The organism is Ideonella oryzae (genome assembly GCF_024055665.1).
In the GTDB taxonomy this organism is placed as follows: Bacteria; Pseudomonadota; Gammaproteobacteria; order Burkholderiales; family Burkholderiaceae_C; genus Ideonella; species Ideonella oryzae.
The window spans coordinates 166112-221427 of the sequence record NZ_JAMXMC010000009.1 but is presented as its reverse complement, the minus strand read 5'-3'; the positions used below and the strand labels follow the sequence as shown (position 1 = coordinate 221427).

The following is a 55316-nucleotide window of genomic DNA, read 5'->3' as shown; positions in this document are numbered from 1 at the left end:
AGCAGGTTCTCCATCGTGCCGCGCTCGCGCTCGCGGGTCATGGCCAGGCCGGTCATCATCACCATGGTCATGGTCAGGATGGTGCCGATCAGGCCCGGCACGATGTTGTAGCGCGACAGGCCCTCGGGGTTGTAGCGGCGCTGGATGCGCAGCTCATAGGGCGCCTCGCCTGCCCTCAGGGGGGCCAGCGGGCCGACCAGGTCGCGGTCCAGCGCGCTGGCGCTGACCTGGCCCAGCGCGGCCAGGGCGTTGCTGGCGGCGCTGGGGTCGGTGGCGTCCACGCTGATCAGCACCGCCGGCTTCTCGCCCCGCACCACGCGGCGGCTGAAGTCATCGGGGATCACGAAGAGGAACTGCACCTCGCCATCGGCCACCAGCGCGTCGCCCGCGGCCTCGCTGTCGGGCTGGTGGGTGATGTGGAAGTAGCCGGTGTTCTCCAGCGTGGCCAGCAGGCTGCGCGCCAGCGGCCCGCTGTCGTGGCTGACCACCGCCGTGGGCAGACCCTTGGGATCGGTGTTGATGGCGTAGCCGAACAGCACCAGCTGGATGATGGGCACGCCCACCGCCATCGCGAAGGTGGGGCGGTCCCGCATCATCTGCTGGAACTCCTTGACGAAGATGGCCCACAGCCGGGCGAGGCTGAACAGGCGCTTCACTTGGCGGCCTCCATGTTGTCGCGGCTCTGGCCGATCAGGCCGATGAACACGTCCTCCAGCGAGGCTTGGGCCGGCGTCCACAGGAGGCCGGGCTGCTCGCGCCACGGCGCGATGGCGCGTTCCAGCGCGGCCGGGTCGCTGCCGGCCACGTGCAGCGCACTGCCGAAGGCCGCCACGCTCTGCACGCCCGGGGCCTGCTTGAGCGGCGTGACCAGCGGCGCCAGGGCGGCCGGGTCCTCGCGCTCGGCCTGCACGGCCCAGACGGTCAGGCCCGACTGGGCGATGATCTCGCGCTCGGTGCCGCGGGCCAGCAGGTGGCCGTAGGCGATGTAGACCAGCTCATGGCAGCGCGCAGCCTCGTCCATGTAGTGGGTGGAAACCAGCACCGTGATGCCCTCGGCCGCCAGGCGGTGGATCTCGTCCCAGAAGTCGCGCCGGGCCTTCGGGTCCACGCCCGCGGTGGGCTCGTCCAGCAGCAGCAGGCGCGGCCGGTGCAGCAGGCAGGCCGCCAGGGCCAGGCGCTGCTTCCAGCCCCCCGAGAGCGCGCCGGCCAGCTGGCGCTGGCGGCTCACCAGGCCCAGGCGCTCCAGGGCCTCGTCGACCTGGCGCTTGCGCTCGGGCAGCTCGAACAGGCGGGCGATGAAGTCCAGGTTCTCGCGGATCGACAGGTCCTCGTAGAGGCCGAAGCGCTGCGTCATGTAGCCCACCTGGCGGCGGATCTCCAGCGCGTCGCGCCGCAGGTCCAGGCCCAGGCAGTGGCCCTCGCCCTCGTCGGGGGTGAGCAGGCCGCAGAGCATGCGGATGGTGGTGGTCTTGCCGCTGCCGTTGGGTCCCAGGAAGCCGCAGATACGGCCCGGGCGCAGCTGCAGGTCCACGTGGTCCACCACGGTGGTCGCGCCGTAGCGCTTGGTCAGGCCACGCACGTCGATGGCCCAGTCCGGGGCCGGTGTGGGAGTGCTCGGGGCCATGGCGGGCTCAGCGGCTTGTGCCGGCCACGGGGCGCACGTCCAGCGGCTGGCCGGGGTGCAGCTTCAGGGCATCGGCCGGGTCGGGCAGGGCCTCTACCTGGAAGACGAGCTTGCTGCGCTGGCTGTTGGAGTAGATGACCGGCGGCGTGTACTCGGCCTGCGGGGCGATGCGGCTGATGCGGGCCGGGATGGGGCCGCCGCAGCCATCGCAGCCCAGGCTCACCGGCTGACCCACCTGCAGCCGGCCCACCTCGGCCTCGGGCACGTAGAAGCGGGCCTTGCGGTGGTCCGGCGGCAGCAGCGAGACCACCGGCTGGCCGGCGCCCACGTACTCGCCTTCGCGGAAGAAGGTGTCGGCCACCAGACCGGCGGCCGGTGCGCTCTGGCGGGTCTGCTGCTCGCGCCAGGCGGCCTGGGCCTGGGCTTCCTGGGCGGCGCGGGTGTTGGCCTGGGCGGCGGCCAGCTCGGCGGGGCGGGCGGTGGGCTGCTCGGCGGTCTGCAGGGCGGCCTCCAGCTCGGCCACCTTGTCGTGGGCCTGGCGGGCGGCGGTGGCAGCGTTGTCCAGCTGCGACTGCGAAATGAAGCCCTGGGCCACCAGCGTGCGCTGGCGCAGTAGCTCGGCGTCGGCGAGGGCGGCGGCGGCGCGGGCCTGGGCCAGCTGGGCGCGGCTCACGGCCAGCTGCGGCGGGCGCAGCCCGGTCTGGCCATTGCTGGCCTGGGCCTGGGCCGCCGCCACCTGGGCCTCGGCCTGGGCGCGGGCGGCGCGGGCGCTCACGTCGTCCAGCTGGAACAGCGGCGCGCTGGCGGCCACCGTCTGGCCCGCGGCCACGGCCAGGTGGGTCAGCGTGCCGGCCACCGGGGCGGCCACGTAGACATAGTCGCCCTCCACATAGCCGGACCAAGCGGCCGGGGCCGAGGGCTGGCAGCCGGCCAGCCCGGCCGCCAGCGGCAGCAGGGCGAGCAGGGGACGACGCGGCACGGACGGAAAGCGGATGAGCCTCATGCGAACACTCCTGGGACGGGGGCGGGCGGGTCAAGCCTGAATGCGAGCGCGCTCAAGGCCAGGTCCACCCGTTGGACGAGGGCGGCTTCGCCCAGCACCTGCTCGGCCAGGGCCGGGCCCAGCAGGGTGGGGGCCAGGCCCAGCTGCTGCGCGCCGGTGGCGATCAGGGTGGGGGCGTTGACGGCGCCCATCAGGAAGGTGAAGGCCTGCAGCGGCGGCAGGGGCTGCAGTTCGCCCGCCGCCTGGGCCTCGTGCAGCAGGGCCAGCAGCAGGCCCAGGTGGCGCGGGGCGTTGGCGCGCAGGAATTCCAGCACCACCGGCTCGCCCTGGGCTGCGTCCAGTGCCAGGCGGCCCACCACGGCACGGTGCTGGCGCAGAAAGCCGGCCAGCGTCAGCAGGGCGCCGCGCAGGCGCGCGACCGGGCGGCCTTCGCCGCGGCCCTGGCCGTCCAGCGCGGCGAACATCTGCTCGTAGAGCTGCTGCAGCACCGCGCGCAGAAAGGCCTGCTTGCCGCCGAAGTGGTAGTGCACCATGGCCGGCTGGGTGCCGGCGTGCTCGGCCACCTTGCGCAGCGACAGGCCGGCGCAGCCGCACTGCGGGTACAGGGCCAGCGCGCTGGCGATCAGCGCCTGGTCCACGGCTTGGGAAGGACGGGCCATGGTGACATTATTGGTCTATTGGCCAGTAATTCGTCAAGGTCCGGGCGAATCGGCGACGGTCTGGCTTGGGTACAGTGGGGCGATGCCTTCGGAACTGCCGCCTGCCGAGTTGCCCGCACCCTGGCCCGATGCCTGGGCGCTGTGCCGGGCGATCTACCCCCAGGCCGGATGGACAGCGCTGCGCAGGCGTTGGCGTCTGGCCTGGTGCTTCTGGCGCCACCGGAGCATCCATCGGCGTCTGAGGCAGGGGCCTGCGGAGATGGCCCAGGACTGGGGGGCGTTGGCCGCGGCCCAGCCCCGCCTGTTCCGCAAGCCCTATCTCGGCTATCCCTGCGCCGGATGGGAGGTGGAGCAGCGCCTGGCGCATCTGCTGACCCACCACCGCCTGGCCCGGGAGCGTCTGGGCGTTCGGGTGTGGCGCCGGGTCTGTCTGGACCTGCTCAGCCAGCCCCTGTCCCCGCTGAGCCTGCCCAAGGGACAGGGCGCGCTGTCCTTGCGGCTGCACACGCTGACCCGGTTCGAGCGCGAGGGCGACCTCAGCCTCTTGCTGGTGGATCCCTTCGGCACGGTGCTCTACACCCTCACGTTTTCTTTCGAGGCCACGCCGGCCGGAGCAGGGCTGCTGATCGGGGCGATGCATGGGCAGTTGCCGGTGGAGGTGGCGCGCCATCTCACGCGGCTGAGCCACGGCCTGCGTCCGCAGAATCTCCTGTTATGGGCCCTGCAGCAGCTGGCCGCCTGTTGGGGCCTGGCGCAGCTGCGCGCGGTGGGGCAGGCCCGCCATGCGCTGCATGGCAGCGAGCGCGCCGCGCGGGTCCTGCTGGATTACGACGGGCTCTGGTCCTCGGCGGGGGGCGTGTGCGGCTCGGACGGCTTTTGGACCCTGCCCGCGGTGCCACGGCGCAAGCCGGTGCAGGACATCCCGTCGCACAAGCGGGCCCAGTACCAGCGCCGCTACGCCTGGCTGGACGAACTGGCGAGCGACCTGCGGGCGGCCTGGTCGGCCGCCTGCTAAACTTTCTGCTCCATGGCGCCGATTTGTTCCGGATTGCGGGCGCCCAATAAATGCCGCTAAAGAGGGACCCCGAGACCTGTGCACCCGGTGTCCGCTTTGTCTGGCGCGACGTCCGGGTGTTTTGTTTTGGATGAATGGAGAGTCGGACATGACGAGCTCCGTCGGGGTGGTCACACCGCAGCGCATGCGCTTCGACCAGCCCCTGCCGCTGCAGAGCGGCGCACAGCTACCGGCCTATGAGCTGGTGTACGAGACCTACGGCACGCTCAATGCCGAGCGCAGCAATGCCGTGCTGGTGTGCCACGCCCTCAATGCCTCGCACCACGTGGCCGGCCTGCACGCCGACGATCCCAAGAGCCTGGGCTGGTGGGACAACATGGTGGGCCCGGGCAAGCCGGTGGACACCGACCGCTTCTTCGTCGTCGGCGTGAACAACCCGGGGTCCTGTTTCGGCTCGACCGGGCCGATGGACCCCAACCCCGCCACCGGGCGCCCCTGGGGCGCGGACTTCCCGGTGTGCACGGTGGAGGACTGGGTGGACGCCCAGGCCCGGCTGATCGAGGCCCTGGGCATCCGCCAGCTGGCGGCCGTGCTGGGCGGCAGCCTGGGCGGCATGCAGGCCCAGGCCTGGGCCCTGCGCTACCCCGAGCGCCTGCGCCACTGCGTGGCCGTGGCCACGGCGCCCAACCTGTCGGCGCAGAACATCGCCTTCAATGAGGTGGCGCGCCGGGCCATCGTCACCGACCCGGACTTCCACGGCGGCCACTTCTACGCCCATGGCGTGGTGCCCAAGCGTGGCCTGCGCGTGGCCCGCATGATCGGCCACATCACCTACCTGTCGGACGATTCCATGGAGGCCAAGTTCGGCCGCGAGCTGCGCGACGCCGAGCTGCACTTCAGCACCCAGGACATCGAGTTCCAGATCGAGAGCTACTTGCGCCACCAGGGCGACAAGTTCAGCGAGTACTTCGACGCCAACACCTACCTGCTGATCACCCGCGCGTTGGACTACTTCGATCCGGCCCGCGCCCATGGCGGTGACCTGGCGCGGGCCTTCGCCATCGCCAAGGACACGAAGTTCATGCTGGTGAGCTTCACCACCGACTGGCGCTTCTCGCCGGCCCGTTCGCGCGAGATCGTCAAGGCCCTGGTCGACAACCGGGCCGACGTGAGCTACGCCGAGATCGACGCGCCGCACGGCCATGACGCCTTCCTGCTGGAGGACCCGCGCTACCTGGCGGTGATGCGGGCCTACTTCGAGCGCATTGCCGCCGAGTTGCGCACGGGAGCCGCCGCATGACCACGCCCTTGAAGAACCTGGAAGTGATTGCACGCCTGGTGCCGCGTGGCGCCCGCGTGCTGGACCTGGGCTGCGGCAGCGGCGAACTGCTGGCCTACCTGATGCGCGAGCGCGGCTGCGTTGGCTATGGCATCGAGCTGGACGACGCCAACGTGCTGGCCAGCACCCAGCGCGGCATCAACGTCATCCAGCTCAACCTGGAAGAGGGGCTGAAGCTCTTCGACGACCACAGCTTCGACGTGGTGCTGCAGCTGGAGACCCTGCAGCACCTGCGCAACACCGAGAAGATGCTGCGCGAGACCGCGCGGGTGGGGCGCATCGGCATCGTCAGCTTTCCCAACTTCGCGCACTGGCCCAACCGGGTCTCGGTGCTGCGCGGGCGCATGCCGGTGACCAAAGCCCTGCCCTACGAGTGGTACGACACGCCCAACATCCGCGTGGGCACCTACGCCGACTTCGAGGTGCTGGCGCGCAAGAACGGGCTGCAGATCCTCGACAGCTTCGGTCTGCAGGACGGCAACATGGTGCGCACGCTGCCCAACCTGCTGGCCAACGTGGCGGTGTTCAAGTTCGAGCGCGGCTGAGCGGCGCGGTCTCCTCGGACGGGGCCAGCGCCGTGCCCTCGCGGGCCAGGCGCGCGGCCAGGGTGCTCAGCGCCGCATAGGCCTGGGCCAGGGCCGGGTCGCGGGCCTGCATGGCGCTGATCTCGGCCTGCACCACGGCGGTGTCGCCGCGGGCGGCCGGGCCGGTCAGTGCGGCGGCGGGCCCCAGGCGCAGCAGGTTGTCGGCCACGTTCCGGGCAAAGGCCTGCCACAGCGGGCCGATCAGCTCCGGCGGCATGCCGCAACCCTGCCACAGCTCGGCCGCGGCGGCGGCCAGCACGGGCGGGAAGTTGCTGACCAGCACCGCGGCGCCGTGATACAGCGGCTTGTCGGCCGCCTGCAGCCGAAAGCAGCGCCCGCCGATGGCGCCGAAGGCCTGTTCGGCCCGGATCACGGCGTCGTCGTCGCCCTCCAGCGCGCAGGCGGTGCCGGCGAACTGCGCCTGCGCCGCCATCGGGTCGGCAAAGCTCAGCGCCGGGTGGGCGCTGGCCACCAACCAGCCGGCCTGCTGCAGCGGCGCCAGCACGGCGGCCGGCGCAAAGCCGCTGCAGTGCCAGGCCTGGGCGGGCGGCAGGCCGGCCCGGGCCACGGTCAGGGCGGCCTCGGCCAGGGCGCCGTCGGGCGTGGCCATCAGCCACACGTCGGCCGGTCGCAATTCGCCGGGGTGGGTCACCGGCCGACCGGCGCCGAGTGCGGCCACAGCCTGCCGGGCGCTCTCGGGCGAGCGGGTCAGCACATCGCCCAGCGTGAAGACGCCGGCACGCTGCCACAGGGCCGCCAGGGTGCGGCCCACACGGCCGGCACCCACCAGGTGGAGGATCGAAGGGGCGCTTGTCATGCTGGCATTGTGGCGGGGCTTCTAAGATCGATGTCCAGCACGGACGCACCATGACCCCCAGCCCGAACGACAGCCCCACGCCCCTCGACCCCGCGGCGGACAGCCCGATCCCGGCCCGCCCCCGCATCACCGCCGGCGAGCGCATGGGCCGCATGTTCTCGCTGCGGCGCGACGCCGACCTGGAGGGCGCGCTGGCCCAGGTGCGCCAGGACACCGAGTTCACCCCGGGCGCCACCTGGGCCCTGGTGTTCGCCATCCTCATTGCCTCGGTGGGCCTGAACGTCAATTCCACCGCGGTGATCATCGGCGCGATGCTGATCTCGCCGCTGATGGGCCCCATCGTGGCGGCGGGCTTTGGCCTGGCGATGCAGGACATCCCGCTGCTCAAGAGGGCCTTGCGCAACCTGCTGCTGGCCACCCTGGTGGCCTTGCTGGCCTCCACCCTGTACTTCCTGATCTCGCCGCTGGGCGAGGCCCAGTCCGAGCTGCTGGCCCGCACCCGGCCCACGCTGTACGACGTGCTGATTGCCCTGTTCGGCGGCGGCGCGGGCGCGGTCGCCGCCACCCGGCGCAGCTTCAAGGGCCAGGTGGTGCCCGGCGTGTCCATCGCCACGGCCCTGATGCCGCCGCTGTGCACGGCCGGCTACGGCCTGTCGCACGGCAACTGGGACTACCTGCTGGGCGCGCTGCACCTGTTCCTCATCAACGCGCTGTTCATCGGCCTGGCCACGCTGGGCATGGTGCGGCTGATGCGCTTTCGGCCGGTGCATCACCTGGACCGCAGTCAGCTGTGGCGAGTGCGGGCGGTGATCGGGGGGCTGGCACTGGCGGTGGCCGTGCCCAGCATCTACACCGGCTGGGTGGTGGTGAAGGAGGCTCGCTTCGAGGGCGCGGCCCGCCGCTTCCTGGCCGACAACCTGAAGCTGCCAGGGCGGGTGCTGGCCCAGGTCGAGACGCACTACGACCCGGCCCATCCGGTGATCCGCGTCTCGCTGCTCGGCCCGCGTCTGTCGGAGGAACTGCAGCAAACCATCGTGGCCCGGCTGCCGGCCTACGGCCTGTCGGGCGTCACGCTGGACCTGCAGCAGGTGGGGGGCGACACGCCCAATGTGGAGCAGCTCAGCCGGCTGGCCCGGCAGGGGATGGTCGAGGAGCTGCTGCAGCGCGACCAGGCGGCGCTGGCCGCACGGGACGCGCGCATTGCCCAACTGGAGGCCGAGGCGCAGTCCCTGCGCGCCGTGCAGCAGCAGTTGCCCGCGCTGGCGGGCGAGCTGGCGGCGCTGACGCCCGGGCTGAAGTCCCTGGCGGTGGGGCCAGAGCTGGTGCTGGCGCCCGCGCCAGAGCCCGCTTCCGCTGCTTCGGCCGCCACGCCGGTTGTCCAGGCCCTGGGCCTGCTGGTCACCGCCAGCTGGGCCACGTTGCCCGATGCCGATGAGCGGGCCCGGCTGCAGCGGTTCCTGGCGCTGCGGCTGGCGTCGCCAGGGGTGCGGGTGGTGCATCTGGCCACACCGCCCGCGGCGTCGGAGTCCGCCAGGCCCGTCAAACCCGCCAAGTCCAAAGTGCAGCACCGGTCCTGATGCGGGGTCGACGTTCCCCCGACGCAGCCCGGGGCGACGTCGGGTGGGCGCAATGCTCACGATTCCTTGAACTTTCCGAGAGGATTTCGTGAGCGGTCGCTGCCCACACTGAGCTGTCCTCTCGGCATGCCGGCCTATCCGCCGGCGGTGTGTCGATCCCCAGGGAGGGGTCCGGCCAGACCAGGCGGGCCCGGAGGCATCCTCAACCTCTTGGAGCGTCCATGACCAATCGTCGTACCTTTCTGGCCACCGCTGCGCTGAGCGCCAGCGCCCTGCCAGGTCTTGCCTCCGCGGCCGCCGGGCCCGCTTCCCCCATCGCACGCCGTTCGGCAGGCAACGTCTATGTGATGAGCAACAACGCCAGTGCCAACGAGATTCTGGTGTTCGCGCGCAAGGCCGACGGCGCGCTGAGCTACCAGGGCCGGGTGGCCACGGGGGGGTTGGGCTACACCGCCACCGCCCCCATCGACCCCCTGGCCTCGCAAGGCGCGCTGCAGCTCAGCGCCGACGGGTCCTTCCTCTTCGCCGTCAATGCCGGCAGCAACCAGGTCAGCAGCTTCCGGCTGGACGCGGCGGGCTGGCCTGTGCCCGTGTCCCTGCTGGACAGCGGAGGCGTGTTCCCGGCCAGCCTGGCTCTGTTCGGCCCCTGGCTTTATGTGCTCAACAAGGGCTCCACCGGCAGCATTCAGGGCTTCGAGATCGGCGCCGGAGGGCGGCTCAAGCCGCTGTCCGGCAGCAACCGGGGTCTGGGGCTCACCCCCACCGACCCCTTCGCCCATGTCCCGGCCCCGGAGCAGATCGGTTTCGACGCCACCGGCCGGCAGTTGCTCATCACCTGGGGCGGCGCGCGCCAGTTCCTCAGCTTTGCCATCGACGCCCAGGGGCAGCCCTCGGCTGAGCCGGTGCACAACAACGCGCTGGAAGGCCTGCCTTTCTCCTTTGTCCTGTCCCGCAAGGGCCAGGCGCTGGTGACCGATGCGGCGGGGGGCCTGGGCTCCTACCAGGTCGGGGGCGACACCGGACTGTGGACGTCCATCTCTCCGCCGGTGCCCAACTTCCAGGCGGCGACCTGCTGGGTGGCGTTCGATGGCGATGCCACGGCCTACACCGCCAACACCGGCTCCGGCACGTTGAGCGCCTACCGTGTGGCCCCCAACGGCACCGTGGCGCTGGCCGACAGCAGCGGCGTGGCCCTCTGGCGCTGGGCAGCGGCGCCGCGCCGACCGACATGGCCTTCCTGTCGGCGTCGGGTGGGCGCCTGCTGTATGTGCTGGACGGGGGGCTGGGGCGCGTGAGCGTGCTGCGCGCCTCGCCGGCGACCGCGGCACTGTCCGTGATCGGGCACTATGGCAGCGGCGTGGTGCCTGTGCAGGCTGGCGTGCAGGGCATCGCGGTGCGCTGATCCAGTGGGCGCGGGAGCCGCGACTCCCGCGCGTCAATGGGCCGCCGTCAAGGCGAAGCGGAACACAGCCCCCCGCTGCGGCAGACGCTCCAGCTCGATGTCGCTGTTGTGCAGCTGCAGGATGCGCCGCACGATGAGCAGCCCCAGCCCGCCCGCGGCGCCGCGCCGACTGGGACTGGGATGGGGCTGGCCCGCCAAGGACAGGCGCACCGGCTCGGGCAGGCCCGGGCCGTTGTCGCTGACCCGCACGGCGACGCCCTCGTCGCTGCGCCAGATCTGCACCTCGATCAGGCCGCCTTCCGGCGTGTGGCGGATGGCGTTGTCCAGCAGGTTGGTCAAGGCGCGCTCGATCAAACCCAGGTCGGCCAGCACCAGGGGCACATCGGGGGCCAGCACGGCGTGCAGCCGCTGGCCCCGGGCCCGGGCGGCCAGCTCGAACTTCTGAAAGATGTCCTGCACCAACTCGGGCAGCGAGAAGGGTTCGCGCTGCGGTTGGACGTCGCCGTGTTCCAGCCGCGCCAGCTCGAACAGCTCCTGGGCCAGCCGGCCCACCCGTTCGCTCTGACCCAGCGCGATGTCCAGATAGCGGCGTGCCTCCTCCTTGGACAGCGTGCCGGACTTCAGCCGCAAGGTCTCCAGATAGCCATGCAGGGAGGTCAGCGGTGTGCGCAGATCGTGCGAGAGATTGGCCACCAGCTCGCGCCGCTGCCGGTCCTGGGCCTGCAGGGCGCACCACTGCTGGTCGATGCGCGCGGTCATCTGGTCAAAGGCCAGGCGCAGCGCGGAGATCTCGTCGCCATCGCCGGGTGGCGGGCGCTGGACCTGCCCGGCCTGGTAGCGCTGCACCTCGGCTGTGAGGGCCCGCAGGGGCCGGGTGACCCAATGAAAGGCCAGCAGGCCGGCCACCAACCCGCAGCCCGCCACCAGCAGCACGGCCCGCCAGGTCATGGTCTGCAGGGTGTGGGCCTCGCCCTGCTGGGCCAGCGCCTGCTGCGCTTCGCCCAGCAGCACCACATAGAGGTAGCCGGCCAGCTGTCCGTCGCGCTCCAGCGGAGCGGCGCTGAACACCTGCGTCCCGCTGACACTGCGCGGATCGTCACCCAGGATCGGGAGCTCGTCGCCCGCCAGCAGGTGGTGCACTGGTGCCATGTCCACCTGGGTGCGCTTCAGATGACCCGGCGGGGCGGCCTGGGCCAGGATCCGGCCCTGCGGCGTCAGCAGGTACACCTCCACGCTCGGGTTCACGTCCATCAGCTTGGAGAACAGCGTCTCCAGGGTCCGGGGAGTCAGCCCCTCGGCCTCCAGCAGGCCGGTGTGCTGGGCGATGTGGGCCGCCAGGCCAAGCGACAGCGACTGGACCATGCGCTGCTCGTCGTGGGCCCGTGTGAGACGCTGCAACCACACCGCACTGGCGCAGCAGGACAGCAGCAGCAGGGCGAACACCGCCGTCAGGCGGTGGGACAGGGACAGCCGCTTCATCATGCGGCCGCCGTGGCAGGGGCGTTGGCGGCGAACTTGTAGCCGTGGCCCCAGACGGTCAGGATGCGGCGGGGCTGGGTCGGGTCCGGCTCCACCTTGGCGCGCAGGCGGTTGATGTGCGTGTTGACGGTGTGCTCGTAGCCGTCGTGCTGATAGCCCCAGACCTGGTTGAGCAACTGCAGGCGGGTGAACACCTGGCCCGGGTGGCGGGCGAAGAAGAACAGCAGGTCGAATTCGCGCGGGGTCAGCGTGAGCGGGCGCCCGTCCACCTGGGCTTCCCGGGCGATGGGGTCGAGGTCCAGGCCGGCCACGGTCAGCACGCCGGATTCGAGGCGCGCGTGGCGGGACAGCGCGTCCGTGCGGCGCCAGAGCGCCCGCACGCGGGCCACCAGTTCCAACACGGAGAAGGGCTTGGCCAGATAGTCGTCGGCCCCCAGTTCCAGGCCCAGGATGCGGTGGGCCTCGCTGGACCGTGCGCTGGTGATGACGATGGGGGTGTAGCGGGCCATGGCGCGGGTGCGGCGGCAGATCTCCAGGCCGTCGACGCCGGGCAGCATCAGGTCCAGCACCACGGCATCCCAGGAGGCCCGCTCGATCAGCTGCAGGGCCGTCAGGCCGTCGGCCGCGTGTTCAACCACCTCCGCTTCATCGCGCAGGTGCAGCTTCATCAGCTCGGCAATGTGGACATCGTCTTCGACGATCAACACGCGTCTGACCATGGGGACACCTCGGCTCGGCTGCCATGAAAGCCGAGATTGTCCAGCGCAGCGACGGGCCGAGGTATCACAAATCCTTGAACTTCAGGCGGGTGGCCCCCTGTGCAGGGGATGCTCGCCCGCCCAGCAGTCCTCAGAAGCCGTACTTCACGCCCACGCTGTACTGGTCGTTGACGGTGGTGGTGCCGAAGGTGTTGAAGCGGTAGCGCGTCACCTCGGCGCGCAAGGCCACGTTGCGGCTCAGGTCGTACTGCAGGCCGCCGCCGAAGTTCAGCCCCCCGCCGTTGTCGCTGCCGGCATCGGTCATGATGGACGCGCGGTCGTAGCCGGCGCGGCCCAGCAGCGAGAAGTTGCTCGCGCCGATGGGCAGCGTGCCCACCACGTCGAGGTAGCCGCCGTGGCCCTTGACCTCGCCGAGGTCGCTGCTCTGGTGGCCCAGGGTCATGTAGCCCAGTTCCAGCGCCACGTTGGGGCTCAGCGAGTAGCCTCCGTACACATTGACGGCGGCGTTGTGGTCGTTGCCGGCCAGGCCGTTGACGGGCGAGCGCCAGTCGGGCGAGGCCACGCTGCCGCCGACGTACAGGCCTTCGGCATGGGCACCAACGCTGCCCAGGGCGGCCGCGGCCAGCAGGGCGGCAGAGACGGTGTGGCGGATCGAGACGGTCATGGTTCTTCCTTTCGAAGTCACAGCGCGGGTGATGCGCTTGAGCCCATGCTCGGTCGGCTGTGCAAGGCGGGGTTTTCCCGCGCTTCACCCATTGCAAAGTCCGGCAATGGAAGGCAAACGCGGCGTTGTCTGAGGAACTTTTCCGGGCGCGCTAGGATCGCCCCATTGCTTGCGGCGCCCGTCCGGGCCGCGTCCTGTCCGACGTTGACCGTTCCCGGAGACCGCAATGCCATTCGTTGCCCGTCGTCTCGGTGTCCTGTGCCTGCTGCTGATCCTGCTCACCGGCGCCACGGTGGCGCTGGCCCAGGACGCTGGCCAGGGCGGCACGCTGCGCCAGCGCCTGATCGAGCGCTGGCTGGAACGCAAGGCCGCACGCGACGAGGCCCAGCTGCCGCCGGCCGAAACCGCCAACGGGCAGGCCATCACCACGCCGGGCAACCACCGGTTCACGCTGACCGTCGGCGGGCGCCCGCGCAGCTACCTGCTGCACGTGCCGCGTGCGGTGCAGGCGGGGCGGCCCCTGCCACTGTGGGTGGCCCTGCACGGCGGCGGCGGCAGCGCCCGCATGATGGCCGACGATGGCAACTACGGCCTGGTCAGCGCCTCGGAGCAGCACGGCTTCGTGGTGGTCTTTCCCAACGGCATCAGCAAGATCTCCAGCGGGGCGCTGGCCACCTGGAACGCCGGCCGCTGCTGCGGGGCGGCACGCGACGAGGGCGTGGACGACGTGGGCTTCATCCGCACCGTGGTGGGCCAGGTGCAGGGCATGCTGCCGATCGACCGCCAGCGCATCTACGCCACCGGCATGTCCAACGGCGGCATGATGGCCCAGCGCCTGGCCTGCGAGGCGGCCGACGTGTTCCGCGCCATCACCTCGGTGGCCGGCACCGACAACACCACGGCCTGTTCACCGTCGCGGCCGATCGCCGTGCTGCACATCCACGCCAAGGACGACCCGCATGTGCTGTTCAACGGCGGGGCCGGGGGCTTCCGTGACGAGTCCAAGGTGACCGACTTCACCTCGGTGCCGGAGACGATCCGCCGCTGGGTTGGCCGCGACCGCTGCAGCGCCACGCCGCGCAATGTGCTGTCCCGCGCCGGCGCCAACTGCGAGCGCTACACCGGCTGCGCCGGCGGCGCGCAGGTGCAGCTGTGCGTGACCGACACCGGCGGTCATTCCTGGCCGGGCACGACCAAGAGCGCGCCGGGCAAGGAGGGGCCGTCGCAGGCGATCCGCGCCAACGACGTGATCTGGGACTTCTTCCAGGGGCTGTGAGCCCGCATGGCAAGGGGGCGGAGGGCGGCGCACAATCATCCTCTTGACCCTTTTTCTTCTCCCGGAGCCTTCCCACCATGAACGCCCCCGACAAGCTGCCCGGCCTCGATTCGGCACAACTGGATCGTGACGTCACCGCAGCCTGGAACGAGCGCATCGTTCCCCAGTTGTCCGACTACATCGCTGTCCCGGCCAAGAGCCCGATGTTCGACCCGCAGTGGCGCGAGCACGGCCTGATCGACCGGGTGGTGCGCGACGCCGCCCAGTGGGTGGAAGGCCGCAAGGTGCCCGGCCTGAGCCTGGAGGTGGTGCGCGAGGGCGACCGCACGCCGGTGATCTTCTTCGAGCTGCCGGCCACCAAGCCGGACAGCACCCAGACCGTGCTGGTCTACGGCCACCTGGACAAGCAGCCCGAGTTCAACGGCTGGCGTGCCGACCTGGGGCCCTGGACCCCCAAACTGGAGAACGGCAAGCTCTACGGCCGCGGCGGTGCCGACGATGGCTACGCCATCTATGCCGCCATCAGCGCCATCGAGGCCCTGAAGGCCCAAAACGTGGCCCACCCGCGCATCGTCGGCCTGATCGAGACCTGCGAGGAATCCGGCTCCGGCGATCTGCCCTTCTACCTCGACAAGCTCAAGGCCCGCCTGGGCGACGTGAGCCTGGTGGTCTGCCTGGATTCGGGCGCCGGCAACTACGACCAGCTCTGGCTGACCACCAGCCTGCGCGGCAACATCACCGGCGCGCTCAAGGTCGAGATCCTCACCGAGGGCGTGCACTCGGGCGATGCCAGCGGCCTGGTGCCCTCGAGCTTCCGCATCCTGCGCCAGGTGCTGGACCGGCTGGAAGACTCCAAGACTGGCACCCTGCTGCCGGCGGTCTTCCACTGCGACATCCCGGCGGCGCGCCGGGCCCAGGCCGAGGCGGCCGCCGCCATCCTGGGTGATGCGGCCTGGAAGACCTTCCCCTGGGCCTGCGGTGCCGACGGTGGCCTGACCCTGCCCACCACCACGGACGCCACCGAGGCCCTGCTCAACCGCACCTGGCGGCCCACGCTGTCGGTCACCGGGGTGGACGGCATGCCGGCCCTGGCCAGCGCCGGCAATGTGCTGCGGCCCTACACCGCCTTCAAGCTCAGCCTGCGCCTGCCGCCGTTGGTGGAAGGCCACGAGGCCGCGGTGCAGCTCAAGGCCCTGCTGGAGGACAACGCGCCCTACAACGCCAAGGTCACCTTCGAGCCCGATGGCCGGGTGGGGAACTGGGGCGCCAGCGGCTGGAACGCGCCGGAGCTGGCGCCCTGGCTGGAAACCGCGATGGACCGGGCTTCGCGCAGCCACTTCGGCGCCCCGCTGGGCTACATCGGCCAGGGCGGCACCATTCCGCTGATGAACCTGCTGCAGCAGGGCTTCCCGAAGGCGCAGATGATGGTCTGCGGCGTGCTGGGGCCCAAGAGCAACGCCCACGGCCCCAACGAGTTCCTGCACATCGGCTATGGCACCCGGCTGACCGCCGCGGTGGCCGAGGTGATCGCCGCCCATCCCTGAGCGGGGGGACGGGCGCCGCCGCCGCCTTCAGCGCAGGCTGAAGGCGGTGGTGGTCAGCGGGCCGGTCAGGGTCTCGACCAGCGGGATCAGCGGCTTGAGTTCGACATAGCGGTTGGCCACCCGCACCACGTAGTGGAAGAAGCGCGGCAGGTCCGCGCTGTACTTGGGCTTGCCGTCGCGGTGCTTGAGGCGGCAGAAGATGCCCAGCACCTTCAGGTGGCGCTGCAGGCCCATCCATTCCAGCTGGCGCCAGAACTCGCCGAAGTCGGCATCCACCGGCAGACCGGCCTTGCGGGCGGCCTCCCAGTAGCGCACCGCCCAGTCCAGCTCGCGCTCCTCGTCCCACGAGAGAAAAGCGTCGCGCAGCAGCGAGGCCACGTCGTAGCTGATCGGGCCGCGCACCGCGTCCTGGAAGTCCAGGATGCCGGGGTTGGGCTCGGTCACCATCAGGTTGCGTGGCATCCAGTCGCGGTGCACGGCCACCATGGGCTGGGCCAGCGCGCTGGCCACCAGTCGGTCGCAGAGTTGCTGCCAGCGGGCCTGCTGCTCGGCCGTCCAGCTCACGCCGGATTCGCGTTGCACGCACCACTCCGGGAACAGGGCCAGCTCGCGGCGCAGCAGCGCGTCGTCGTAGGGCGGCAGGCTGCTGGCGTCCACCTTGACCTGCCATTGCACCAGGGCGGCCACGGCCTCGCGCATCAGGCGCTCCGCCTGGGCGCCGCCCTCGGCCTGCACCGCGTCCAGGTAGAGGGTGCTGCCCAGGTCGGTCAGCAGCAGGAAGCCCTGCTCGGCATCGGCTTCGAGGATCTCCGGGCCGTGCAGGCCGGCAGCCTGGATCAGGCCGGCCACGTGCAGGAAGGGCCGCACGTTCTCCTGGGGCGGCGGGGCGTCCATGACGATGCGCGGGCCCTGGGCCGACTGGATGCGGAAATAGCGGCGAAAGCTCGCGTCGGCCGAGGCCGGGGCCAGGGTCTCGGGCTGCAGGCCGTGGCGGGCCACCAGGGGCGTCAACCAGGCCTGGAAGGCGGCTTCGCGGGCCGGATCGGCCCAGGCAATGGCAGAAGAGGAGGGGGCGTTGGAGACAGGCATGGGCACCGTGCCCGCCGCCGGGCCGGCCAGGGCGGGCCTCATGGATAATCCCCGGATTCTAATGACGCCCTCCAGGGGCGGGGCCCGGGGTGCAGCCTGCTGCTGCCTCGGTCACCGGCCTGTGCCGGGGCGGCCGCGAGTCCGCGAATTGCGCCAGTCCCCTTCATCCTCTTCCCACCCGCGCCGTCCCTTGCTGCGCCGCCTGTCCCTGCACCTGGCGGCAGCGGGCCTGCTGGGCGGCGGGGTGCTGGCCGGCCTGCCCGGCTGGGCCCAGTCTGGCGCGGCCATCCCGGTGCCGCCCACACCGGCCCCGGATCCGGCCGCCAGCGCCCCCTTCGGCGCCCTGACGGCCAATGACTCGCCCACCGGCCCGGCCCAGCTCAGCGCGCGACAGGTGACCAGCGTGCTCGATGGCGAGAGCGTGGCCGATGGCGAGGTCGAGCTGCGCCGGGGCGGCCTGCAGCTCACGGCCGACCATCTGCGCTACCTGCAGCCCAGCCAGCTGGCCATTGCCCAGGGCCATGTCCAGATGCGCAACCAGGGCGACCGCTACACCGGCACCGCCGCGCAGGTGCATCTGGACACCAATGCCGGCACGGTCACCGAGCCGACCTTTTTCTTCGGCAAGACCCAGGCCGGTGGACAGGCTTCGCGCATCGATTTCGACAGCCCGCAGCGCCTGCACGCCTACGACGCCAGCTACAGCAGCTGCAAGCCCGAGGATGGCTCCGAGCCCGACTGGGTGCTGCGCATGGACCAGCTGGACCTCGACTTTGACCAGAACGAGGGCCGGGCCCAGGGCGCGGTGCTGCATTTCCTGGGCGTGCCCATCCTGGCGGCGCCGGTGATGACCTTTCCGGCCACGTCCGAGGCCAAGACCGGTCTGCTGCCGCCCACGATCAGCATCGACTCGCGCGGCGGTTTCGGCATTGCCCAGCCCTATTACTGGCGGCTGGCGCCCAACTACGACCTGACCCTCGGCCCCATCCTGTCCACCCGCCGGGACACGGCGCTGCAGGGCGAGTTCCGCTACCTGCTCGGGGCCAACGACGAGGGCACCGTCGCGGGCCACTACCTGCCCTACGACCGCACGACCGGCCACCAGCGCTACTCGGTCGAGGCCGAGCACTACACCGATGCGGGCGACGGTCTGCACTACGAGTGGTCCTACCAGGATGCCTCGGACGACCGCTACTGGAAGGACTTCTCCGGCATGCTGCCGAGCCTGACGCCGCGCCTGCTGTCGCAGTCGGCCAGGGCGTCCAAGCAGTGGCAGCTCGACCAGGGCGATGTCACGCTGTACGCCGGGGTGCAGGGTTGGCGCACGCTGCAGGACGTGGACAACCCCATCACCGTGCCCTATGAGCGCGCGCCCCAGCTGGGCGTGCGGCTGAACCTGGGCCTGACCCAGGGGCTGGACTTTTCGCTGGAGACCGAGGCCAACCGCTTCGTGCTGGCGGATCGCTCGGCCGGCGACGACCGCGCTGAAGGCAGCCGGGTGCATGCCATCGCCACCCTGTCCCGCCGCTTCGACAGCGGTTGGGGCTGGCTCACGCCCAAGCTCTCGCTCAACAGCGCGAGCTACTCGACGGACCAGCCGATGCTGGATGGGCGGCAGCACGCCAGCCGCAGCATCCCGACGCTGAGCCTGGACAGTGGCCTGCGCTTCGAGCGCGACGTCTCGTGGTTCGGCTCGGGCCTGTCGCAGACCCTGGAGCCGCGCCTGCACTACGTGCTCACGCCCTACCGCGACCAGTCCCTGCTGCCCACCTTCGACACCGCGGCCAGCGATTTCAACTCGATGTCCATCTACCAGGACAACGAGTTCACCGGCGTGGACCGGGTCAGCGATGAACACCAGGTGACCCTGGGCGCCACCACCCGCTTCATCGACGACCAGTCGGGCATCGAGCGCCTGCGCTTTGGCGCGGCGCAGCGCTTCCAGTTCCGTGATCAGCGGCTCACGTCCAGCGGCACGCCCAGCACCAAGCGGGCTTCGGACCTGCTGCTGTTCGCCTCCGGCCAACTGACCCCGGCCTGGAGCATGGACACCCTGCTGCAGTACAACTCCGACATCCACAGTTCCGAGCGGACCATTCTCTCGACCCGTTACAACCCGGGGCCGTTCCAGACGATTTCCGGCACCTACCGCTACGCCCGTGGCAGCAGCGAGCAGTTCGAGCTGGGCTTCCAATGGCCGCTCTACCGCGGTGGGGGCACCGGCCAGTCCGGCAGCTGCCACGGCACCCTCTACGGTGTCGGGCGGGTCAACTACAGCATGAAGGACCAGAAGGTCACCGATTCGGTGGCCGGCATCGAGTACGACGCCGGCTGCTGGATCCTGCGCGTGGTCAACAAGCGCCAGTCCACCGGTCAGAGCGAGACCACCCAGCGCTGGATGATCCAGCTGGAGCTGACCGGCCTGTCCAGCCTGGGCACCAACCCGCTGCAGGTCCTGAAGGACAATATCCCCGGCTACCAGCTGCTGCGTGATGCCAAGAGCGGCGCGCAGCCCACTTCCGAGACTCCATGATCGCATCTTCCCGACCCGTCTTTCGCGTGCTGGCCCTGACGGCCGTCCTGGTCCTTCCCCATGCTGGCGCGCTGGCCCAGGCTGTTGCGGCCAAGGCGGCTTCGGCAGCCGCGGCGGCGCCGGCCACAGCGGACTACATCGTGGCGGTGGTCAACAACGAGCTGGTCACCGAGATCGAGGTGCAGCAGCGCATGGGGCAGCTGGCCGGCGAGGCCCAGCGCAACCAGGCGCCCGTGCCCGACGAGAAGACCCTGCGCCAGCAGGCCATCGACGGGCTGATCAACGAGCGTCTGCAGACCACTGCTGCACGCGACAGCGGCATGACGGTGGACGACGCCGAGCTCCAGCGCGCGGTCGAGAACGTGGCTTCGATGAACCGCCTGACGGTGGCGCAGCTGCGCGAGCAGCTCAAGCGCGACGGCATGGACTTCTTCACCTTCCGCAACAACCTGCGTGACCAGATCCTGGCCCAGCGCATCCGCGACCGGGAGGTGCAGAGCCGCATCAAGGTCAGCGACGGCGAGATCGAGGACTACCTGAGCACCCAGCGTGCCAGCCAGTCCCAACGCATCGAGCTCAACATCGCCCAGATCCTGGTGACCGTGCCCGACGGGGCCAGCGACGAGGTGGTGGCGCAAAAGCGCGCCCGCATCGAGCAGGCCCAGGCCCGGCTCAAGGCCGGTGAGCCTTTTGCGGTGGTGGCCAAGGACATGTCCGAGGATGCCAACCGGGATCGCGGGGGCGAAATCGGCGGGCGGCCGATGGATCGCCTGCCCGACCTGTTCGTCAACGCCGTGCGCTTCCTGCCGGTCGGTGGCGTGACGCCCCAGCCTGTGCGCAGCGGGGCCGGCTTCCACCTGCTCAAGCTGCTTTCGCGCGCCGAGTCCAATCCCGGCGAGGCGACCCAGACGCGGGCCCGCCACATCCTGCTGCGCCCCTCGGCCCAGCTGTCGGTGGACGAAGCCCGGCTGCGTCTGTCCGAGTTCCGCAGCCAGATCCTGGCGGGCAAGGCCCGCTTCGAGGACCTGGCCCGCCAGTATTCCGAGGACGGCTCGGCTGCCCGCGGCGGTGACCTGGGCTGGACCAGCCCGGGCTCGCTGGTGCCGGAGTTTGAAACCGCGATGAACGCACTGTCCAAGGGCGGCATCTCCCAGCCCATCGTCTCCCGCTACGGCGTGCACCTGATCCAGGTGCTGGACCGCCGGGACGTCAAGGTCAGCCCCGAACAGTTGCGCGACCAGGCCAAGGGCGTGCTGAGCGAGCGCAAGTACGCTGCTGCCTACAGCGACTGGCTCGAGGAGCTGCGCAGCCGCGCGTTCATCGAGATGCGCGAGCCGCCGCTGTGAGCGCCGGCACCAGGCACCACGCGCGCAAGCGTTTCGGTCAGCACTTCCTGACCGACACCGCGCTGATCGACGACATCGTCCGGGCCATCGACCCGAGGCCGGGTCAGCCGCTGGTTGAGATCGGCCCTGGCTTGGGGGCCCTGACCCTGCCGGTGCTGGCCCGTTGCGAGCATCTGACCGTCATCGAACTGGACCGCGACCTGGCGGCCCGCCTGCGCAAGCGCGGTGACGTGGACGTGGTCGAGGCGGACGTGCTGACGGTGGACTTCGGTGCGCTGGCTGAACGCCTGGGCGGCGCGCCGCGCGTGATCGGCAACCTGCCCTACAACATCTCCAGCCCCATCCTCTTTCACCTGCTGCCCTGGGCCGACCGGGTGGAAGACCAGCACTTCATGCTGCAGAAGGAGGTGGTGGACCGCATGGCCGCCACGCCGGGCCACAAGGCCTATGGCCGCCTGTCGGTGATGCTGCAGTGGCGCTACCACATCGAGTCGCTGCTCGATGTGCCGCCCGAAGCCTTCGACCCGCCACCGCGGGTGGATTCGGCCGTGGTGCGCATGGTGCCCTGGCCGCAACCTGTGGCACTGGACCTGGGGCGTTTCGAGCAGATGGTGCAGGTGGCCTTCTCGCAGCGGCGCAAGCTGCTGCGGCACTCGCTGGGCCGCTGGCTCGACGAGCAGGGCTTTGCCGGCAGCTTCGACCTGCAGCGCCGTGCCGAGGAAGTGCCGGTGGCGGAGTACGTCGCCCTGGCGCAGGTTCTGCCCACCGCCTGAGGGCGCACCAAGACAAACGGCCCGCCGAGGCGGGCCGTGTGCAAGGCGGCAAAGAGCGCGTCGCCGGCCGTCAGGCCGCGTCGCGCCACATCGCGGTGTCGAAGGCGCTGCACATCATCGGCATGTTCATGCCGAAGTTGGGGTTTGCGCCTGCCTTGGTGCTGGCCTTGGTGGCCGGCTTCGTGGGGGCCGTTTCAGCAGCCCGCTCCCATGACCCGTTTTCTTGGGAGCGGGCTACTGAAAAGAATAGAAGCATCTGAACGGGACCTTGCGGTCCGCCCAGAAGTCCGCGGCATCCCGGAACACGTCCAGCAACTGCTCGCGCGACTCGCGGTCGAACTTGCTGTTGTCGGGAATGTGCTCCAGCACCACCACAAAGCCCGGCTGGGCCCCCGACTTGTTGACCAGGTCGGTCATGCAGTCGTAGAGCGCGTCCAGGTTCTTGCCGAAGTGCTGGGGGAACAGGAACGAGGTCGCGATGGTCTCCAGCACGTCCTGCTTGGACTGGGCATCGGTCAGATTGGCGAACAGAAAGTGCTGGCCCGATTCCTGGGCCGCGCGCATCAGGTCGTCGACCCGATAGGCGCGTATCGCCTGCACGATGTTGGGACGGACTGACTGCAGCAGCATGGTCGCGTTCCTCCTGTGGTCAAAAAAGTTCAGGCCCTCTTGCTTCGCGGCTCAGGGCAGCACGCGACGAAAGCTGGCGTAATGGTCATCTGTATAAAAACAGGCGTCGGGGTTCCGTGGTTGACGTCCTCCGCACACCAGACGCCTTGCACCGCGGTCCCGTGCACCTGGTGTGGGCACGGTGTACTCGTGGTAGTAGCCTCGGGTCTGGCGGGGCAGCAGGCGTTCGCGGTTGCCGAACACGATGCCGTCCTTCTCGTAGGGAAAGGGGCCGCCTGAGCGCACCAGACGCTCGGTGGCCTGCGCCTGGGGCGGCAGGTCGGCCAGCGCCACGGTGGGCAGTGTGGTGCTGGCCGCCTGGCTGGATTCGCGGGCCCAGGCGGGGGAGCCCGCCAGCGCCAGGCCCGACAGGGCTGGCAGAGCCACGACCCAGGCCAGTACGGCACCGGTCGCCAGGGTGGTCATCGTGCGCTTTGCACGTTGTGCACGGTGCCCGGCAGACATGACCAGCCCCTTCACGCCGAAGGACTGCCCCACCGAGACCGGACCGGACGAAACCACGGGTTTACCCAGAAAGCCTAAACCGTCATCCTAGCCGATTGGCGGAAATACCACAAGTCCACTGCACGCTTTTCGTGCAGTGGAGGGTTTTGTGAGTATGGGCTCGCTTTTGTGCTAGGCCGCGATGGCAGTGGCTTTCAGCGGGCGGCGTTGGCGTCGGCGACGGTCAGTGCCGTCATGTTGACGATGCGTCGCACGGTGGCCGAGGGCGTCAGGATGTGCACCGGCTGGGCGGCGCCCAGCAGCACCGGACCGATGGCGATGCCGCCGCCCGCGGCCGTCTTCAGCAGGTTGTAGCTGATGTTGGCCGCGTCGATGTTGGGCAGCACCAGCAGGTTGGCCTCCCCCTTGAGGGAGCTGCGCGGCATCAGCTCGGCGCGGTAGGCGGCGTCCAGCGCGGCGTCGCCGTGCATCTCGCCGTCGATCTCCAGCCAGGGGGCCTGTTGCTGCACCAGGGCCAGCGTGTCGCGCATCTTCACCGCCGAGGGCTGGTTGCTGCTGCCGAAGCTGCTGTGCGAGAGCAGGGCGGCCTTGGGTTGCAGGCCGAAGCGCCGGATCTCTTCGGCGGCCAGGATCGTGATCTCGGCCAGTTGTTCGGCGGTCGGGTCGTAGTTGACGTGGGTGTCCACCAGGAAGATCTGCCGGTCGGGCAGCACCAGCCCGTTCATGCAGGCGAAGTTCTTGACCCCGGCACGCCGGCCGATGACCGACTCGATGTGGGCCAGGTGCATCGCGGTGGTGCCCCAGGTGCCGCAGATCATGCCGTCCACCTCGCCCTTGTGCAGCAGCATGCTGGAGATGAGCGTCAGGCGACGGCGCATCTCGATCTTGGCGAGTTGCTCGGTCACGCCCTTGCGCTCCATCATCTGGTGGTAGGTCTGCCAGAAGTCGCGGTAGCGGCGGTCGTCGTCGATGTTGACGATCTCGTAGTCGCGCCCTTCCTCCAGGCGCAGGCCCAGCTTCTCCACCCGGGCCCGGATGATGCTCGCGCGGCCCACCAGCACCGGGCGGGCCAGGCCCTCGTCGGCCACCACCTGCACCGCGCGCAGCACGCGGCGGTCCTCGCCCTCGGCATAGGCCACGCGCTTGGCCTTGGCCTTCTTGGCCACCGAGAAGATGGGCTTCATCATCGTGCCGGAGGCGTAGACGAAGCTCTGCAGCTTGTCGCGGTAGGCCACCATGTCGGCGATCGGCCGGGTGGCCACGCCGGAGGCCATCGCCGCCTCGGCCACCGCCGGGGCGATCTGGATCATCAGCCGCGGGTCGAAGGGCTTGGGGATCAGGTATTCCGGCCCGAAGGACAGGTTGGCGCCGGCATAGGCCGAGGCCACCACATCGCTCTGCTCGGCCCGGGCCAGCTCGGCGATGGCCCGCACCGCCGCGACCTCCATCTCGTCATTGATGGTGCTGGCGCCGCAGTCCAGTGCACCGCGGAAGATGTAGGGGAAGCACAGGACGTTGTTGACCTGGTTCGGATAGTCGGTGCGGCCGGTGGCCATGATGGCGTCGTCGCGCACCGCCTTCACCTCCTCGGGCATGATCTCCGGCGTCGGGTTGGCCAGCGCGAAGATCAGCGGCGTGGCGGCCATCGTGGCCACCATGTCGGCCTTGAGCACGCCGCCGGCCGACAGGCCCAGGAAGATGTCTGCGCCCGCGATGGCCTCGCGCAGGCTGCGCTGCGCGGTCTTCTGGGCGAACAGCGCCTTGTCCGGGTCCATCAACTCGGTGCGGCCTTCGTAGACCACGCCGGCCAGGTCGGTCACCCAGATGTTCTCGCGCGGCAGACCCAGCTTGACCAGCAGGTTCAGGCAGGCCAGCGCGGCCGCGCCGGCACCCGAGGACACCAGCTTGACCTGCTTGATGTCCTTGCCCACCACCTTCAGGCCGTTGAGCAGGGCCGCGCCCACCACGATGGCGGTGCCGTGCTGGTCGTCGTGGAACACGGGGATGGACAGGCGCTCGCGCAGCTTGCGCTCGACGTAGAAGCAGTCCGGCGCCTTGATGTCTTCCAGGTTGATGCCGCCGAAGGTGGGCTCCAGCGCGGCGATCACGTCGACCAGCTTGTCCAGGTCGTTCTCGGCCACCTCCAGGTCGAAGACGTCGATGCCGGCGAACTTCTTGAACAGCACGCCCTTGCCTTCCATCACCGGCTTGGAGGCCAGCGGGCCGATGTTGCCCAGGCCCAGCACCGCGGTGCCGTTGGACACCACGGCCACCAGGTTGCCGCGGCTGGTGTAGCGGAAGGCGTTGGCCGGGTCTTCGACGATCTCCTCGCAGGCCGCGGCCACGCCGGGCGAATAGGCCAGGGCCAGGTCGCGCTGGTTGATCAGCTGCTTGGTCGCGCTGATGGCCACCTTGCCCGGGGTCGGAAACTCGTGGTACTCCAGCGCGGCACGGCGGAGTTGGGCTTGGCGTTCTTCAGCGTTGGACATCGCGGGTTCCTCGTGTGGACGGCCTGGAGGGTCAGCTTGCGCTGACACCGGGATCTCGGATTGTAGAAGGCTGTGCCGACATGCGAAAAGCCGGCCGTCCTGCCGCATCTCTGTCCCGCACCGAGTATTGCCCCGCCCTTCGCGACGCGGGCCGGGCACAGACCCGCAAGCCGCCCACTGCCACAATCCGGCCCATGGCCCTGGGTGAATTCGAGCTGATCGACCGTTTCTTCCGCCGTCCCGTGCGGCGCGCCGCGCTGGGCGTGGGTGACGACTGCGCCCTGCTGAACATCCGGCCCGGCATGCAACTGGCCGTTTCCACCGACCTGCTGGTGGAGGGGCGCCATTTTCTGTCCACTGTCGATCCGGCCCGCCTGGGCCACAAGGCGCTGGCGGTGAACCTGAGCGACCTGGCGGCCTGCGGCGCCGAGCCGCTGGCCTTCACGCTGAGCCTGTCCCTGCCGCGGCCCGACGAACGCTTCCTGGCGCCCTTCGCCGAAGGCTTGCTGGCGCTGGCCGACCGCCACGGCATCGAGCTGGTGGGCGGCGACACCACTGCCGGCCCGCTGACCCTGGGCATCACCGTGATGGGCGAAGTGCCGCCGGGCCAGGCCCTGCGCCGCAGTGGCGCCCAGGCCGGCGATGTGCTGTGGGTCAGCGGCTTTCCCGGCGAGGCGCGGCTGGCGCTGGAGGTCTTCCGCGGCACGCTCTCGCTCTCGGAGGACGACTTCCACGCTGCCCGCCGCGCGATGGAGCTGCCCGAGCCGCGCGTGGCCCTGGGCCTGGCGCTGCGCGGCCTGGCCACGGCGGCCATCGACGTCAGCGACGGCCTGCTGGGCGACCTGGGCCATGTGCTGCGGGCCTCCGGCGTGGGGGCCACGCTGCGCCTGGCGGACTTCCCGCGCCGGCCGCTGCTGGCGCGCCAGCCGCTGGCGGTGCAGCGCATGGCCCTGCTGACCGGCGGCGACGACTACGAGTTGCTGTTCACCGCGCCCGAGGCCGCTGGCCCGGCCGTGCAGGCCGCCGCCGCCCAGGCCGGCGTGCCGGTGCAGGCCATCGGCCGCATCAGCGCCACCCCCGGCCTGCAGGCCTTCGACGAGGCCGGCGCGCCGCTGGACCTGGCCGGCTGGGCCGCCTTCGACCACTTCAAGTCATGAGCCCGCAAGACCCCCTCGACACGGTGTCCGACGCCCGCGTCCTCACCGAAACCACCCGCCCCGGCTTCGAATCCGCCGCGGCCGCCCAGCCGCCGCTGCGTCCGGGCCTCTGGCTGCTGTGGCGCTCGCCCCTGCACTGGGTCTCGCTGGCGATGGGCAGCGGCCTGTCGCCGGTGGCGCCCGGCACGGTGGGCACGCTGTGGGCCTGGGGGGCCTGGCGCGTGCTGGATCCCTGGCTGAACACGGCCGGCTGGGCGGTGGTCCTCGTGGCCGGCTTCTTCGTCGGCTGGTGGGCCTGCACCGCCACCGCCCGCGCGCTGCGCGTGGCGGATCCGTCCTGCGTGGTTTGGGACGAGGTGCTGGCCTTTTGGCTCATCCTCTGGATCGTCACGCCCGCCGGCTGGGCCCTGCAGTTGGCGGCCTTCGTGCTGTTCCGCCTGTTCGACGCGGTCAAGGTCGGCCCGGTGGGTTGGGCGGACCGCCTCTTCAAGGCCGCGCCCGGCCAGCCCCCGGGCTGGGCTCAGGGCTTCGGCATCGTCTTCGACGATCTGGTGGCGGCGCTGTGCACCCTGCTGGTCATGGCCCTGTGGCTGGCCTGAGGGGACGCGCGTGGACCACGACGACACCTTGCTGAACGGCGCCGCCACCCTGCAGGCGTCACTGGAGCCGCTGGGCAACGCCCTGCGGGGCCGCGGCTGGCGCCTGGCCACAGCCGAGAGCTGCACCGGCGGCCTGATCGCCGCGCTGTGCACCAGCGTGGCTGGCTCCAGCGACTGGTTTGACCGCGGCTTCGTGACCTACAGCAACGCGGCCAAGAGCGCCCAGCTGGGCGTGCCCGCGCCGCTGATCGAGGCGCATGGGGCCGTCAGCCAGCCGGTGGCCGAGGCCATGGCCCTGGGGGCCCTGGCCCACAGCGAGGCCCAGCTGGCGCTGGCCGTCACCGGCATTGCCGGGCCGGGCGGAGCGGTGCCGGGCAAGCCGGTGGGCACGGTGTGGCTGGCCTGGGCCTGTCGCCAGCCCGAAGGCACGCCCGAGGCGCACAGCCGGCTGCTCACCCTGCCCGGCGACCGCACCGCGGTGCGCTCGGCCACGGTGGCCGCGGCCCTGCAGGCCGCGCAACAGCTGCTGCAGGCGCTGTCCCGGCCCTGAGGCCGCGCAAGCCGCTAAGCCGCGCTGGCCGCGTCGATCAGAAGTCGCCGCGCAGACCCAGGCCCAGGTTGTGCACCTTGGCCGAGCCGCCGTGCCAGACGGCGCGGCTGCCGAGCAGGCCCAGGGTGACATGCAGGCGGCCCGTCACCGCATAGTCCGCGCCGAGGCCGTAATAGCCTTCCTTCTTCGACTTCTCGTCGGAGCCCGGGCTGGTGCCGGTGATGGTGCGACGTGAGGTCACGTCCATCATGCCCAGGCGGAAGTCCAGCCCCCAGTCCGGGTTGATGGGCAGGGCCGAGGCAATGCCCAGCGTGGGGCCACCGGCCCGGATCTGCTGGCGCTGCTTGTCGTTGCGCACGGTGTCGTCACCGAAGGACGCATAGCCCCCTTCCACCGAAATGCCGTGGCCCAACTCGTAGCCCAGTGCGGCGTCGTAGCCGGTGCCGCTGCTGTCGCAGCTGTGACCGGACGGACAACTGGCATGGAAGTGGCCCGTGCCGGCGTCGGCGGCCAGGTAGAGGTGGGCCTGGGACAGGCCGGGCAGCAGGGCGCAGGACAGGGGCAGGGACCAGAGCAGGGACCGGAACAGCATGGCGGGCACAGGGCAGACAGCGGACCCGCGATTCTCCGGAGCGTCTCGGCGCATCACAAGCCTGGAGCTTGCTGCAGGCTTGCAGCGCCAACCCACCGGGCCAGTGCCGTTCAGCGGCACAACTGCTCGTACAGGGCTTCGGCCGGCAGGGCCCAGTCGGCGTCGTCGGCCACGGCCTGCCGCAGGAAATCGGCCTGCGCGGGGGACCAGACCGGGGCCTCGGCCAGCGCACAGCCCTGGGCCAGGGGCCGGTGGCGTTCGAGCCAGGCCTCGATCTCGGCCGGCGCGGCCGGCAGGCCCAGCTGCTTGAACAGTTCAGTCAAGGGGTGAAAGGGGGTGTCCATGGCGGCCTCCGCTGCGTTCGATCAGTCCATGAGATTCAGATAGTGCCGCACGGGGGGCGGTTCCGCACCCTGGTGGAAGCGATGAACCTGCGACTGCAGCCGGGCGTCCTCCTGGGTGCGGCGGTGGTGCTGGCGGCGGTGTTCGTCCCAGGACGGGACGAGGAACCACTCCAGCACCGTGCCGGGTGCGGCGCTGTCCTCGGCCACGCCCCAGCGGAAGGCGCCGCCCTGGCGCCGGCTGCGGCCCAGGGCGGCCAGGGCCTGCAGGAAGGCGGCCCGTTCGGCGGGCTGCACCCGGTACTCCACCTGCACCAGCACCGGGCCGGCAGGGGCGGTGGGATGGGCCAGCGCCGGTTCGGGCCAGGGGGCGGCTGGCGCCAGGTCCGCGTCGGAGGCCGGCAGCGGCCCCAGCCGCCACAGGCCCCCGGTGGCCAGCAACAGGGCCGCTCCGCTCCAGGCCAGCACCGTGGCCGGGCTGTGCCCGTGGGCGGCGGCGCCCCAGGCCAGGCTGCCCAGGGCCAGGGCGCCGTTGAAGACGGTCAGGTACAGCGCCAGGCCGCGGCCGCGCACCCAGTCGGGCAGCTCGGCCTGGGTGCCGCTGCTCAAGCTGGTCAGCACCGCGATCCAGCCCCAGCCCAGCAGCCACAGCAGCGGGGCGGCCAGCAGGGCGGTGGGCGCCACGCTCAGGCCCACCACGGTGGCGCCGGTCAGCGCCATGGCGGCGAGCAGCAGGCCGTTGGCCCCCAGCCGGGCGCGCAGCCGTGGCATCAGCAGGGCGCAGCAGACGGCGCCCACGCCCACCGCGCCCAGCAGCAGGCCATAGAGGCCTGCGCCGCCGTGCCAGCGCTCGCGCACCAGCAGCGGCAGCAGGGTCCAGATGGCGCTGGCCAGGCCGAAGTACAGGCCGGCCAGCCCCAGCAGGCGCCGCAGCCCGGGGCTGGCCAGGGCAAAGCGCAGCCCGGCGGCCAGCGCGCTGCCGAAGGGCTCGCTGCCCAGGGGCTGTTCGGGCGCGGTGCGGCGCCAGCGCTGCAGGGCCGCCAGCACCGCCAGGCTGCTCAGCACATGCACGCCGTAGGCCGCCACCGCGCCCGCCACGGCCACCAGCAAGCCGCCCAGGGCCGGGCCGATCGAGCGCGAGACGTTCAGGGCCAGGGAGTTCAGCGCCACCGCCTCGCGCAGCAGCGGCCGCCCCACCAGCTCGGGCACGATGGCCTGCCAGGCCGGCGCCATCAGCGCTGCGCCGGCCCCGCCCAGAAAGCTCAGGGCCACCAGGCTGGTCAGCCCCAGGTCCTGGCGCCAGGCCAGGCCCAGCAGGGCCAGGGTCACCACGGCCAGAAAGAGCTGCACGGCCATCAGCAGGCGGCGGCGGTCCAGGGTGTCGGACAGCACGCCGGCCGGGATGGCCAGCAGGCAGATGGGCAGGGTGGCGGCGGCCTGCACCGCGGCCACGGCCACCGCGCCGCCGCCCAGGTCGGTGGCCAGCCAGGCGCTGGCCACGTCCCGCACGAAGGTGCCCACATTGCCCAGGATGGTGGCCACCCAGAGCAGGCGGAACACCGGCACCTTCAGCGGGCCCAGCGCGTTCCCCGCGGCGGGCGCGCGGCCCGGCGTCTCCATCACGGCCCCTGGCGGTGGCGCAGGCTGGCCAGCGCCACCATCCCCCAGGCCCCGGCCAGGCCCAGGTGTTCCATGAAGGCATTGAGCAGCGGGGGCCGGCTGTCGGCCGGCACGCTCCAGAAGGGGTTGGCGATGACGCTGGCGGCCAGGGTGAAGGCCCCCAGCGCCAGCGCGGCGGGGGCGCGCTGCCAGCCGGTGAGCACCGCCAGCGACGCGACCAGCTCGAAGACGATCACCGCCAGGGCCATGGGGCCGGCCGGCTGCAGGCCGAAGTGGGCCATCTCCGCGGTGGCGGCCGACAGGTCCCAGGCCTTGCTCAGCCCCCCTTGCAGATAGGCCGCGCACAGGGCCAGCAGGCCCAGCCAGCGCAGCGGGCCGAGCCAGGCGGGCTCGGACAGGGTGGCGGGGGTGGCGGTGTTCACAGGGCCCAGCATGCGCATCCCAAGGCTCCCCAGAACGAAGTGAGGTCATCGGCCGGGATGGTGCCGGCCCAGGCTTGCGCATGGGCGTGCCCATGCACCTGACAGGCGCTGGCGCAGCCGCAGGCCGCGGCCGCCCGGCGCATGGCCGCCTGCAGCGGCGGGGCGCCGCCCCCGGCCCCTTCGCGGCCCCAGGCGCCGTAGCCGCCGAAGCGCCGCACCGGCGACCAGTCCGGCATGGGCGGCGGCGGTGGCGCCTCGTCCAGCGGGGCGAACTCGCCCGCCGCCCAGACCACCCGGCCACCCACCAGGGTCAGCAGGGCGCTGGTGTCGGCGATGTCGCTTTCCGGGCAGCCGAAGAAATCGCGGTCGGGCACCACCAGGTCGGCCAGCTGGCCGGCCTGGATGCGGCCCTTGACGCCGACCTCGTTGGAGAACCAGGTCACGTTCTCGGTCCACATGCGCAGCGCGGTCTCGCGGTCCAGGCAGTGGCGCTGCGGGGTGAGCTGCAGGCCGCCGACCGTCTTGCCGGTGATCAGCCAGGACAGCGAGACCCAGGGGTTGTAGCTGGCCACCCGGGTGGCGTCGGTGCCGGCCGAGACGTGCAGACCCTTTTCCAGCATGCGGGCCACCGGCGGCGTGGCCTCGGCGGCGCGGGCGCCGTAGCGCTCGACGAAGTACTCGCCCTGGTAGGCCATGCGGTGCTGCACCGCCACGCCGCCGCCCAGCGCGGCGATGCGGTCCATCGAGCGCTCGGAGATGGTCTCGGCGTGGTCGAAGAACCAGTTCAGCCCGTCCAGCGGCACCTCGCGGTGCACCTTCTCGAACACGTCCAGCGCCCGGCTGATGGTCTCGTCGTAGGTGGCGTGCATGCGCCAGGGCCAGCGGTTCTGGGCCAGGATGTGCACCACCTCCTCCAGGTCCTGCTCCATGCGCTCGGGCATGTCTGGGCGGGGCTGGCGGAAGTCCTCGAAATCGGCCGCCGAGAAGACCAGCATCTCGCCGGCGCCGTTGTGGCGGAAGTACTCGTCGCCCTGCTTGTACTTGACCGCGCCGGCCCAGTTCAGGAAGTCCTGCTTCTCCTGCCCGGCCTTCTGGGTGAAGAGGTTGTAGGCCAGGCGGATCGTCAGCTGTCCGGCGTCGGCCAGCTGCTGGATGATCTGGTAGTCCTCGGGGTAGTTCTGAAAGCCGCCGCCGGCGTCGATGGCGCAGGTCACGCCCAGGCGGTTGAGCTCGCGCATGAAGTGGCGCGTGCTGTTGAGCTGGTACTCCGGCGGCAGGCGCGGGCCCTTGGCCAGCGTGGCGTAGAGGATGGCGGCATTGGGCTTGGCCAGCAGCAGGCCGGTGGGGTGGCCGGCGCTGTCGCGCACGATCTCGCCGCCGGGGGGCGCCGGGGTGTCGCGGTCATAGCCCACCACCCGCAGCGCGGCGGCGTTGAGCAGGGCGCGGTCGTAGAGGTGCAGGATGAAGACCGGCGTGTCGGGCGCGACCGCGTTGATCTCCTCCAGCGTGGGCAGGCGCTTCTCGGCGAACTGGTGTTCGGTGAAGCCGCCCACCACCCGCACCCATTGCGGGGCCGGGGTGACGGCGACCTGGGCCTTGAGCATGGCCATCGCATCGGCCAGGCTGCGCACGCCGTCCCAGCGCAGCTCCAGGTTGTAGTTCAACCCGCCGCGGATGATGTGCAGGTGGTTGTCGATCAGGCCCGGCAGCACCGTGCGGCCGCGCAGGTCGATCAGCCGCGTGGCGGGGCCGGCCAGGGCCAGGATCTCGGCGTCACTGCCGACGTGGGTGAAGCGGCCCTCGCGCACTGCCACCGCGCTGGCCTGGGGGCGGGCCCGGTCCAGCGTGGTGAAGCGGCCGTGGTGGAGGATCAGCTCGGGAAGCTGGGATTCAGTCATCGGGGGTCTCCTGGCGGGCCAAGGTGACAGGGGGCGTCGGCTCGGACGGGTCGCAGCCGGGCAGCGCCCCGAACATATGGGGTCGGACCTGCTGCTGCAACCAGCTCACCCCGGGCGGGCGGGACATCAGGTGCCGCACCAGGGGCGGAATCTGCTCGCCCGCCAGGATGCCCAGCAGGCCGACCAGGGCGATCACCGGCGGGGCCGGCGAGCGCACATTGAGCAGGGCGTAGATCACGCCGACAAGCAGGCCGGCCGCGGCCGACAGAAGGTAGGGCTTCATGGCCGGCCTCCGGGGTTCAGCCCTCGTGGGCGCCGAACATGGTCTTGGCGTAGTTGATGCCGATGCCGTAGGCGCCGCCCACCTTCCTGGCGATGCCGGTGGTCAGCTCGTAGGTCTCGCCGCGGGCCCAGTCGCGCTGCAGCTCCAGCAGGTACTGCAGGGAGGTCATGGGCTGGGCGCCGGCCTGCACCATGCGGTCCATCGCGCGCTGGTGGGCCTCGGCGGAGACATCGCCGCAGGCGTCGGCGATGACGTAGACCTCGAAGCCCTGGTCCAGGGCCGACAAGGCCGGGCCGACGATGCACACCCCGGTCCACAGGCCGGCCAGCACGATGCGCTGCTTGCCGATGCGGTTCACCTCGGCGATCACCGCCGTGTCCTCCCAAGTGTTCATCGAGGTGCGGTCCAGCATCTTCTGGCCCGGGAAGGGGGCGGTGATCTCGTCGAACATGGGGCCGGAGAAGCTCTTCTCCGCCACCGTGGTGAGGATGGTGGAGACACCGAAGCCCGAGGCGGCCTGGGCGATCAGCGAGGCGTTGGTGCGCAGCTCGATGGCCGAGATCGAGTGCGTGGCAAAGGCCATCTGCGACTGGAAGTCGATCAGGATCAGCGTGTGGTCGCTGGGCTTGAGCAGCTTGGCGCCGGGGGCGGCAATGGCGGTGGGGGTCATGGTCGGTCCTTTCGGAGGCAAGGGAGGGGTCTCAGCCCTGGATGAAGGCGAGCAGGTCTGCGTTGAGCTGGGCGGCGTTGACCGTCAACATGCCGTGCGACAGGCCGGGATAGACCTTGAGCGTGCCGTGCTTGAGCAGCTTGATGGCCTTGAGCGCGGCGTCGTGGATGGGCACGACCTGGTCGTCGTCGCCGTGCATCACCAGCGTGGGCAGGGTGATGGCCTTCAGGTCTTCCGTCTGATCGGTCTCCGAGAAGGCCTTGATGCCGTCGTAGTGGGCCTTGGCGCTGCCCATCATCCCCTGGCGCCACCAGTTGTCGATGACGCCCGGCAGCGGGGTGACGCCGGGGCGGTTGAAGCCGTAGAAGGGGCCGGCGGGCACGTCGTGGAAGAACTGCGCGCGGTTGTCGGCCACGCCCTTGCGGAAGCCGTCGAACACCTCCATCGGCAGGCCCTCGGGGTTGGACGCGGTCTTGAGCATGATGGGCGGCACGGCGGCCACCAGCACGGCCTTGGCCACGCGGCCAGCCGGCTGGCCATGCTTTGCCACATAGCGAGCCACCTCGCCGCCGCCGGTGCTGTGGCCGATGTGCACGGCGTTGCGCAGGTTCAGGTGCTCGGCCACCGCGAAGGCGTCGGCCGCGTAGTGGTCCATGTCATGGCCTTCGCTGACCTGGGCCGAGCGGCCATGGCCGCGGCGGTCGTGCGCCACCACGCGGAAGCCGCGCTGGACGAAGAACAGCATCTGCGCGTCCCAGTCGTCGCTGCACAGGGGCCAGCCGTGGTGGAAGACGATGGGCTGGGCGTTCTTGGGGCCCCAGTCCTTGTAGAAGATCTGGGTGCCGTCGGCGGTGGTGACGAAGTTCATGGGGGCTCCGGGGTGAGGGTGGGCGGGATGGGCGGCCGGCGGCGTGCCGGCCGCGCCGGCCGTCAGAGGCCAGGCCGCGGCCAGGCCGGCGGCCAGCGCGAACTGGCCACTGCGCAGCAGGGCCTCTCGGCGCTGCGGGTCGCTGGGGTCGGGTGTGGTGGTGGGGGGCATGGCGGTTGCCTGAGGGGCAGGCCGGTGTGTGGGTGGGAGCCCCATGCTAGGAACGCCCCGCCCCGGCCGACAGCCGCCGATGGGAGAGCAGGGCCTCTCCCATCGGAGCTAGCTCCGACGGCCGGGGCGGCCTCCATAATCCCGTCATCCCTTGCAGCCCAGGGCTGTGCCGTCGTCCGCCGCCCGCCCACCGCCGATGCCCGTCCGCCTGCTCTGGCCGCTGCTCCTGACCCTTGTGCTGGCCTGGCCGGCCACCCCGGCCCGGGCCCTGGCGTTGGACCGCCGGATTGACCAGTTCCACCACACCGCCTGGATCGCCCGCGACGGCGCACCCACCGAGATCTCGGCCATCGCCCAGACGGCGGACGGCTTTCTCTGGCTGGGCACGGCCGCCGGGCTCTACCGCTTCGACGGTCTGCAGTTCGAGCGGGTGGACCTCTTTCCCCACGGCGGCGGCCTGGGGCTGTCGCAGAACATCGCCTCGCTGACCGTGGGCCCCGACGGTGCCTTGTGGATCGGCTTTCGCCTGGGCGGGGTGATGCGGCTGGCGGACGGCGACGTGGCCAGCGCCCGCTGGTACGGGCTGGAGCAGGGGCTGCCGGTGGGCACGGTGTTCAACGTGCAACCCGAGCGGCAAGGCCAGGTCTGGGCTGGCACGAGCCGCGGCCTGTTCCTGCTGCGCGGGAACCGCTGGGTGCTGCAGGGCGAGGCCGTGGGCCTGGGCGAGCGTTTCGTGGACACCATGGCCCTGGACCCCGATGGCGCGCTGTGGGTGAGCGGGCCGGGCCACCGCTGGTACGTTCGCGCGCCCGGGGCCGACCGTTTTGCCGTCGTCCCGGCGCTGGACGGCATGAAGCAGCGGGTCCACAGGAAGGCGGCCGGGCTCTGGGTGTGGGACGGACAGGACCGGTTGCACCCCCAGCAGGGTGGCAGCCGTGGCTGGGCCCTGGGGGTGGCCAGTGGCGGCCTGCTGGTGGACCGGGACGGTGCCTTCTGGATCACCACCAACCGCGGCCTGCTGCGCGGCGTGTCCCCCCCGGGGGGCGGGCTGCCGGAGGACCTGCAGCGTTTTGGACGGCAGGATGGTCTCAGTGCCGACCGCGTGCAGGCCTCCTACGAAGACCGCGACGGCACCCTCTGGTTTGGCACCGTCAACGGGCTGGATCGCTTCCGCCCTGCGCTGGCCGTGGTCGCGCCGCTGCCCCAGGGGCCCGACATCGGTGCCCTGGCGCCACTGCCGGACGGCTCCCTGCTGGTGGGCTCCCTGGGCCAGCCGCCAGCCCGTCTGACGACCGATGGGCCCCCCCAGCCCCTGCCAGGCGCCCAGGCCCTGGTTCAGCAGGATGGCACCATGGTCGGTGTGGCCTTCCGCGACGATGACGGCACGGCCTGGCTGGGTGGCATCCCCGACCTCTGGCACTGGGCCCAGGGGCGTGTGACGCTGCTGGCCGCGCCGACCGACCTGCCGCCCCGGCGGCCGGTGCAGACGCTGGGCCGCGATGCCCAGGGCCAGCTGTGGGCGGCCTGGGTCGGTTTCGGGCTGCGGCGCTGGAACGGCCAGGGCTGGGACGCGCCGGCCCCCACCGCGCGCCGCAACGGCATCCCCGAGATCGTGATGACCGTGGTGCGTGACCCGCAGGGCGGCTTCTGGCGCGGCCTGGCCTCCGGCGAGGTGGTGCGCCGCCTGGCGGGCGAGGAGCGGGTCTTCGACCGGGGCGATGGCCTGGACCTGGGCATCGTCCTGTGCCTGCAGCCCTGGGGGCAGGCGATGTGGATCGGCGGCGAGCGTGGGGTGGTCCTGTGGGACCAGGGCCGCTTCACCGCGTTGCGCCTGGCCGAGGGGCCCGAGCCGCGGACCGTGTCGGGCATCGTGCAGGACGCGGCCGGCAACCTGTGGCTCAACGGCGAGGCCGGGCTCTGGCGCGTCGCGGCGGCCGATGTGCAGGCCTGGCGCCGCGATCCGGCGTGGCATCCACCGGCGATCCGGTTGGACTGGCGCGACGGCGTACTGGGCCCCTCGCCGCAGATCCGCCAACTGCCCTCGGCCGTGCTGGACACCGCCGGGCGGCTCTGGTTCAGCCGCAACAGCGGCGTCTACTGGCTGGATCCGGCGGCGGCGTTGTTCGCACCGGTCCATCCGCCGCAGGTCCGGCTCACCAGCCTGGTGGCGGACGGCCACGAACTGTCGGGCTCGCCCGCGCCCACCGAGCTGGCGGCCGGCACCGGCCAGCTGCGCATCAGCTACACCGCCCCGCTGCCGGGGCGGCCGGAGCGCATCCGCTTCCGGCACCGTCTGCTGGGGCTGGACGCCACCTGGCAGGAGGACGGGGACCGCCGCCAGGCGGTGTACACCCGCCTGCCGCCCGGGGCCTATGTGTTCGAGCTGCAGGCCCTGGAGCCGGGGCAGTGGCAGACGCCGATCAGCCGCTGGACCTTTCGCGTGCAGCCGGCCTGGTACCAGACCCGGACCTTCCAGGGTGTGCTGCTGCTGCTGGCGCTGGCCGCGGGCTGGGGCGTGTACCGCTGGCGCCTGCTCGCCCACGGCCGTCGCGTGCAGGAGCGGGCGGAGGTCCGCCTGGCCGAGCGGGAACGCATCGCCCGCGAGTTGCACGACCACCTGCTGCAGGGGGCCATGGGCCTGACCCTGCAGGTCCAGGCTGGCATGGAGGAGATGCCGCCGGGGCATCCGGCGCGGGCTCGGCTGGAACGCGCCCTGGCGCAGGCCGACGCCCTGCTGGCGCAGACCCGTGACCAGGTCCAGGCCCTGCGGATCCACCAGCTGGATGAGAACCTGGGCACGCTGCTGCTGCAGCAGGCGCTGGCGCTGCGAGGCGACCGGTCCGAGCCCGCCATCGAGCTGGTGCAGACGGGCGAGGCCCGCGCGCTGTGCCCGGAGGCGGTGACGGAGCTGCTGATGTTGGCCCGCGAGGCCGTGCAGAACGCCCTGCGGCATGCCCGGGCCCGGCGCGTCGTGCTGCAGCTGGCGCACCGGCCCGATGGCTTGCTCCTGACGGTGAGCGACGATGGCCGGGGCATGCCGGCCGATCCGTCGCCTGCGCCGGGGCATTGGGGCATGCGGGGCATGCGCGAGCGTGCCGCCCAGCTGGGGGCTCGCCTGAGCTGGGAGCCGGTGCCGGACGGTGGCACCCGCGTGGTGCTGTGGGTGCCCGCGCAGCAGGCCTACGGTGAGGAGGGCGGCACCGGGGCGACACCGGGCCGCGCCCTCTGGCGCCGGCTCACAGGCGGATGAGCCCGCGCTGCAGCGCGATCACCACCGCATGCGTGCGGTCGCGGGCCCCGAGCTTTGACAGGATGGTCTTGACCCGCGCCTTGATGGTCTCTTCCGACAGGGACAGCAGCTCGCCGATCTCGCGGTTGGACAGGCCCTGGGCCACCTGTCGCAGCACCTCGGCCTCGCGCTCGGTGAGCTTCTCGTCGGTCGCATGCGTGGCGATCTCGATCGCCACCTCGCTGGGGATCCAGCGGCCACCGCCATGGACGGCGCGGATGGCGTCGATCAGGCAGGTGCGCAGCGCGCTCTTGAGCAGGTAGCCGGCGGCCCCGGCCTTGAGGGCCTGCCAGGCCCGGGCGTCGGCCTTGTAGGTGGTCAGCACGATGATGCGGGCCTGCGGCGCCTCCTCCCGGATCTGCTGGAGCGCCGAGAGGCCGTCCAGGCTGGGCATCTGCAGGTCCATCAGCGTCACGTCGGGCTGCAGCTGTCGGAAGAGTTCCACACCCCTGCTGCCGTTCTCGGCTTCGCCGACCACCGCCATGCCCGTCTGCCGCCCGATCACCGCGGCAATGCCCTCCCGCATCAGGGGATGGTCATCGACCGTGAGGACCTGGATCGGGGCGGGAGAGCTGGGCAAGGCGCAGGGATGGGCAGGGGCGAAGCCCGGATTGAACCACCTTCGCTTGAGGGAAATCAATCGCGCGCGTGTGGCCATCCCAGGGAACCCTGACCCTCTTTCGGGTTGCGCGGCCACCCCCGCCCGGGGCTGTCCCCCTGCAGCGCCTGGCGGCACCATGCGCTGGCCCACAAGGCCCAGGGAGCACAACACGATGGAACGACCCCCACCCCAGGCGCTGGTCAGCCATGCCAGCCCCTTGCTGAGCGCCGGCATTGCGGCCGCGGTGACGCCGTGCTGCGAGGTGGTGGCCTGCGCGCGCACCGAGCTGGGATCGGTGCTGGCCCGCCAGCGCTTTGCGCTGGTGATCAGCGGCCACGCGGAGGCGCTGGAGTGGCTGTCGCAGGCGCAGGGGCTGCGCTGGCTGGTGGTGGGCGAGGCCGACCACCGCGGCGATGCCGTGCGCCAGGCCCTGGCCGCCGGGGCCCTGGGCTACCTGGACATGCAGTGCAGTGTGGAAGAACTGCAGCGCGCGGCGATGGCCGTGGCGGCGGGGCGGCGCTACCTGTGCAGCCGCGCCGCCAGCGTCGTGGCCGACACCTTGGGGCAGGTGCCGCTGACTCCGCGCGAACGCGAGGTGCTGTGCCTGCTGTGCCAGGGCCTGGACAACAAGTCCATCGCCCTGCGGCTGGACCTGGCCTGCGGCACCGTCAAGACCCATGTGAAGGCCTTGCTGCAGAAGCTGGGCGCGCGCAGCCGCACCCAGGCCGTGGCCGAGGCCCACCGGCTGGGCCTGATCGACATGCGTTGCGGGGCCTCGGCCGCGCAGCGAGCCCCTCGGCCGACCGGCCTTGCCGACGGGGTCAGGCCTTCAGCGTGAGCGGCGCCGGCGCGGGCTGGCCGCGCCGGGACGGTTGGGCCACCGCGTCGAGGGTCATCAGCACCAGGCGGCGCAGGCCGTCCCAGGCGTCGTCCGGCCAGTCCGGGTGGCGCAGGCCCTTGACCAGGCCGTCGCAGACGCTGGCCGCGGCCACCAGGGCCTGGGCCTTGGCGCCGTCCAGCCCGGGCAGCACCCGCTCGAACAGGCGTTCCTTCTCGCCCCAGACCCGGGCCTCGCGCAGGGCCATCGGCAGGGGCTTGCCTTCGTCCATGGCGGCCCGCACCCGGGCCAGGGCGCGGATATCGTCGGCCAGGGTCCAGTGCACCAGCACGGCGGCCTCGCCCTCGGCCTTCAGGCCGTCGAGCATGCGCAGGGCGCGGCCGGCCTGGCCGGCCAGCACCGCGGTGCCCAGCTTGAAGACGTCGAAGCGGGCCACGTCCAGCACCGCCTCCTCGATCTGCTCGAAGCTCAGCTCACCGGCCGGGTAGAGCAGGGCCAGCTTCTGCAGCTCCTGGTGGGCGGCCAGCAGATTGCCCTCCACCCGGTCGGCAAAAAAGGCCAGGGCCTGCTGGCCGGCCTCGCCCGCGGGCAGCCGCTGGCCCTGGGCCGCCAGGCGCTGGGCGATCCAGGCGGGCAGCTGGTGGCGCTCGATGGGGTCCACCCGCACGCTCACGCCCACCCGCTCCAGGGCCTGGAACCAGGCCCCCTGCAGCTGCTGGCGGTCCAGCCGCGGCAGGTGCACCAGGGTCAGCACGCCTTCGGGCAGGATGTCGCAGTACTGCTGCAGGGCGGCCGAGCCGTCCTTGCCCGGCTTGCCCGAGGGGATGCGGATCTCGATGAGCTTCTGGTCGCCGAACAGTCCCATGGACTGGGCTGCGCCCAGCACGCCGCTCCAGTCGAAGTGGGCGCCGCTGACGGTGAAGACCTCGCGCTCGCTGTAGCCGGCCGCACGGGCGGCCGCGCGCACCGCGTCGCCGGCCTCCTGGGCCAGCAGCGGCTCGTCACCGTGGACGACGTACAGCGGCTTGAGCCCACGGGCAAGCTGCTGCGGCAGCTGGTCGGACCGGACCTGCATCGGCGCGCGGCGTCAGGGGGCAGAGGCCGCCGAAGCGGCGGACGCGGCATCGGCCGCCGGCAGGGGCGGCAGCGGCTTGTGCGCCGCCACCACCAGCATGCGCAGCACCTGCTGGGCCAGGTCGCCGCGCATCTCCTGCAGCAAGGCCTCTTCCTCGGCCTGCTTGGACAGCGCGGCCGACTCGGTGTAACTCAGATCGCGCTCGCGGTGCAGCTCGGTGTCGTTCAGCAGGATGCGGCCGTCGGGCCGGCTCAGGCGGAACTTCAGCTGCGCCCGCAGGCGGAACTCACGCACCTGGCCGGCGGTGGTCGAGGCGGCGACGATGCGGTAGGTGCGGTCGTCCACGGCGGTCAGCACCACCTCGGCCCGGGCCGTGCTTTGCACCACCTCGGCCGACGAGGGCAGCGCAGCACGCAGCGCGGCCTCCATCGGCGAGCGGTTCTCGAAGCCCACCAGCGCGATGCGGGTGTAGGGCAGCTCGGGCGGGCGGCGCAGCTCGAAGCCGCAGCCACCCAGGGGCAGGGCCAACGGCGCAGCCAGCAGGCCCAGGAGCCAGCTGCGGCGGGTGGATTGGGGCAAGGTCACAGGATCTGCCTCAGACCACCACATTGACCAGGCGGCCCGGCACCACCACCACCTTCTTGGGCGGCTTGCCTTCGGTGAACTTCTGCAGTTCCGGGTCGGCCAGGGCGGCCACGGCGGCGGCCTCGATGGCGGCCTTGTCGGCCGAGGCCGGCACCTTCACCGCGCCGCGCAGCTTGCCGTTGATCTGCAGCACCAGCTCAATCTCGTCCTGCACCAGCGCGGCCTCGTCCACCTGCGGCCAGGGCGCGTCCAGCAGGTCGCCCAGCACGGCGGCGTAGCCCAGGGTGGTCCACAGGCCGTGGGTGATGTGCGGGCAGGCGGGGTAGAGGGCGCGCAGCAGCACCGAGTAGCCTTCGCGCATCACGGCGGTGTCACCGGCCGAGCCTTCGGGCTTGAAGCCTTCGAGCGCGTTGAGCAGCTTCATGCAGCCCGACACCACGGTGTTGTACTGCATGCGCTCGTAGTCGGCCGAGACCTGCTTGAGCACCAGGTGCACCTCGCGGCGCAGGGCCTTGGCCGGGGCCGACAGGGTGGCGAAATCGCTGCCGCCGGCCTTCAGCAGCGCGGTGTGCTTGGCCGCGAAGCCCCAGACCCGCTTGAGGAAGCGGTGCGCGCCTTCCACGGCGGCGTCGTTCCACTCCAGCGTCTGCTCGGGCGGGCTGGCGAACATCACGAAGAGGCGCGCGGTGTCGGCGCCATAGGTGTTGATCAGGTCCTGCGGGTCCACGCCGTTGTTCTTGGACTTGGACATCGTGCCGATGCCCTGGTAGTCGATCGGCGTGCCGGCCGGCAGCTCGCCCTTGGCGTCCTTCAGCTGGGCGCCGATGACCTTGCCGCCGGCGTCCAGCACGTTCTCCACCTCGTGCGGCCAGAAGTACTCGATGCCACCCTTGTCGGTGCGGCGCGAGTAGATGTGGTTGAGCACCATGCCCTGGGTGAGCAGCTTGGTGAAGGGCTCGCTGACCTCCACCAGCTTCAGGTCGCGCATCACCTTGGTCCAGAAGCGCGCGTACAGCAGGTGCAGGATTGCGTGCTCGATGCCGCCGATGTACTGGTCCATCGGCATCCAGTACTTGGCGCCGCCGGCCACCATCGCGTCCGGGTTGGTCGGGTCGCAATAGCGCATGAAGTACCAGGACGAATCGATGAAGGTGTCCATCGTGTCCGTCTCGCGCCGGGCCGGCTTGCCGCAGCAGGGGCAGGGCACGTTCAGGAAGGACGCGCACTTGTTCAGCGGGTTGCCGCTGCCGTCGGGGATCAGGTCCTCCGGCAGCACCACCGGCAGGTCCTTCTCGGGCACCGGCACGGCGCCGCAATCGTCGCAGTGGATGATGGGGATGGGCGTGCCCCAGTAGCGCTGGCGGCTGATGCCCCAGTCGCGCAGGCGCCAGGTGGTCTTCTTCTCGCCCAGGCCCTTGGCACCGAGCAGTTCGGCTACCTTGGTGACGGCCTGGCTTGGACTCAACCCGTCGAGAACACCCGAGTTCATGCAGCGCATAAAGGCATCACTCTTCCAGCCGTACCACTCTTGCCAGTCGCCTCGAGGGTTCAGCTCGACCTCATCCGGCCGAACAGCCCGCTCAATTGGGAAGACACGCCGGATAACTTGCTTGATGTCGATGCCGTACTTCTGCGCAAAGGCGAAGTCGCGTTCGTCGTGTGCCGGCACGCCCATCACCGCGCCGTCGCCGTAGCTCATCAGCACGTAGTTGCCGACCCAGACCTCGACCTGGGCGCCGGTCAGCGGGTGGGTGACGAACAGGCCGGTCGGGCGGCCTTCCTTTTCCTTCAGGGCCAGCTCGGCCTCGGTCGTGCCGCCCTTCTTGCATTCCTCGATGAAGGCGGCCAGCTCGGCGTTGCCGGCGGCGGCATGGGTGGCCAGCGGGTGCTCCGGCGCCACGGCGCAGAAGGTCACGCCCATGATGGTGTCGGCGCGGGTGGTGAAGACGTAGAGCTTGCCGTCCTGGATCAGCGCGCCGTCGGCGCCCTGGATCTCATGCGGGAAGGCGAAGCGCACGCCCTCGCTCTTGCCGATCCAGTTCTCCTGCATCAGGCGCACGCGCTCGGGCCAGCCGCTGAGGTAGTTCGGGTCCTCGGGGTTGGCCACCGCGCTCAGCAGCTCGTCGGCGTACTGGACGATGTTCAGGTAGTAGCCGGGGATCTCGCGCTTCTCGACCGGCGCGCCCGAGCGCCAGCCCTTGCCGTCGATCACCTGCTCGTTGGCCAGCACGGTCTGGTCCACCGGGTCCCAGTTGACGACCTGGGTGCGGCGCTCGGCGATGCCGGCCTTGAGCATCTGCAGGAACAGCCACTGGTTCCACTTGTAGTAGCTGGGCTGGCAGGTGGCGATCTCGCGCGACCAGTCGATGGCCAGGCCCATGGCCTGCATCTGGCCCTTCATGTAGGCGATGTTCGAGTAGGTCCACTGCGCCGGCGGCGTCTTGCCCTTCATGGCGGCGTTCTCGGCCGGCAGGCCGAAGGCGTCCCAGCCCATGGGCATCAGCACGTTGAAGCCCTTCATCCGCAGCTGACGGGTCAGCATGTCGTTGATGGTGTAGTTGCGCACGTGGCCCATGTGCAGCTTGCCCGAGGGGTAGGGCAGCATGGAGCAGGCGTAGAACTTGGGCTTGAGCTGGCCCTGGCTGTCGCGCGCGTCCTCGGTGACGCGGTAGGCATCCAGCGCGTTCCAGTGCGCTTGGGCGGCGGTTTCGACCTCGGCGGGGACGTATTTCTCGTTCATCCCCGGATTGTAGGAGCCGCGCAGGCTCCGGCGTCAGGGGCCGGCCGGGGCGGGCGGCGGGCTGCCGCTGGTCACGAAGCCGATGCGCGAGAGGCCGGCCGTCTGCAGCAGGCCGATCAGCTCGGCCACCCGGCCGTAGGGCACCGTCTGGTCGGCCCGCAGCTGCACCTCGGTCTGCGGGTTGCGCTGGGCCGCGGTCTTGGCCTGGGTGCCCAGCTCGGCGGCGGCGATCTTCTGGTCCTGCAGGTAGAGCTGGCCGCTGGGGTCGATGGCCACCGACAGCACGGCCGGGCTGTCGTTGGGTGCGCCGCCCTCGGCCTTGGGCAGGTTCAGGCGCAGGCTGCTGGCCATCAGCGGGGCGGTGATGATGAAGATCACCAGCAGCACCAGCATCACGTCGATCAGCGGCGTCATGTTGATGTCGCTCATCGGCTTGGGGGGGGTGATGCGCTCCAGCCGTCCGAAGGCCATGGGCGGGCTCCGTTCAGTCGGCGCGGCGCAGCGCCAGGTCCAGCAGGTCCTGGGCAAAGCCCTCGAGCTCGGCCTCGCACTGGCCCAGCCACTTGCTGAACAGGTTGTAGGCCAGCACCGCGGGGATGGCCACGGCCAGGCCCGAGGCGGTCATGATCAGGCTCTCGCCCACCGGGCCGGCCACCTTGTCGATGGACAGCGCGCCCGCGTCCGAGATGCCCAGCAGGGCGTGGTAGATGCCCCAGACGGTGCCGAACAGGCCGATGAAGGGCGCGGTGGCGCCGACGGAAGCCAGGAAGACCTGGCCCCGCTGCAGCCGGCCCAGCACGCCGTGCAGGGCGTCGCGCAGCCGGCGGGTGAACTGGGCCTGGGCGCTGCCGGCCTCTTCCAGCGTGCCGCGGGTGACGGGCTGGGCCGCGGCCTCGGCCAGCGGGACCAGCAGCTGTTCCGGGTCCAGGCTGCGCAGGCGCTCCTGGCCGCCGGCCAGGTCGGGCGCCTGCCAGAAGGCGTGGGCGGCGCTGTCCAGGCCGCGCTGGGCCCGACGCAGCAGCCAGCCCTTCCACAGGATCACCACCCAGGTGCCCACGGACATGGCCAGCAGCAGCAGCGCCACGCTGCGGCCCACGGCGTCGCTCTGCGACCAGAAATCCTGCAGACCGTTCATGGCGCTCAGAGGCCCAGCACGTCGTTCATCGTGAACAGGCCGGCACCCTGTCCGGCCAGGAAGCGCGCGGCGCGCAGGCTGCCCTGCGCGTAGGTGACGCGGCTGCTGCTCTTGTGGGTGATTTCGATGCGCTCGCCGATGCCGGCATACAGCACGGTGTGGTCGCCCACGATGTCGCCGCCGCGCACGGTGGCAAAACCGATGGTGGAGGGGTCGCGTTCGCCGGTCACGCCTTCACGGCCGTACACGGCGCAGGCCTTGAGGTCGCGGCCCAGGGCCTGAGCCACCACCTCGCCCATGGCCAGCGCGGTGCCGCTGGGGGCATCCACCTTGTGGCGGTGGTGGGCTTCGATGATCTCGATGTCATAGCCCTGGTTGAGCGCGCGGCTGGCCATGTCCAGCAGGCGCATCACCACGTTCACGCCCACGCTCATGTTGGGCGACATCACGATGCCGATGTCGCGCGCGGCGGCGGCGATCTCGGCCTTCTGCAGCTCGGTGAAGCCGGTGGTGCCGATGACCATGCGCACGCCCTTGGCACGGCAGCGGGCCAGGTGGGCCAGCGTGCCCTCCGGGCGGGTGAAGTCGATCAGCACATCGGCCTGGGCCAGGCCCTGGTCCAGATCGTCGGTGATGGCCACGCCGCTGGCCACGCCCAGCCAGCCGGTGGCGTCCAGGCCGATGGAGGGATTTTCGGCCCGGTCCAGGGCGCCGGCCAGAACGCAGTCCGGGGCGGCCTGCACGGCCTCGATCAGCATGCGGCCCATGCGGCCGCTCGCACCGGCAATCGCGATGCGCAGGGGGGAGGCGACAGGGTTCACGGGTTCTCCAGCGGGGGATAGCTGCGGTTGACCCCTTGAGGCGCGGTGTCGGTCGGCGTCGGCGCCTTGGGCACCGGCAGCGCGGCACGCTCCTCGTCGGTGAGCGTCAGCTTGCGCTCGGGCAGCGGCTGGCTGCGCAGGCGGGTGATGGACGCGACGAACTCGTCCTCGGTCGGCAGTTCAGGGGCGTCGATGGATTTCACCGTGTCGCCGTCGAACCAGATCACGACCGAGCGCTTTTGCGGGTCCGTGCCCTGGCGCTTGATGGTGAAGACGTAGTCCCAGCGCTCGGCATGGAAGGGGTCGGCCAACAGGGGCGAGCCCAGGGCGTCACGCACATCGTTGCGCGAGCTGCCGGCATGGACCTGGGCCAGCATCTCCTTGGTCACCACGTTGCCTTGCACCACCTCGACCTTGTAGGGCGTGATGACGCTGGTGATGCCCTCGCTCATGGTGCGGGAAATCAGGGAGCAGCCGCTCAGCGGGCCGGCGGCCAGCGGCAGGGCGAGTGCGACAATCCGGAAAGACAAGGGCATTACAGCGGGCCGCGTGGCGGCTGGGCAGGGGCGCGGGGCCGGAACAACCCCAGGCGTTCGCGGGAGCGCCGGGGCTGGCTATGATGCGCCGATTCTAGCGGTCCCGCCGGCCCAGTCCTGGGGCCAGGAGACACCATGACCAGCCACGTAGACGAACTCAAGAGCAGCGGCCTGAAGGCCACGCTGCCGCGCATCCGCATCCTCGAGATCTTTCAGAAGGCGCAGCAGCGCCACATGACGGCCGAAGATGTGTTCAAGGCCTTGATGGCCGAGGGCTCGGACATTGGCCTGGCCACCGTCTACCGCGTGCTGATGCAGTTTGAGCAGGCCGGTATCCTGGAGCGCAGCCACTTTGAATCCGGCAAGTCCGTCTTCGAGCTCAACGAGGGGCGTCACCACGACCACCTGGTCTGCCTGACCTGTGGCCGGGTGGAGGAATTCTTCGACCCCGAGATCGAATCACGCCAGCGGGCCATCGCCCAGCAGCATGGATTCCAGCTGCAGGACCATGCGCTGGCGCTGTATGCGAACTGCGTGAAACCGCAGTGTGAGCACCGCGTCGCGGTCGTCAAGCATCCGGCGGCTGGGCACCCATCGCCGCCTGATGACGGGCAATGAATTCCTTGTAGGTGTCGATGCCGCGCAGCTGGAGGATGGTGTTGCGCACCGCCGCCTCCACCAGCACCGCCAGGTTGCGGCCGGCGTCCACCGCAATGACCGCCTTGAGCACCGGCACACCCAGGATGGTTTCGTGCAGGGGCTCGTAGGGTAGCCGCTCGAACTCCCGCTCCAGCGTCTCCTTGCGCACCAGGTGCACGATCAGCTTGAGCCGCATCTTGCGGCGCACGGCGGTCTCGCCAAAGATGGCCTTGATGTCCAGCAGGCCGATGCCGCGCACCTCCAGCAGGTTCATCAGCAGTTCGGGGCAGCGCCCCTCCAGTGTGTTCTGCGAGATGCGGTAAAGATCCACCGCATCATCGGCCACCAGGCCGTGGCCGCGTGAGATCAGCTCCAGCCCCAGTTCGCTCTTGCCCAGGCCGGATTCGCCGGTCAGCAGCACGCCCAGGCCCAGGATGTCCATGAAGACGCCATGGCGGGTGGTGCGCTCGGCCAGGCGCTGACCCAGCGAGGCCCGCACCACGTCGATCACGTAGCCGGCCGGTTGCTCGGTCACGAACAGCGGGATTTCGGCGCGGTCGCACAGCGCCACCAGGCGGTCCGGCGGGTGCTGCCCATCGGCCACGATGATGACCGGTGGCTCCAGCGTGACGATGCGCTGGATGCGGCGCTCCACCACGTCCGGCGAGACGTTGGCGGTGAGGTAGGCCACCTCTCGCGCGCCCACCAGCTGCACCCGGTAGGGGTGGATGTAATTCAGGTAGCCCACCAGATCGGCGGCGGAATGGGCCTCCCGCATGGCCGCTTCGTCGAAGCGGCGCTCCGGATGGGCGTGGCCCGCAATCCACTCCCAGCGCAGGGTGGGCTGGTGTTCCTCGAACAGCGCTTCGGCGCTGATGGAGACGGCCTTCATGGGGGCCGCGCGCTCAGGCGACCGACTTCAGCGGTTCCCAGCGCTGGATCAGCTCGTGCACGTCGGCCGCGCTCTCGGCCGTGCGGAGCTTCTCGCGCATCTCCCGGTCCGACAGCAACTCGGCGATTTCCGAGAGGATCTCCAGGTGCCGCTGCGTGGCCGCCTCGGGCACCAGCAGGAAGATCAGCAGACTGACCGGTTCCTCGTCGGGGGCATCGAAGGGGATGGGTTGCTGCACGCGGATCACCGCGGCCAGCGGGTTCTTCAGGCCCTTGACGCGACCATGCGGCACGGCCACGCCGTGACCCAGGCCGGTCGAGCCCAGGCGTTCGCGGGCGAACAGGTTGTCGGTCACGGTCGCGCGGGCGATCGCGTGCTGGTTCTCGAACAGCAGGCCGGCGTGCTCGAACGCGCGCTTTTTGCTGGTGGCTTCCACGCCCACCAGCACATTGGCGGCGGGCAGGATGGCGGCAAGGCGGTTCATGGAAAGATCTCCGACAACGAGTGAGATTCGGGCGCCACAAGCGCACGCAACAGGCCAGTCGACGCGTGCCTGACATCCGTCATCTGCACGCACAAGGGAGCGGATTATAGAAATCGGCCGCTCCTGCAGATACTTGAACGTACAGCAGCGGCCCGCGGTTGTCGCACAGGTGCTGCGTCGCAGCAACAGCCGGCCAGAAAGCAAAACGGCCCCGCAGGGCCGCTGGTTCAGGGATGTGGAGGCTGGCTCACATCAGGTCGGCGGCCTGGCGGCGAACCGGTTCGTGCTGATAGTCACGGATGCGGTCCTTGTGGCGGCACACCTGCCGGTCCAGCTTGTCGACCAGTTGGTCGATCGCGGCGTACAGATCCTCATGGGACTGTTCCACGAAAATATCCCTGCCCTTCACATGGAGAGTGATTTCCGCCTTCTGGCGGCGGGATTTCTCCTTCAGGTTCTCCACCAGCAGCAGCACGTTGACGTCAACGACTTGGTCGAAGTGGCGCGTGATACGGTCCAGCTTGGTCCGCACATACTCGCGCAGGGCGGGGGTGACCTCCAGATGATGTCCGCTGATCGTCAGGTTCATCGAGGGCTCCTTTCGGGACAGGATTGCTCAGAGATGCAGAGACGGGCTCTGCCGGGCCGATGACGTCTGGATGACGCCCTCGGTTCAATCCAGTGTGCCCATCGGCCCATGCTTTGACAAGCATGGTCAGCATGGGAAACCCCGGTTAGACTTCTCGATTGCGTGCATGACTGCACGGACCACTTCTTGCGTTTCTTGAAAGAAGAGCACCCTTTGGACACACCTCACCCTCGGTGACCGTCCGCTCCAGCAGCCGATAGGCGCATGCCGCACCCCGTGTGACGGTCGGGGCGAGACGGTCTGAACCCCGCCCCCGCCTGCTGTTTCAATCGCCAGCCTCCTGTGTCGACCGGGGTTGGCCGATGCTGGAAGTACCCATGCTCAATGTCTTCACGCTGGACAAGGGCCGCCTGAGCGGCCGCCTGCTGCAAGAGGAAATCGATTCCGCGGCCGATCTGGCCGATGTCCAGCCCATCTGGGTCGATCTGGAAGACCCCACGGCCGAGGAGATCGGCTGGATCGCCGGTCGTTTCGGCCTGCACATCCCGGGCAACATCGTCGACGATGACCTGGAGGAATCGGCCCGCTTCTACGAGGAAGACAACGGCGAGCTGCACATCCGCTCCGACTTCCTGATCGACGACGACGTCACGCCGCGCAACGTGCGGGTGGCCTTCATCCTGCACAACAACGTGCTGTTTTCGGTCCATGCCGAGGACCTGCCGGTGTTCCGCCTGCTGCGTTTGCGCGCGCGCCGCATCCCGGCCCTGATCGAGGACGCCAAGGATGTGCTGCTCAAGCTGTACGACGCCGACGCGGAGTACTCCGCCGATGCGTTGGAGGGCATTTACGACGCGCTGGAGCAGGTCTCCGCCCGGGTGCTCAAGCAGGACGTGGACGATGCCGCCGCGGGCGAGGCCCTGACCGCCATTGCCAAGGAGGAGGACCTGAACGGGCGCATCCGTCGCAACGTGATGGACACCCGCCGGGCCGTGAGCTTCATGATGCGCAGCCGCATGCTCAGCGCCGAGCAGTTCGAGGAGGCGCGCCAGATCATGCGCGACATCGACTCGCTGGACAGCCACACCGCCTTCCTGTTCGACAAGATCAACTTCCTGATGGATGCCACCGTCGGCTTCATCAACATCAACCAGAACAAGATCATCAAGATCTTCTCGGTGGCCTCGGTAGCCCTGCTGCCACCCACGCTGATCGCCAGCATCTACGGCATGAACTTCCAGCACATGCCCGAGCTGCAGCACCCTTGGGGCTACCCCTTTGCGCTGGGGCTGATGGTGGCCTCGGTGGCGGCGCCGCTGCTGTACTTCCGGCGCAAGGGCTGGATGCGGTGAGCCTGGCCCGCCGCCCCCGCGCCCTCACGCTGGACCTGGACGACACGCTCTGGCCGGTCTGGCCGGCCATCGAGCGGGCCGAGGCCGTGCTGCACGACTGGCTGAAGGCCCATGCGCCAGCCACGGCGGCGGCCTTCGACACCGCGGCCCTGCGGGCCGTGCGCGAGACGGTGGGGCGCGAGCACCCCGAGCAGGCGCATGACCTCAGCTGGCTGCGCCAGACCAGCATCGCCCGCGCGTTGGCCCACAGTGGGGAAGATCCGGCGCTGGCCGAACCGGCCTTTGCGCTGTTCATGGACCAGCGCCAGCAGGTGGACCTGTTCCCCGAGGTGGCCGAGGCCCTGGCGCGGCTGTCGGCGGCCTATCCGGTGCTGGCGCTGACCAATGGCAACGCCGATCTGGCCCGCATCGGCCTGGGCGAGCATTTCGTGGGCACGCTGGGCGCACGCAGCTTCGGCCTGGGCAAGCCCCACGCCGCCTTCTTCCACGCGGCCTGTGCGCAACTGGGCTGCGCCCCGCACGAGGTGCTGCACATCGGCGACGACTGGGCGCTGGACATCGAGGGCGCCCACGCGGCCGGCCTGCACAGCGCCTGGGTCTGTCGCCAGGCGGCGCAGCCACCCGCGGGCGCGCAAGCCCGACCCTGGCGGGTGGTGGCCGACCTTGCGGCGCTGGCCGACGCGCTGGACGCTTTGCCGCACTGAGCACGGCAAAGCCGCACCGATCGGTGCTGAAGGCGAATGTTGATGGGGGATGCGGGCGGAAAAGAAGAAAGCCGCGCAGCGCCTGAGTGCAACAGGGAGGGAGGAGGAGAGGCACTCCAGGCAACAGCCGGGAAGACCCGACAGGCTGCGCGGCTTTAAGAAGACGGCTCCGGGCACCACTGCACCGGAACCGGGGCGGGCGCCGAAGCGCCACAACCCAACCCACATCGGGTCTGAGGACCGTTCCCCGGGAAAGTTCCACGCCCCCGCATTTCTGTGTGTAAACGCGGCATGAGACACTGTCGGCCCTTTCCCTGATCCGCATCAAGAAACGAGGAGATTGCCCCGATGTTGTTCCCCGAACTGTTCAAGCAGCTGGAAGCTGTTCGCTGGAACATGGCCACGGACATCCCCTGGGATCGCTTCGATGCCAGCCTGCTCAGCGAGGAGCAGGCCCAGACGATCAAGATGAACGCCATCACCGAGTGGGCGGCTCTGCCGGCCACCGAGATGTTCCTGCGCGACAACCGGGACGACTCCGACTTCTCGGCCTTCATGAGCGTCTGGTTCTTCGAGGAACAGAAGCACTCGCTGGTGCTGATGGAGTACCTGCGCCGTTTCCGCCCCGACCTGGTGCCCACAGAGGAAGAGCTGCACGAGGTGCGCTTCGAGTTCGATCCGGCGCCCGCGCTGGAAACGCTGATGCTGCACTTCTGCGGCGAGATCCGCCTGAACCACTGGTACCGCCGGGCCGCCGAATGGCACACCGAGCCGGTGATCAAGGCCATCTACGAGACCCTGTCCAAGGACGAGGCCCGTCACGGTGGCGCCTACCTGCGCTACATGAAGCGCGCGATGAACAAGTTCGGCGACGAGGCCCGCGCGGCCTTTGCCAAGGTGGGCGTGCTGATGGCCAGCGCCCGCCGCACGGCCCAGGCCCTGCACCCGACCAACCTGCACGTCAACGAGAAGCTCTTCCCGCGCGACACCGTGCAGAGCCGCCTGCCCAACCCGGACTGGCTGGAGCACTGGCTGGATCAGCAGATCCAGTTCGATGCCGTGTGGGAAAGCAAGGTGGTCGAGCGCATCCTGCACAACATGAGCCTGCTGATGGAGCGCAGCTTTGCGTCGGTGCAGGAGCTCAACCGCTTCCGCAAGGAAATCACCCAGAAGCTGGCGGCCGTGACGGCCAGCCAGGTCAAGCCGGCCTGATCAGGACGGGGCCGACGACGACGCGGCGGGCGCCGGTCGGCTCACCAGCGCGATGCCGACGGCCACCGCCGCCAGCGCCAACACGATGCGCGGCGTGGCCGGTTCGCCCAGCAGCAGCACGCCCGCCAGCAGGCCGAACACCGGCGTGAGCAAGGTGAAGGCGGAGATCTTGGTGGCCGGATAGTGCCGCATCAGCCAGAACCACAGCAGGTAGCTGGCAAAGGTCACGATCACCGTCTGGAAGCCCAGGGCGGCCCAGGACAGCGGCCGGATCTGCGCCGACCAGGCCTCGCCCATCCAGGCCGAGGCCGCCAGCAGCGCCACGGCCGAGACGGCCAGTTGGCTCATCAGCGTCTGTTCGGCGCTGGCGCGTGAGAGTGCGGTGGCCCGGATGGCCAGCGTGGTACTGCCCCACAGCACCGCGCCCAGCACGCCCATCGCGTCGCCCAGCAGCTGGTGCGGGCCGCCGTGGCCGCTTTCGCTGAAGGCGCCGGCCACGCCGGCAAAGGCCAGCAGCAGGCCGGCCATCTGCCAGCGGCCCAGGCGCTCGCCTGGGGCGATGAGCGGCATGCCCAGCGCCACCACGAAGGGCGAGAGGTAGACGAACACCACCATGCGCGAGGCGCTGGTGTACTGCAGGCCCGAGAAATAGACGCCGAACTCGGCAGCGAACAGCAGCCCGGTCAGCAGGCTGGGCCACAGCGTTTCGCGGGTGGGAGCCACCGGCAGCCGGCGCCAGCGGGCCCACGCGGCCAGCAGCAGGGCTGCGCCCAGCGAGCGCAGGCCGGCCTGGGCCAGCGGCGGAAAGTCGGACAGCGCCACCTTCACGGCGGCCTGGTTCAGGCCCCAGACGGCGGAGCAGCCCACGAGGCAGAGGACCGCCAGGCTGTCAAGGTGCAGGTGTCGGTCGGTCATCGTGTGGAAACGGTGGGCCGGTGGCGGTGACGGCGCAGCAGCAGGGCGCCGCACAGCCAGCCGGCCATCGCGCCGCTCACGTGCGAGAGCGGCGCCAGCGGGAAATCCCAGCCGGGCACGGCATGGGCCGGGCCGGTCCAGGCGTGTTCGGACAGCAGCTTGAGGAACAGGCCCGCCGTCAGCGCCCAGCCCAGGCGCCGGTCACGCGCCGGCCCTTGCAGCAGCCAGACATCCAGCACCGCGATGCCGGCGTGCAGCACGCCCGAGAGGCCGCCGTAATGCGCCAGCCCGGGCTGCAGCAGCAGGCCCAGCTGGGTCAACGGCCAGGCCAGGGCCCAGGCGGCGGTGGCGCGCGGGCCCAGGCCGGCCCGCCAGCCCAGCCAGGCCAGCAGCACGCAGCCCACCAGGTTCATCTGCAGGTGCTGCGGGCTCCAGTGGGCGCCCGCGGCCGTCCACCAGCGCCAGGGCTGGGCCAAGGCCAGGGCGGGCTGCCAATCCCAGCGCGGGTCGGGCCAGGCCGTGCTGCCGGCTTGCAGGGCCAGGGCGAACACGGCCAACCCGGCCGCGAACAGCGGCCAGCTCAGGCGGTGCAGGCGATGGCGATGCCGCTCCACGCGCGCCGCGCCCTCAGCGGCCGAACACGGCTTGCCAGAGGGCCAGCACGGCGGCGCGCTCGGTGGCCAGCTGCTCGGGCGGGAACTGGGTGGGCTGTTCGTTCAGGCGGGCCCGGTGCTGGGCCCGGCGCAGCTCGCGGTAGGCATCGGCCGCCGCATGGCCCACGCCGGCGGGCAGCAGGCCGGCGGCCTCGGCCCGCTGCAGCAGTGCGATGTTGCCGGCGTTGTCCTGCAGTTCGGGGTGGCGGCCGCTGTGGGCCAGCACCAGGTACTGCACGCAGAACTCCACGTCCATCATGCCGCCGGCGCTGTGCTTGACGTCGAACAGCCCGCCCCGCTCGGGGTGGGCGGCGCGCACCTTCTCGCGCATGGCCGTCACCTCGCCCTGCAGGGCCTGCGCGTCACGCTCGGCGCTGATCACCGCGCGGCGCGTGGCCTCGAAGCGCTCGGCCAGGTGCTGGCTGCCGGCGCACCAGCGGGCCCGGGTGATGGCCTGGTGTTCCCAGGTCCAGGCGGTGTTGCTGCCGCGGCCACGCTGGTACTTGTCGAAGGCGGCTGCGGAAGTCACCAGCAGGCCGGCGCCGCCGTTGGGGCGCAGCGCGGTGTCGATCTCGAACAGCTCGCCCGCGGCGGTGCGCAGGGTCAGCCAGGCGATCAGCTTGCGCACGAAGGCGGCGTAGACCTCCTGCGCGCGGTCGGCGTCGGGCTCGGCATCGTCGTCGTAGAGGAAGACCACGTCCAGGTCGCTGCCGTAGCCCAGCTCCAGCCCGCCCAGCTTGCCGTAGGCGATCACCGCGAACTGAGGCTCGTCGCGGTGGCGCTGCTTCAGGTGGGCCCAGGCCCAGCGGATGCAGCAGTCGACGATGGCATCGGCCAGGGCCGAGAGGTCGTCGGCGGCCTGCTCGATGGTGATGCGTCGCTCCACATCGCGCACCAGGGTGCGGAAGGTCTCGGCGTGGTGGGCGCGGCGCAAGGTGTCCAGCAGCTCGCCCTCGTCGGCCTCGCCGGCCCGCACCCAGGCGGTGTGGCGCTCATCCAGGTCGCTGGTGAAGGCCGCGCGGTCGAAGCGCTCGGCGATCTGGCGCTCGTCGGCCAGCTCGTCGATGACCGCGGGGTGCTGCATCAGGTAGCGCATCGGCCAGCGAGCCAGGCCCAGCAGGCGCATCAGGCGCTGCTGCACATTGGGCCGCTCCACCAGCAGCGCCAGGTAGCTCTCACGGCGCAGCAGGGGTTCCAGCCAGTCGATGAAATGCTCGACCGCCTGCAGCGTGCACAGGCCTTCGGTGGCGCCATGGGCGGCGCGCAGCACCAGCTTGCCCAGGCGCAACCGGCCTTCCTCGCGCAGGCTCTGCACCCTCGGGTGGGCCGCCAGGGCCTGAACCCGCGGCAGCAGCTCGGGCGGCAGCTTCTCCCACAGCCGTTCGCTGTCGATGGGCAGCGGGGCGCCGCAGCCCTTGCCGCGGCAGGTCGCTCCGCCGCCGCCCTGGCTGTTCTGCAGCAGCGCGTCGAACTCGGTGGCCACCAGTTCGCGCACCTCGCACAGCCGGTCCAGCAGCTCGCAGGCGTCGGCCGTGCACACCAGGCACAGGCTGCCGGCGATCCAGCCCAGGTCGGCATCGGTGGTGGGCAGCAGGTGGGTCTGCTGGTCGTCCAGGTACTGGATGCGGTGTTCCACCTGGCGCAGGAAGACGTAGGCCTTGGCCAGGGCCTGGGCCGTCTCGGGCTTCATCAGGCCACCGGCGGCCAGCTTCTGCAGGCCCTTGAGCGTGGCGCGGGTGCGGATCTCCGGGTACTGGCCGCCGCGCACCACCTGCAGCAGCTGGACGATGAACTCGATCTCGCGGATGCCGCCGCGCGAGAGCTTGACGTCGTTGGCCCGCTCCGGTCGGCCGGCGGCGCGGCGCTGGGCCTCCTCGCGGATCTTGCGGTGCAGTTGGCGCAGGCCCTCGAAGACGCCGTAGTCCAGGTACTTGCGGTAGACGAAGGGGGTGACCAGGGCGCGCAAGGCCAGCGGCCGGCCGCTGGCCACACTGGCCAGTGGCGCCACGACCCGGCTCT

The 55316-nt window shown here is 70.8% G+C and carries 53 protein-coding genes and 1 pseudogene (2 of these 54 running past the window's edge); 20 read left to right on the top strand and 34 right to left on the bottom strand.

Annotated elements, in window-relative coordinates; translation table 11 throughout:
• The 4 genes in view from M0L44_RS16645 to M0L44_RS16625 are tightly spaced (at most 7 nt apart) and all read right to left on the bottom strand, a layout consistent with a single transcriptional unit that may run on beyond the window.
• Nucleotides 1–656: the 5' portion of an ABC transporter permease gene (locus M0L44_RS16645; protein ID WP_354004139.1), read on the bottom strand. The gene continues 481 nt to the left of window position 1, outside the view; the window shows 656 of its 1137 coding nt (coding positions 1–656); it begins with the start codon at nt 654–656; the stop codon falls past the left edge of the window.
• Entirely contained in the window at nt 653–1624 is a 972-nt protein-coding gene (locus tag M0L44_RS16640; RefSeq protein WP_252770924.1) for an ABC transporter ATP-binding protein, read from the bottom strand. The genes M0L44_RS16645 and M0L44_RS16640 overlap by 4 nt, the downstream gene beginning before the upstream one ends.
• Before the next feature lie 7 nt (nt 1625–1631).
• Nucleotides 1632–2627 (bottom strand): HlyD family secretion protein, encoded by a 996-nt coding sequence (locus M0L44_RS22010; RefSeq protein WP_256490308.1) that lies wholly within the window; start codon nt 2625–2627, stop codon nt 1632–1634.
• Nucleotides 2624–3286 (bottom strand): TetR/AcrR family transcriptional regulator, encoded by a 663-nt coding sequence (locus M0L44_RS16625; protein WP_252770923.1) that lies wholly within the window; start codon nt 3284–3286, stop codon nt 2624–2626. The genes M0L44_RS22010 and M0L44_RS16625 overlap by 4 nt, the downstream gene beginning before the upstream one ends.
• Nucleotides 3287–3368: 82 nt before the next feature.
• Between M0L44_RS16625 and M0L44_RS16620 the strand changes: the two genes are divergently transcribed.
• From M0L44_RS16620 to metW, 3 genes are all read left to right on the top strand, one after another.
• Nucleotides 3369–4301 carry a DUF535 family protein gene (locus M0L44_RS16620; protein ID WP_252770922.1) on the top strand — a complete coding sequence of 311 codons (933 nt, stop codon included), beginning with the start codon at nt 3369–3371 and terminating at the stop codon, nt 4299–4301.
• 148 nt (nt 4302–4449) lie between these two features.
• Nucleotides 4450–5601, top strand: a complete 1152-nt coding sequence (metX, locus tag M0L44_RS16615) for a homoserine O-succinyltransferase MetX (protein ID WP_252770921.1) — start codon at nt 4450–4452, stop codon at nt 5599–5601.
• Complete coding sequence (metW, locus tag M0L44_RS16610; protein WP_252770920.1) at nt 5598–6185, top strand: methionine biosynthesis protein MetW; 588 nt, start codon at nt 5598–5600, stop codon at nt 6183–6185. Before metX ends, metW begins: the two co-directional genes overlap by 4 nt.
• On the opposite strand, the pseudogene M0L44_RS16605 reads toward metW, so the two are convergent.
• Nucleotides 6166–7044, bottom strand: a pseudogene (locus M0L44_RS16605) (Rossmann-like and DUF2520 domain-containing protein); the annotation flags it as partial. The gene metW and the pseudogene M0L44_RS16605 sit on opposite strands and share 20 nt — an antisense overlap.
• A gap of 47 nt (nt 7045–7091) precedes the next feature.
• Here M0L44_RS16605 and M0L44_RS16600 point away from each other — a divergent pair.
• Both M0L44_RS16600 and M0L44_RS16595 read left to right on the top strand, forming a co-directional pair.
• Nucleotides 7092–8618 (top strand): DUF389 domain-containing protein, encoded by a 1527-nt coding sequence (locus tag M0L44_RS16600; protein ID WP_252770918.1) that lies wholly within the window; start codon nt 7092–7094, stop codon nt 8616–8618.
• A 221-nt stretch (nt 8619–8839) separates the two neighbouring features.
• Nucleotides 8840–9913, top strand: coding sequence for a lactonase family protein (locus tag M0L44_RS16595; protein ID WP_252770917.1), 1074 nt, complete (start codon nt 8840–8842; stop codon nt 9911–9913).
• A gap of 140 nt (nt 9914–10053) precedes the next feature.
• On the opposite strand, the gene M0L44_RS16590 is transcribed toward M0L44_RS16595, so the two are convergent.
• The 3 genes from M0L44_RS16590 to M0L44_RS16580 form a co-directional block, all read right to left on the bottom strand.
• Nucleotides 10054–11499 carry a sensor histidine kinase gene (locus tag M0L44_RS16590; RefSeq protein WP_252770916.1) on the bottom strand — a complete coding sequence of 482 codons (1446 nt, stop codon included), beginning with the start codon at nt 11497–11499 and terminating at the stop codon, nt 10054–10056.
• Nucleotides 11499–12218, bottom strand: coding sequence for a winged helix-turn-helix domain-containing protein (locus tag M0L44_RS16585; protein ID WP_252770915.1), 720 nt, complete (start codon nt 12216–12218; stop codon nt 11499–11501). The genes M0L44_RS16590 and M0L44_RS16585 overlap by 1 nt, the downstream gene beginning before the upstream one ends.
• Nucleotides 12219–12348: 130 nt before the next feature.
• Complete coding sequence (locus M0L44_RS16580; RefSeq protein WP_252770914.1) at nt 12349–12882, bottom strand: outer membrane beta-barrel protein; 534 nt, start codon at nt 12880–12882, stop codon at nt 12349–12351.
• Between the two features lie 226 nt (nt 12883–13108).
• Between M0L44_RS16580 and M0L44_RS16575 the strand changes: the two genes are divergently transcribed.
• Both M0L44_RS16575 and M0L44_RS16570 read left to right on the top strand, forming a co-directional pair.
• Nucleotides 13109–14158 carry an extracellular catalytic domain type 1 short-chain-length polyhydroxyalkanoate depolymerase gene (locus M0L44_RS16575; protein WP_252770913.1) on the top strand — a complete coding sequence of 350 codons (1050 nt, stop codon included), beginning with the start codon at nt 13109–13111 and terminating at the stop codon, nt 14156–14158.
• Between the two features lie 77 nt (nt 14159–14235).
• Nucleotides 14236–15702 (top strand): M20/M25/M40 family metallo-hydrolase, encoded by a 1467-nt coding sequence (locus tag M0L44_RS16570; RefSeq protein WP_252770912.1) that lies wholly within the window; start codon nt 14236–14238, stop codon nt 15700–15702.
• 27 nt (nt 15703–15729) lie between these two features.
• On the opposite strand, the gene M0L44_RS16565 is transcribed toward M0L44_RS16570, so the two are convergent.
• Entirely contained in the window at nt 15730–16791 is a 1062-nt protein-coding gene (locus M0L44_RS16565; protein ID WP_435526438.1) for an aminoglycoside phosphotransferase family protein, read from the bottom strand.
• 148 nt (nt 16792–16939) lie between these two features.
• On the opposite strand from M0L44_RS16565, the gene M0L44_RS16560 reads away from it, so the two are divergent.
• From M0L44_RS16560 to M0L44_RS16545, 4 genes are read left to right on the top strand one after another with little or no spacing between them, the layout of a single operon-like run.
• Entirely contained in the window at nt 16940–19324 is a 2385-nt protein-coding gene (locus M0L44_RS16560) for an LPS-assembly protein LptD (protein ID WP_252770910.1), read from the top strand.
• Entirely contained in the window at nt 19321–20670 is a 1350-nt protein-coding gene (locus tag M0L44_RS16555) for a peptidylprolyl isomerase (protein WP_252770909.1), read from the top strand. Before M0L44_RS16560 ends, M0L44_RS16555 begins: the two co-directional genes overlap by 4 nt.
• Entirely contained in the window at nt 20667–21443 is a 777-nt protein-coding gene (gene rsmA / locus M0L44_RS16550) for a 16S rRNA (adenine(1518)-N(6)/adenine(1519)-N(6))-dimethyltransferase RsmA (protein WP_252770908.1), read from the top strand. Before M0L44_RS16555 ends, rsmA begins: the two co-directional genes overlap by 4 nt.
• A 38-nt stretch (nt 21444–21481) precedes the next feature.
• Nucleotides 21482–21703, top strand: a complete 222-nt coding sequence (locus M0L44_RS16545) for a hypothetical protein (RefSeq protein WP_148289771.1) — start codon at nt 21482–21484, stop codon at nt 21701–21703.
• Here M0L44_RS16545 and M0L44_RS16540 read toward each other — a convergent pair.
• From M0L44_RS16540 to M0L44_RS16530, 3 genes are all read right to left on the bottom strand, one after another.
• Nucleotides 21678–22073, bottom strand: a complete 396-nt coding sequence (locus M0L44_RS16540) for a barstar family protein (RefSeq protein WP_022980531.1) — start codon at nt 22071–22073, stop codon at nt 21678–21680. The genes M0L44_RS16545 and M0L44_RS16540 overlap by 26 nt on opposite strands.
• A gap of 51 nt (nt 22074–22124) precedes the next feature.
• Nucleotides 22125–22538, bottom strand: a complete 414-nt coding sequence (locus M0L44_RS16535) for a guanyl-specific ribonuclease (RefSeq protein WP_252770907.1) — start codon at nt 22536–22538, stop codon at nt 22125–22127.
• Nucleotides 22539–22771: 233 nt separating this feature from the next.
• Nucleotides 22772–25066 carry an NADP-dependent malic enzyme gene (locus M0L44_RS16530; protein WP_252770906.1) on the bottom strand — a complete coding sequence of 765 codons (2295 nt, stop codon included), beginning with the start codon at nt 25064–25066 and terminating at the stop codon, nt 22772–22774.
• 194 nt (nt 25067–25260) lie between these two features.
• On the opposite strand from M0L44_RS16530, the gene thiL reads away from it, so the two are divergent.
• From thiL to M0L44_RS16515, 3 genes are read left to right on the top strand one after another with little or no spacing between them, the layout of a single operon-like run.
• A complete protein-coding gene (thiL, locus tag M0L44_RS16525) occupies nt 25261–26223 on the top strand; it encodes a thiamine-phosphate kinase (protein ID WP_252770905.1) in 963 nt (320 codons plus the stop codon).
• Complete coding sequence (locus M0L44_RS16520; RefSeq protein ID WP_252770904.1) at nt 26220–26822, top strand: phosphatidylglycerophosphatase A family protein; 603 nt, start codon at nt 26220–26222, stop codon at nt 26820–26822. The genes thiL and M0L44_RS16520 overlap by 4 nt, the downstream gene beginning before the upstream one ends.
• Before the next feature lie 10 nt (nt 26823–26832).
• A complete protein-coding gene (locus M0L44_RS16515; RefSeq protein WP_435526435.1) occupies nt 26833–27372 on the top strand; it encodes a CinA family protein in 540 nt (179 codons plus the stop codon).
• 37 nt (nt 27373–27409) lie between these two features.
• Here M0L44_RS16515 and M0L44_RS16510 read toward each other — a convergent pair whose 3' ends face one another.
• The 8 genes from M0L44_RS16510 to M0L44_RS16475 form a co-directional block, all read right to left on the bottom strand.
• Nucleotides 27410–27964, bottom strand: coding sequence for an outer membrane beta-barrel protein (locus M0L44_RS16510; RefSeq protein ID WP_252770903.1), 555 nt, complete (start codon nt 27962–27964; stop codon nt 27410–27412).
• A gap of 110 nt (nt 27965–28074) precedes the next feature.
• Nucleotides 28075–28308, bottom strand: coding sequence for a DUF2789 family protein (locus tag M0L44_RS16505; RefSeq protein WP_252770902.1), 234 nt, complete (start codon nt 28306–28308; stop codon nt 28075–28077).
• Between the two features lie 21 nt (nt 28309–28329).
• Nucleotides 28330–29925: an MFS transporter gene (locus M0L44_RS16500; protein WP_252770901.1), complete on the bottom strand. Its 1596-nt coding sequence runs from the start codon at nt 29923–29925 to the stop codon at nt 28330–28332.
• Nucleotides 29925–30365 (bottom strand): DoxX family protein, encoded by a 441-nt coding sequence (locus M0L44_RS16495; protein WP_435526434.1) that lies wholly within the window; start codon nt 30363–30365, stop codon nt 29925–29927. Before M0L44_RS16495 ends, M0L44_RS16500 begins: the two co-directional genes overlap by 1 nt.
• On the bottom strand, nt 30344–32245 hold the full coding sequence (locus tag M0L44_RS16490; RefSeq protein WP_252770899.1) for an amidohydrolase: 1902 nt from the start codon (nt 32243–32245) through the stop codon (nt 30344–30346). The genes M0L44_RS16495 and M0L44_RS16490 overlap by 22 nt, the downstream gene beginning before the upstream one ends.
• Complete coding sequence (locus M0L44_RS16485) at nt 32238–32528, bottom strand: XapX domain-containing protein (RefSeq protein WP_252770898.1); 291 nt, start codon at nt 32526–32528, stop codon at nt 32238–32240. Before M0L44_RS16485 ends, M0L44_RS16490 begins: the two co-directional genes overlap by 8 nt.
• A 16-nt stretch (nt 32529–32544) precedes the next feature.
• Nucleotides 32545–33198, bottom strand: coding sequence for a hydrolase (locus M0L44_RS16480; RefSeq protein WP_252770897.1), 654 nt, complete (start codon nt 33196–33198; stop codon nt 32545–32547).
• 31 nt (nt 33199–33229) lie between these two features.
• Nucleotides 33230–34066, bottom strand: a complete 837-nt coding sequence (locus M0L44_RS16475; protein WP_252770980.1) for an alpha/beta fold hydrolase — start codon at nt 34064–34066, stop codon at nt 33230–33232.
• Between the two features lie 367 nt (nt 34067–34433).
• On the opposite strand from M0L44_RS16475, the gene M0L44_RS22130 reads away from it, so the two are divergent.
• Nucleotides 34434–37487: a sensor histidine kinase gene (locus tag M0L44_RS22130; RefSeq protein ID WP_290429064.1), complete on the top strand. Its 3054-nt coding sequence runs from the start codon at nt 34434–34436 to the stop codon at nt 37485–37487.
• Here M0L44_RS22130 and M0L44_RS16460 read toward each other — a convergent pair.
• Nucleotides 37474–38106 carry a response regulator gene (locus M0L44_RS16460; protein ID WP_252770896.1) on the bottom strand — a complete coding sequence of 211 codons (633 nt, stop codon included), beginning with the start codon at nt 38104–38106 and terminating at the stop codon, nt 37474–37476. The genes M0L44_RS22130 and M0L44_RS16460 overlap by 14 nt on opposite strands.
• Nucleotides 38107–38299: 193 nt before the next feature.
• Here M0L44_RS16460 and M0L44_RS16455 point away from each other — a divergent pair, with 193 nt between their 5' ends.
• A complete protein-coding gene (locus tag M0L44_RS16455; protein WP_252770895.1) occupies nt 38300–38965 on the top strand; it encodes a response regulator transcription factor in 666 nt (221 codons plus the stop codon).
• On the opposite strand, the gene holA is transcribed toward M0L44_RS16455, so the two are convergent.
• Genes holA through M0L44_RS16420 form a run of 7 tightly spaced genes read right to left on the bottom strand, consistent with a single transcriptional unit; the run spans nt 38949 to nt 45773 of the window.
• Nucleotides 38949–40040 (bottom strand): DNA polymerase III subunit delta, encoded by a 1092-nt coding sequence (gene holA, locus M0L44_RS16450; RefSeq protein ID WP_252770894.1) that lies wholly within the window; start codon nt 40038–40040, stop codon nt 38949–38951. The genes M0L44_RS16455 and holA overlap by 17 nt on opposite strands.
• Before the next feature lie 12 nt (nt 40041–40052).
• Nucleotides 40053–40619 (bottom strand): LPS-assembly lipoprotein LptE, encoded by a 567-nt coding sequence (locus M0L44_RS16445; protein ID WP_252770893.1) that lies wholly within the window; start codon nt 40617–40619, stop codon nt 40053–40055.
• 16 nt (nt 40620–40635) lie between these two features.
• Entirely contained in the window at nt 40636–43365 is a 2730-nt protein-coding gene (leuS, locus tag M0L44_RS16440; RefSeq protein ID WP_252770892.1) for a leucine--tRNA ligase, read from the bottom strand.
• Between the two features lie 33 nt (nt 43366–43398).
• Nucleotides 43399–43836: an ExbD/TolR family protein gene (locus M0L44_RS16435; RefSeq protein ID WP_252770891.1), complete on the bottom strand. Its 438-nt coding sequence runs from the start codon at nt 43834–43836 to the stop codon at nt 43399–43401.
• Nucleotides 43837–43849: 13 nt separating this feature from the next.
• Nucleotides 43850–44500, bottom strand: coding sequence for a MotA/TolQ/ExbB proton channel family protein (locus M0L44_RS16430; protein ID WP_252770890.1), 651 nt, complete (start codon nt 44498–44500; stop codon nt 43850–43852).
• A gap of 5 nt (nt 44501–44505) precedes the next feature.
• Nucleotides 44506–45321: a 4-hydroxy-tetrahydrodipicolinate reductase gene (gene dapB / locus M0L44_RS16425; protein WP_354004138.1), complete on the bottom strand. Its 816-nt coding sequence runs from the start codon at nt 45319–45321 to the stop codon at nt 44506–44508.
• Nucleotides 45318–45773, bottom strand: a complete 456-nt coding sequence (locus M0L44_RS16420) for an outer membrane protein assembly factor BamE (protein WP_252770889.1) — start codon at nt 45771–45773, stop codon at nt 45318–45320. Before M0L44_RS16420 ends, dapB begins: the two co-directional genes overlap by 4 nt.
• A 219-nt stretch (nt 45774–45992) precedes the next feature.
• Between M0L44_RS16420 and fur the strand changes: the two genes are divergently transcribed.
• Nucleotides 45993–46475, top strand: a complete 483-nt coding sequence (fur, locus tag M0L44_RS16415) for a ferric iron uptake transcriptional regulator (protein WP_252770888.1) — start codon at nt 45993–45995, stop codon at nt 46473–46475.
• On the opposite strand, the gene hprK is transcribed toward fur, so the two are convergent.
• The 3 genes from hprK to hpf form a co-directional block, all read right to left on the bottom strand.
• The gene (hprK, locus tag M0L44_RS16410; protein ID WP_252770887.1) at nt 46426–47388 is read right to left on the bottom strand and encodes an HPr(Ser) kinase/phosphatase; all 963 of its coding nucleotides are present in this window, start codon (nt 47386–47388) and stop codon (nt 46426–46428) included. The two genes, fur and hprK, sit on opposite strands and share 50 nt — an antisense overlap.
• Before the next feature lie 13 nt (nt 47389–47401).
• Nucleotides 47402–47872: a PTS sugar transporter subunit IIA gene (locus tag M0L44_RS16405; protein ID WP_252770886.1), complete on the bottom strand. Its 471-nt coding sequence runs from the start codon at nt 47870–47872 to the stop codon at nt 47402–47404.
• 247 nt (nt 47873–48119) lie between these two features.
• On the bottom strand, nt 48120–48461 hold the full coding sequence (hpf, locus tag M0L44_RS16400; RefSeq protein WP_252770885.1) for a ribosome hibernation-promoting factor, HPF/YfiA family: 342 nt from the start codon (nt 48459–48461) through the stop codon (nt 48120–48122).
• A gap of 377 nt (nt 48462–48838) precedes the next feature.
• Between hpf and corA the strand changes: the two genes are divergently transcribed.
• The 3 genes from corA (at nt 48839) to M0L44_RS16385 (ending at nt 51729) form a co-directional block, all read left to right on the top strand.
• On the top strand, nt 48839–49813 hold the full coding sequence (gene corA / locus M0L44_RS16395) for a magnesium/cobalt transporter CorA (RefSeq protein ID WP_252770884.1): 975 nt from the start codon (nt 48839–48841) through the stop codon (nt 49811–49813).
• Complete coding sequence (locus tag M0L44_RS16390) at nt 49810–50517, top strand: HAD family hydrolase (protein WP_252770883.1); 708 nt, start codon at nt 49810–49812, stop codon at nt 50515–50517. The genes corA and M0L44_RS16390 overlap by 4 nt, the downstream gene beginning before the upstream one ends.
• Nucleotides 50518–50865: 348 nt before the next feature.
• Complete coding sequence (locus M0L44_RS16385) at nt 50866–51729, top strand: ferritin family protein (protein ID WP_252770882.1); 864 nt, start codon at nt 50866–50868, stop codon at nt 51727–51729.
• Here the strand turns inward: M0L44_RS16385 and M0L44_RS16380 are convergent, their stop codons facing one another.
• The 3 genes in view from M0L44_RS16380 to glnE are tightly spaced (at most 13 nt apart) and all read right to left on the bottom strand, a layout consistent with a single transcriptional unit that may run on beyond the window.
• Nucleotides 51730–52644 (bottom strand): DMT family transporter, encoded by a 915-nt coding sequence (locus M0L44_RS16380; RefSeq protein ID WP_252770881.1) that lies wholly within the window; start codon nt 52642–52644, stop codon nt 51730–51732.
• Nucleotides 52641–53258, bottom strand: coding sequence for a rhomboid family protein (locus M0L44_RS16375; RefSeq protein ID WP_252770880.1), 618 nt, complete (start codon nt 53256–53258; stop codon nt 52641–52643). The genes M0L44_RS16380 and M0L44_RS16375 overlap by 4 nt, the downstream gene beginning before the upstream one ends.
• Nucleotides 53259–53271: 13 nt before the next feature.
• On the bottom strand, nt 53272–55316 hold the 3' portion of the coding sequence (gene glnE, locus M0L44_RS16370; RefSeq protein WP_252770879.1) for a bifunctional [glutamate--ammonia ligase]-adenylyl-L-tyrosine phosphorylase/[glutamate--ammonia-ligase] adenylyltransferase. It continues 694 nt past the right edge of the window; the window shows 2045 of its 2739 coding nt (coding positions 695–2739); its start codon lies off the right edge, out of view — the gene reads right to left on this strand; the stop codon is at nt 53272–53274.

Coding starts and splice junctions, on each gene's coding strand:
- M0L44_RS16640 (WP_252770924.1), bottom strand. CDS start 1,624: ATGGCCCCGAGCACTCCCACACCGGCCCCGGACTGGGCCATCGACGTG.
- M0L44_RS22010 (WP_256490308.1), bottom strand. CDS start 2,627: ATGAGGCTCATCCGCTTTCCGTCCGTGCCGCGTCGTCCCCTGCTCGCC.
- M0L44_RS16625 (WP_252770923.1), bottom strand. CDS start 3,286: ATGGCCCGTCCTTCCCAAGCCGTGGACCAGGCGCTGATCGCCAGCGCG.
- M0L44_RS16620 (WP_252770922.1), top strand. CDS start 3,369: ATGCCTTCGGAACTGCCGCCTGCCGAGTTGCCCGCACCCTGGCCCGAT.
- metX (WP_252770921.1), top strand. CDS start 4,450: ATGACGAGCTCCGTCGGGGTGGTCACACCGCAGCGCATGCGCTTCGAC.
- metW (WP_252770920.1), top strand. CDS start 5,598: ATGACCACGCCCTTGAAGAACCTGGAAGTGATTGCACGCCTGGTGCCG.
- M0L44_RS16600 (WP_252770918.1), top strand. CDS start 7,092: ATGACCCCCAGCCCGAACGACAGCCCCACGCCCCTCGACCCCGCGGCG.
- M0L44_RS16595 (WP_252770917.1), top strand. CDS start 8,840: ATGACCAATCGTCGTACCTTTCTGGCCACCGCTGCGCTGAGCGCCAGC.
- M0L44_RS16590 (WP_252770916.1), bottom strand. CDS start 11,499: ATGAAGCGGCTGTCCCTGTCCCACCGCCTGACGGCGGTGTTCGCCCTG.
- M0L44_RS16585 (WP_252770915.1), bottom strand. CDS start 12,218: ATGGTCAGACGCGTGTTGATCGTCGAAGACGATGTCCACATTGCCGAG.
- M0L44_RS16580 (WP_252770914.1), bottom strand. CDS start 12,882: ATGACCGTCTCGATCCGCCACACCGTCTCTGCCGCCCTGCTGGCCGCG.
- M0L44_RS16575 (WP_252770913.1), top strand. CDS start 13,109: ATGCCATTCGTTGCCCGTCGTCTCGGTGTCCTGTGCCTGCTGCTGATC.
- M0L44_RS16570 (WP_252770912.1), top strand. CDS start 14,236: ATGAACGCCCCCGACAAGCTGCCCGGCCTCGATTCGGCACAACTGGAT.
- M0L44_RS16565 (WP_435526438.1), bottom strand. CDS start 16,791: ATGCCTGTCTCCAACGCCCCCTCCTCTTCTGCCATTGCCTGGGCCGAT.
- M0L44_RS16555 (WP_252770909.1), top strand. CDS start 19,321: ATGATCGCATCTTCCCGACCCGTCTTTCGCGTGCTGGCCCTGACGGCC.
- M0L44_RS16540 (WP_022980531.1), bottom strand. CDS start 22,073: ATGCTGCTGCAGTCAGTCCGTCCCAACATCGTGCAGGCGATACGCGCC.
- M0L44_RS16535 (WP_252770907.1), bottom strand. CDS start 22,538: ATGACCACCCTGGCGACCGGTGCCGTACTGGCCTGGGTCGTGGCTCTG.
- M0L44_RS16530 (WP_252770906.1), bottom strand. CDS start 25,066: ATGTCCAACGCTGAAGAACGCCAAGCCCAACTCCGCCGTGCCGCGCTG.
- thiL (WP_252770905.1), top strand. CDS start 25,261: ATGGCCCTGGGTGAATTCGAGCTGATCGACCGTTTCTTCCGCCGTCCC.
- M0L44_RS16520 (WP_252770904.1), top strand. CDS start 26,220: ATGAGCCCGCAAGACCCCCTCGACACGGTGTCCGACGCCCGCGTCCTC.
- M0L44_RS16510 (WP_252770903.1), bottom strand. CDS start 27,964: ATGCTGTTCCGGTCCCTGCTCTGGTCCCTGCCCCTGTCCTGCGCCCTG.
- M0L44_RS16505 (WP_252770902.1), bottom strand. CDS start 28,308: ATGGACACCCCCTTTCACCCCTTGACTGAACTGTTCAAGCAGCTGGGC.
- M0L44_RS16500 (WP_252770901.1), bottom strand. CDS start 29,925: ATGGAGACGCCGGGCCGCGCGCCCGCCGCGGGGAACGCGCTGGGCCCG.
- M0L44_RS16495 (WP_435526434.1), bottom strand. CDS start 30,365: ATGCGCATGCTGGGCCCTGTGAACACCGCCACCCCCGCCACCCTGTCC.
- M0L44_RS16490 (WP_252770899.1), bottom strand. CDS start 32,245: ATGACTGAATCCCAGCTTCCCGAGCTGATCCTCCACCACGGCCGCTTC.
- M0L44_RS16485 (WP_252770898.1), bottom strand. CDS start 32,528: ATGAAGCCCTACCTTCTGTCGGCCGCGGCCGGCCTGCTTGTCGGCGTG.
- M0L44_RS16480 (WP_252770897.1), bottom strand. CDS start 33,198: ATGACCCCCACCGCCATTGCCGCCCCCGGCGCCAAGCTGCTCAAGCCC.
- M0L44_RS16475 (WP_252770980.1), bottom strand. CDS start 34,066: ATGAACTTCGTCACCACCGCCGACGGCACCCAGATCTTCTACAAGGAC.
- M0L44_RS22130 (WP_290429064.1), top strand. CDS start 34,434: ATGCCCGTCCGCCTGCTCTGGCCGCTGCTCCTGACCCTTGTGCTGGCC.
- M0L44_RS16455 (WP_252770895.1), top strand. CDS start 38,300: ATGGAACGACCCCCACCCCAGGCGCTGGTCAGCCATGCCAGCCCCTTG.
- holA (WP_252770894.1), bottom strand. CDS start 40,040: ATGCAGGTCCGGTCCGACCAGCTGCCGCAGCAGCTTGCCCGTGGGCTC.
- leuS (WP_252770892.1), bottom strand. CDS start 43,365: ATGAACGAGAAATACGTCCCCGCCGAGGTCGAAACCGCCGCCCAAGCG.
- M0L44_RS16435 (WP_252770891.1), bottom strand. CDS start 43,836: ATGGCCTTCGGACGGCTGGAGCGCATCACCCCCCCCAAGCCGATGAGC.
- M0L44_RS16430 (WP_252770890.1), bottom strand. CDS start 44,500: ATGAACGGTCTGCAGGATTTCTGGTCGCAGAGCGACGCCGTGGGCCGC.
- M0L44_RS16420 (WP_252770889.1), bottom strand. CDS start 45,773: ATGAGCGAGGGCATCACCAGCGTCATCACGCCCTACAAGGTCGAGGTG.
- fur (WP_252770888.1), top strand. CDS start 45,993: ATGACCAGCCACGTAGACGAACTCAAGAGCAGCGGCCTGAAGGCCACG.
- hprK (WP_252770887.1), bottom strand. CDS start 47,388: ATGAAGGCCGTCTCCATCAGCGCCGAAGCGCTGTTCGAGGAACACCAG.
- M0L44_RS16405 (WP_252770886.1), bottom strand. CDS start 47,872: ATGAACCGCCTTGCCGCCATCCTGCCCGCCGCCAATGTGCTGGTGGGC.
- hpf (WP_252770885.1), bottom strand. CDS start 48,461: ATGAACCTGACGATCAGCGGACATCATCTGGAGGTCACCCCCGCCCTG.
- corA (WP_252770884.1), top strand. CDS start 48,839: ATGCTCAATGTCTTCACGCTGGACAAGGGCCGCCTGAGCGGCCGCCTG.
- M0L44_RS16385 (WP_252770882.1), top strand. CDS start 50,866: ATGTTGTTCCCCGAACTGTTCAAGCAGCTGGAAGCTGTTCGCTGGAAC.
- M0L44_RS16380 (WP_252770881.1), bottom strand. CDS start 52,644: ATGACCGACCGACACCTGCACCTTGACAGCCTGGCGGTCCTCTGCCTC.